The following is a 57,671-nucleotide window of genomic DNA, read 5'->3' on the forward strand; positions in this document are numbered from 1 at the left end:
GTGCAAAAGCCGCTCGCCATCGTCGTCATCGGCGGGCTGATTACCTCGACGATCCTGACCCTCTTCGTGCTGCCCGCGATCAGCCAATTGCTGCTCAAGGGCCAGCACAAGCACCACGAGACAGGCGAATATGATGACGTTGACAAGTTCGGCGGTGAACTACCGGCATAGGAAGGATTGAACGATGGGCGCAGAACACGATCATGGTGGCGGTGGTCACGCCGGGCATAACCACGGCGCGGGGGCCAGCACAAAGCGGCTTGCCATCGCGCTTGGGCTGACCACGACGTTTCTCGTCGCGGAACTGGTCGGCGCGTTCGTGTTCGGCAGCCTCGCGCTGCTGTCCGACGCCGCGCACATGTTCACCGACAGCGCCGTGCTCGCGATTGCGTTGGCAGCAGTCAAAATCGGCCAGCGCCCGCCCGACGACCAGCGCACCTTTGGCTACCGCCGCTTTGAAATCCTTGCCGCTGCGTTCAACGCCATCCTGCTGTTCGTGGTCGCGGGTTATGTGCTGATCGAGGGCATTGGCAGGTTCTTCGAACCGAGGCCGGTTGAGTCGGTGGGGATGCTGATCGTCGCCAGCGTCGGCTTGATCGTGAATCTGATCTCGATGCGCATCCTTGCTGGCGGCAAGGAAGACAGCCTCAACGTCAAAGGGGCCTATCTCGAAGTTTGGGCCGACATGCTCGGCTCGCTGGGCGTGATTGCGGCTGCCATCGCGATCTATTTCACCAAACTCGACTGGATCGACCCGGTGGTCGCCATCGCCATTGGCCTGTGGGTGCTGCCGCGCACATGGAAGCTTTTGAGCGATACCACCCATATTTTGCTCCAAGGCGTGCCGCGCGGCTTCGACTTGAAGGCGATCCGCGGCGCGATGGGCGAAGTGGCGGGCGTAACCGGCGTTCACGACCTCCATCTATGGTCGGTCGCGGGCGACGATGCCAGCCTGACCGCGCATGTCGCGGTGGCCGAAGGTCGCGACGCCGAGGCCGTCCGCAAGGCACTAACCGAAATGCTCGAAGCCCGCTTCGCTATCCACCATGCGACGATCCAGACCGAAAGCGAGCCGTGCGGCGATGCGGAGAGTTTGCACGCCTGATTGATGGCAGTCAGTACGACCGGCTCCGATGCGTCTCGCAAATCAGAACTAGCGCCCCAAAATCCTCACGTTCGCCAAGGTGTGCGGCAATCGTGCGGACGCACTCGATGGGCAAGCCATTCTCATGCGCGACCTGACGCAGATAGTCGTCCCGGCACTCCGCCCAGCAAGCCCGATACATCAAAAGCAAATCGGTCATTGTCCCTTCCTTCCAGCTGAAAGCCGCTTGCCAGCGACATCCGGCTCTGCCTTCCGGCGAGGACGGGAGGGGGAGGGAAAACGGGAATCGACGCCCTGGCGGGGCAGCGGGCGCGCAGCGACCGCCACACGGGGGCGTCTATTCCGGTTTGGGAACGAGAGGGCAAAGCCCTTGGCATTCCCTCAAATCGGGAAAACGGAGGCGGTTAGCCTCCCCCCAGCCGCAACGCGGCGCAGGAACGGCACCCTTGTGGGCGGCGCGACGCCGCCGGATGGTGTGCGCGCGGGCCTGTGCGCCAGCGCCCATCCGGCAAGGAGAGAGGCAAGAGTGCCAGCGGGTCAGCGCAAAAATGCCGCGCCCTCAGGAGCGCCAAAGGCGCGGGACAGAGCGCGTCCTTGAACCTTCCCGCTCACTATCCCTGCTCCCGATCGCAACCCGAGTGGGCCGGGACTACCGGCCCGGTCCGCGCCAGCGGATAGAGCGGGTCGCCCAAAGGGCAGCGCAACAGGTGTCGCTACTTTGATCTGTCACGGAGCTAGAGGTCGCGCGCGAATTACAAGCGAATCGGCATGTGGCGGTCGCATCGCAGAAACCGCCGACTCAGACGTTAAATCCGGCCACACCCGGCGCAAATTTGCGTCGAAAGCATCGGCGGATGCGATCAGCCTTGGGAATCCGCTTCCGACAGTCGAAATTCTTTCCGCCGCGCCTTGCCCAACCTTGTCCCTCCAATGCCCGCCGCTGCCGTCTCTAGCCGTCCGCAAGCCGTCATTGCGCGATGCAACTCTTTGCGCGCCTGCGCTTGCATTCGTCGGAAACGCCCTTGCGCGGTCAATTGCTTCGGCCAATCTTCATCTCATGGGGAGCCAATGACTGTCACCGAATGAAAGAGCGTCCCATGTCAAACTCCGAAAAGATTATCCGCCTCAAGACCGTTCTGGCCCGAACCGGCCTCTCCCGCTCGACGATGTATCGCAAGATCAAGGAAGGCACTTTCCCGTGTCAGGTGCGGATCAGCATCCACGGCGCGGGCTGGCGGGAATCGGCCATCAATTGCTGGATCGACGATCCGGTCGGCTATCGCAACGAAAGTGCAAGGCTGTGAGCGAGCCGATCTGCGTCAGGATCAACGACGCCGCCCGCATGATCGGCGTTGGCCGCACCAAGCTCTATGAGTTGATTGCGGCCAACGAGGTCGAGACAGTGAAGCTCGGAAAATCGACGCGCGTCACCACCGCCAGCTTGCGCGAGCTCATCAAGCGGCAGCGGGTAGCGGAATAGCGGTGTCGTCCAGATACAGCGCCCATAGCGCCATCAACTTGCGCCGTTTCTCGAAAAAGTCCGTCCGTCGGTAGGCTGCTTCAACTTTGTTGGGCAGCTTATGCGCCAGCGCCTTATCGGCGACCTCCTTGGGAAAGTCGGTCATCTCCGCCGCCCAATCGGTGAAGGCGGAGCGGAAGCCGTGGACGGTAACGCCCGCGATGCCGTCGTCGCGCAATAGCTTGGTCATCGTCATATCGCTGATCGGTGTTTCGCCATTGTTGCTGAATACCAATCCGGTGTCGCTCGTGCGCGCATGCCAGCGCCCTCGCAGCAAGGCGACTGCGGGCGCTGACAGCGGCACGATATGGGTCTCGCGCGCCTTCATGCGCTCGCCGGGGATGGTCCAGACGCCTTTATCCAAATCGAACTCCGTCCAGACCGCAAAACGCGTCTCGTTCGAGCGGACGGCGTTGTAGATGGTGAAGCGCAGTGCATCGCGGCCCGTGGTCGGCGCTGCGGCTGCCAGCTTCGCCACGAGCGCCGGAACCTCCGAATAAGGCATGGCGGCAAGATGCCCCGCCTTCTCAAGCTGTCGGGGAAGCCCTTTGCGCACGGAACGCAACGAAACCTCATCCGGCAGCCACCCCTTGATATGTGCGAAGTCCAGCACAGCGCCGATGCGCTGTAGGATGCGCCGCGCAGTGTCAGGAACTTCAAGCCAGATGGGCGTAAGCACCTCAACGACCGCAACGCTGTCCACGGCATTCACGGCGCGCGCCCCAATGATCGGGAAGACATGGTTCTCGAAGCTGGAAATCCAACTGGTCTGCCGCCGGTTCTTCCAACCTGCTTTCAAAGAGTCGTAGCATTCGCGCGCCACCGCCTCGAAGCTCGGGATGACTTTGCGCGCCATCCGCCGTTCGGCAACAGGATCGCAACCCTCACGCACCTGCCGCCGCAAGGCCGCAGCCGCATTGCGCGCATCGGCAAGCGAAACCTCGGTTGCCGAACCCAAGCCATAGTCGCGTCGCTTGCCAGATTGCTGCATCCGCAGCACCCAAGTCCGCGCCCCGCTATCCTTGACCACCAAGCAAAGCCCCCGGCCATCGCAATGGCGACCCGGCTTCGCGTTCTTCACTTTCAATATTGTCAGCGCCATCGGTTCGATTCCTGCCTAATGCGTTCCCACATTCGTTCCCACACTTTGATGGGAATTCAGGCAAATCGGGGCGACCGACCGCGAACACTATACAAGTGAAATCCTTGATTTTACAAGGGACTTAGGGACGCCCTGAAACTGCTTGAGATTTAAGTTATACAACCGTAGGGGTCACCATCCATATGCATGGATGGTGTTGCTGGATTGAAACAATCCACATCCCCATTTCGCTTCAAGGCAAAATTTAATGCTCGGTGTCGGCAGCAATCGCGCCTGCTTGCGCCGCTTTCATGCCGCCCTGTTGAACAATCAATTCGGAACGAGACGTCACACCCAATTTACGGAATATGCTGTTGAGGTGGATTTTTACTGTACCCTCAGCCAGATCGCAGCGCGCGGCAATATCCCGGTTGCGAAGGCCCTGACAGACCAGTTCCACAATCTCTGCCTCGCGCTTGGTCAGCAGATCGTTCGAGCGCAGTGTTCGACTTGGCTTGTTTATCGAGAAGCGCAATGCAGGCTCGGTCACATTGGTATCAAACCATTTCCCTCCGGCCAGTACAGTTTCCATAGCTTCGACTATCGTTTCCGGATCGGCGTCTTTCAAGGCGATACCCGAAATACCCAGACGCATTGCTTCGATCGTTTGTTCGGGGTCAACATGCACGGTCAGGAACATGGACGGGACAGTTGGATGATGGCGGCGAATATGGCGTAGGACTTTAAGCCCGCCCCCGCCATGCATCGTCACGTCGAGCATGGCTAGGTCTGGTTCAGTTTCATCTATTTTTTCAATAGCTTCGTCGACAGACAGCGCCGTAGTGATGGAGAAATTGCCACTGCCCTCCACATATTGGCTGAAGCCATGCAGAAAGAAGGGGTGATCGTCTACAATCAGGACATTATGCATTGTCGATCCTCTGCATTGGGATGGTAACGGCGAGAATTGCGCTTTTGTCCAGACCTTCGGCATAGGCAAAACCGTTTACGAGTCGAAGCCGCTGCAGCAACGAAGCTGATTTTAAAGGCATTGATTCTCCACCCCTTTTAGCCCCGCCCCCTGCCGACTTGTCGGCGCGATCGATAATCGCGATCTGTAATGCATTCTGATGTAACGAAAGCCTTACTGTCAACTGTGTGCTGTTGGCATGACGCACAGCGTTGGCAACTGCCTCCCTGACAAGGTGCTCGATGTTGATGGCTGACTCTTTGTCGATGGGAATAGCGGGCTCTTCCGATTCCAGCCGCGCATCGATTTCCCACTGCATCGAAATTGCACGCAGGGCGACATCAAGTGTAGTGACCAGATTGATGCCATGGTCTTCATTTTCGCTGGTTTCGAGAAGGCCGCGCAGCCGGGCCTGTTCCAAAGTCAGTATGTCCGCAATTTTCTGAACCTCGGTTTGTACCGCGTGATCTTTCAGGTCCGGGCGCCGCGCCGTGGTCAACAGGCGCATACGCACGGCAGCCAGTGTTTGCAGAACGCCGTCATGCAAATCACGACGGGCGACGTCGTGCGCGTCGGCGATGAAATGGCGCTCTACCTCGGACACGCTATCCAAAAGAGGAAACAGCTCATCCAGCGCTTCGCAAATTACGCGGGCTTCGTGGACCTTGATCGAATCTATTGTCGCTACTGCGCAAACCAAGACCCCATGTGCTCTTCCGATTTTCACCCATTTGACGATGCAGCGTCCCAAGCCTTCGCGCGCCAGACTAGTGGCAATGCCCTGAGCCAGCTCCGGCAAGTCCTCAACCTTGTGCGAATTGGCGGAAAGCGCGAAAACCTGCTGCGAAACGTTATCCAGAACGATTTCGGATTGCCCCAGCTCATCTCCCAGGCCGATCAGCTTCCGCATTTCGTGTTCGCTCAATTGGACAGCCGTGCCCTGTTCGAACTTTCGAGGCACGGAATGCTGTGAAAATTCGCCAATCATGCAGAATGCACGGTTAGGTCCGAAAAGCGACGCGAGCGCTTCAACCAGACGCTGCAGATCGAATTCCAGCGAACGTTCGAGCCTCAGCATGCGGATCGACACGGCCTGATCCCGGAACTGCCGAATCTGATCCCCCCGCACCGCAGAAAGCGCAATCGCGGCACCGGCGTTGAGGATGGCTATCGCAAAGAGGAACTGGTTCAGAATCGACAAGGAAGGGCTCTCAGATGCGCCGTGCGAAGCACCCAACAGGCCCGCCGCGACGGGAGCCAGAATAAGTGGGGCCACCAGGGTGGCGAGATAATAGGTCGGAAACCCGGAACGAAACAAAAGCTGGCATGAGGTTGCAAGCAAAGCGAGTGCCTGAACCAAAGTCGAGGGCGCTGACAGGACGGCAAGTGCAGCTGCAGCAACATCGACCGCTATCGAAATGCGCAATGCCCGGGTGCTGGCCACTTGCACAACAAGAACCAGCCCAATCGAAATGGCAGCCCATACAAGAATCAGCAGCGCGGCTGGATGAACCAGCGACCCATCCTTGCCGAATTGCGCAGCCATCACCGCAAGCGCCAGCAGCAACCTTGCCAACGAAGGCGCCCATAGAAGGAACCGGAATAGCTGGTTCATAGATCAACGCCCCGTCGCCGTTTTGCCCTGACCAGCATAGCGGGAACCCGACATCAAACGATATATGCATTTTGGACTATATCGTTCGGCATGCCAAATTTAATAAATGGTAAACAGAATCGATATTTCTTGCCGAGATCTCGTCAAACATGCTTACCCTGTTGTTAACGAATCGAAAAACAGGATTCGCGGGGTCGCCAAACTGAACAGCTGAAACTGCCCGAACCAATTGGGAATCGGTGCTTGTGAGGCTGCAACGGGAGGCAGAGTTAAAGATGCAAGACCAATTGGTCCTTTGTTCATTTGAGGCACCGCGATTCGGTGCATCGATACGACTCTATCCGCTAAATTCGACTCTCATTTCCAATCAACCAACCTGCGCTGCACGGGCATTCGCCGTCCGTGGGGCTATTTTGGCAAACTAGGACAACACCATGGACGCCAACACCAGCAACATCACCCCGATCCTTCCAACCGAAGGCATGGACGGTACCGCTGCAGCATCAGTGGCCGCAGCCGCATCGGCCTACGCGCAATTTGCCTTGCAGGCAGCCGCGTTAGTCCCCGGGCAGGACGGCCAGCTTGTTCTCCCCTCGGGTGTGTCACTGGATAATATCCGCGTTGTCGGTCGTGATCTGGTCATCCGCATGCCGGACGGCAGCGAAGTTGTCGTTCCGGATGGTGCAGTGTTTGTTCCGCAGTTTGTTGTCGATGGCGTCGCTGTTCCGCCGGTCAACCTTGCAGCGTTGCTGATTGGCCAGGAGCCTCAACCCGCAGCTGGTCCGCCGCAAAGCTCTGGCGGTAATTTCTCGCAAACACCCGGCGATATCGGTGATCCGTTCGGACTGGGCGATCTCTTGCCCCCGACCGAGCTGGCTTTCCCTGAACCAGAGCAACGCGAACTGGTTCCCGGCCTCATTGATCGCGATCCGGATGTGAACATTCAGGATGGCGGCCCGGCTGGCAAGGATGTCACCGACAATGTGAGCGAAGTCGGCCTGCCCGGTACGCGCCCGAACGGCAACACCGAGTCGCCAGGTTCGTCGACCGGCAATGGATCGGATTCGACCACGGGCACGATCATTGTCACGTCGCCCGATGGCATCGCATCAATCACCATCAATGGTGTTGTTTACACCGGCGCTGGCCAGCAAATTACAACGTCTACCGGCGTACTGACGCTGGGCGCGCTAGAGGGTGGCCAGATCCCTTACACCTATCGCCTTAGCGACAATACGTCGGGTGATTCCACAACTGACGTTTTCACTGTCGTTTTGACCGATCCTGACGGCGATTCTTCAACTGCGCGCCTCACTATCGTCATCACTGATGACGTACCCACGGCCCGCAATGACACCGATAGCGTAGCCGGGGGCACTTATGGTCCCGAAACGGGCAATGTCGTTTCAGGATCGGGCACCACAAGCGGAGCTGCCGGCGCAGACACCCAAGGTGCCGATGGCGCCGCCGTTTCAGGCTTTCGTGCCGGAACGGAAGGTGCTTTCGCGGCAGTTGGCTCCACGATCAACGGCCAATACGGCACGCTGACAATTGGTGCTAACGGCAGCTACACCTACGTCCGCAATACCAACACTCCGGGCGGCGTGAGCGATGTCTTCAGCTATCGCCTGACCGACAGCGACGGCGACACTTCGACCGCCACCTTGACCATCAATATCGGCGATGCGCCCAACCGGATCGTATTTGTTCCGGAAATCGGAGACGGTACGCAGGTACGAGAGCCGCATCTCCCGTCGCGCGAAGGCGAGCCTTCGGGGTCACAGTTTGATGGCAATAGCGAGACCACCAGCGGAACGATCACTTTCAACTCGCCCGATGGCGTTGGCAGCGTAACCGTAGCGGGCGTAACAATTACGCCGGGTTCACTACCTCAGCAGGTAGTTTCAGACGCAACCGGCACACTGGTCATCACCGCTTACAGCTATGATCCGGCGACCGGCAACGGCAGCATTACCTACACCTACACATTGAACGACAACACGCTGAACACTTCGGGCAGCACAGTAACATTCCCGATCGTCGTCACCGATCTCGATGGAGATACTGCCAGCGACGATTTGAACATCAACATCATTGATGATGCTCCGATTGCGCGCGACGACAGTGCTTCACAAGAAGCTGAAAATGCTTCGGTTACTGTCAATGTTTTTGGAAATGACACGCCCGGCGCTGACAGCGTTAATCTTACCTCTGGCGTCGCTGTGGTAGCGGAATCGCTCAGTGGGGCAGGTTCGCTTGCCTATAATGGAGACGGCACTTTCACCTACACGCCGGCACCCGGCGAAGAAGGCACAGTCACCTTCCAATACACCATCACCGACGGTGATGGCGATCCGTCGACCGCGACTGTTACCATCACGCTGCTGAAAGACTCGGAACCGCGCGTCGATGTCAGCGGTGAAAATTTCGTCGATGAAGCCGGCCTTCCCGCGCGCGACGGCGAACCAGCAGGTTCGAACGAACCTGCCGACAGCGAAACCACCAGCGGCACTATCGCTGTTTCAACCGGCGACGATACGCTGCAATCGCTGGTCATCAACGGTGTCAATGTCACTGCAGGTGGCACCGTCACCGGTGCCCATGGCACATTGACTGTCACCGTCTCGGCAGGTGCGTACAGCTATAGCTACACACTGACCGACAATACCGCAGGCGAAGGCACTACAGACAGCTTCAATGTCGTGGTGACTGACAGCGACGGCGACAGTGCCAATGATAATCTGGTTATCGGCATTCACGATGACGTGCCCACCGCAATCAAGGATGCCGACAGCATCGCAGCGGGCGAATATGGCCCGGCTACAGGTAATGTCATCACCGACGCCGAAGGCGATGGCGGCGCTGACACGCCCGGAGCTGACGGCGTAACCGTCACCGCAATCAGTGGCTTTGGCGGTGCAGGTGCGGTTGATGGCACCACCAATGGCCAATATGGCGTCCTGACACTTAACGCCGACGGCAGCTATAGCTACGCCCGGAATCCGGGTACGCCAGGTGGCGTTTCGGACGTCTTTTCCTACACCATCACCGATGGCGACGGCGATCCCTCGACCGCGACGCTGACCATCGACATTGGCGACAGCCGGACCACGCTTGACCTTCCAACCGAGGGCGAGGCCGGCACGCAAGTGCAAGAGGCAGGCCTGCCTGCCGGTTCTGATGCTGCAGCTGACAGCGAACTGACGGCTGGAACGATCGCTTACACCGCACCTGATGGCCCGGCGACGGTAACCATTGATGGTGTTGCGGTAACGGCTGTTGGCCAGACTTTTACGGGCAGCTTTGGCACCCTGACCATCACCAGCATCGCTGCTGGCACGATCGGTTATGAATATGAACTCACCACCAACACCTCGGGCGACGCGACTTTTGATGATTTCGCAGTGGTGGTCACCGATCAGGATGGCGACAACACCCCCGGAACACTGGTAATCGATATTGTTGACGATGTGCCGACGGCCCGCGCCGACGCTGACAGCGTCAAGGAAGATGGCCCGACCGTCGCCGACGGCAATGTCATCAGCGGTGCGAATGTGGCGGATGCCAATGCAACCGATGGCGTGGCAGATACACGCGGTGCCGATGGAGCCAGCGTCACTGGCGTTGTCTTTGGGACAGTCGCAGGCCCGGTTGCAGGTAATGTTGGCGGCGATGTCGCCGGCACTTATGGAACCTTGGTTATCGAATCCGACGGTACCTACACCTATAAGCTGAACAATGAAGATCCTCGGATACAAGGCCTCGACGGAGACGATAGCCTAACCGAAACATTCACCTACACGATCACAGATGGCGACGGTGATCCGTCGACCACGACAATCGAGATCAGGATTGACGGTTCGGACGATCGCATCACGATCAACGGCTTGAACGTCGAAGGCCCCGACCTGGTTGTCGACGAAGACGATCTGCCCGTGCGTGGCCTCGAGCCTGCCGGATCGGACACCACTCCGGATTCGCTCACGCAGACGGGCAGCTTCACCGTCAATGGCCTTGACGGTATTGCCTCGATCAAGATCGAAGGTACTGAAACTTTTGTCGGCCAGTCCTTTGCGACTGCATATGGCACCTTCACGATCACCTCAATCTCGGCCCCGGTCGATGGCAACGCGACCGCTATTACCATCGGCTACAGCTATGTACTCACCGACAACACCGCCCATGCCAATGCGGGTGGTCAGAATTTCCTGACCGAATTGTTCGACGTGGCAGTAACCGACACTGACGGATCGACTGATACCGACCAGGTCGAAGTGCGCATTGTTGACGACGTGCCGACCGCCAATCCCGATGGTACCTATTCGGTAGCCGAACAGACGGCGCTGACATTTGATGCGCTTGCCAATGATGTGAAGGGTGCCGATGGCGTCAATCTGTCGACCGGAGTAGTTGTTGCAACTGGTCCTGCCAAAGGCAGCGTGGTCTATAATGCTGACGGCACCTTCACCTATACACCGAATGCAGGTGCTGAAGGCGCGGACAGCTTTACCTACACCATCACCGATTCGGATGGCGACACCTCAACTACAACCGTTACGCTTGACCTGCTGAAGGATTCGATTCCGAACATCCTTCGCATCTCTAATCTGACTGTCGATGAAGACGGCCTGCTGAATGCCAATGTCGATGCAGCGCCGCTGCAAGCGAGCCCGAGCGAAACAGATTCGACCGAAAGCGCGACCGCCTCTGGTACGGCCGTGGTCAATTTTGGTGCCGACGTTCCTGCGAACCTTCTTGCATCGATCAAGCTGGTGGATACCGGCGCGCTTGATGGCCAGCTGAAAACGCTCGACGGCGTCGACGTTGTATTCGCGCTTGAAAGTGGTGCGCTTGTCGGACGCAGTGGCGGTGCCGAAGTCATCCGGATTGAAGTTTCCGGCGCTGTGCTTGGCCCCAATCCGGGCGATGTGACATACAGCTATTCGACCACGCTTTCGCAACCCGTCAAGCATGTCGCGAGCGGCAGCGAAGATTCGGTCGCTTTGAACGGCGTTACTTTCGAGGTTACCGACAGCGAAACCGACACCGCCACCGGATCGTTCAACGTAACAGTGGTCGACGATGTCCCCTCGCTGGATGTCACCAAGGGTGAAGATGCTGGCGTATCGCTGGTTACGCAGGATGCGGAAACCGATGGTGTTCCGACGGCGGAAGATGTGGCGACCAGTGCTGCCAATTTTGGCGGTGTGTTTGGCCTGACCTCGACCGCTGGTGCCGATGGTGCGGTTGCACCATCGCTGGCCTACACGCTGAATACGGCGGGTGGTGCATCGGGCCTCACGAGCCATGGCGTGGCGATCAACCTGTTCAAGATTGGCAATGTCATTGTCGGCTCGACCTCTGCGACAGCACCTGCCAGCGCAACAGCTGCATCGGTGGTCTTCTCGGTTGCTGTCAGCGGTACCGGTGTGGTGACGCTGACCCAGTATAGCCAGATCGACCATGCGCTTCCGGGTGAAGCCAATGGTCCTTATGACGACCAGTTTGCAACATTGCTCGACAGCGCGATCACACTGACCGCGTCGTCGACCATCACCGATGGTGATGGCGATACCGCCAGCGACAGCGAGACAGTGAATATCGGTGCGAACATAAGCTTTGCCGATGACGGCCCGGTTCTGACCAACGCCTCGGGCAACAGCTCGGTTACATTGGATGAAACCACAGCCGGTTCGCCGGCAGGCTTTGGCGTTGCAGGCATCAGCCAGACATCGGCTGCAGCCATCGTGACAGCTACCGCCGCCTTTGGAGCAGACGGTGCCGCAGCGGCCAATGCAACCACTTACGCCTTGTCAATCGTTGGTGGCGGCGTCACCACGCTGCAGACCGCAATAGGCAATCATGCGATCAGCCTGTCGCTCTCGCCCGACGGCAAGACCGTTACCGGCAGCTATAATGACGGCGCAGTGAAGACAGCCTTCACCGCGACCATCAATGCCAATGGCACGCTGACAGTAACGCAATTCGTTCCGCTCGAGCATCTGGTCGATGGCGCACCTGGTGCAGCGCATGATGATGCGCTGACGCTTTCAGGTCTGATCAATGCGACGATCACAATCACCGACTTTGACGGTGACACTGACAGTGAAACCTTGGGTATTGGCGATCGCATAACCTTCAAGGACGATGGCCCGTCGCTCAATGTGAACGTCGGCAGCGATGCCAATGTCGTGTTGGTCACGCAGGATGCCGATACGATCGGCGCCAACAGCGATACCAGCTCAAGCTCAGGTAACTTTGGCGGCGTATTCGGTTTGACATCGAATGGCGGTGCCGATGGTGCAGCCGCGCCCAGCCTGGCATTCGCCCTGAACGTCGCCAATGGCGTTTCAGGCCTCACCAGCAATGGTGCGGCGATCAATCTGTACAAGATTGGCAATGTCGTTGTTGGCTCGACCTCGGGCACGGCACCTGCCAGCGCAACCGATGCGTCGGTCGCCTTCGCCGTTTCGGTGGATGGTGCCGGCGTTGTTACGCTGACCCAATATCAGCAGATCGACCATCCGGCGGCTTCGGACCCAAGCGGTACCGCCGCACCGTTTGACGATCATGTTGCGGTTCTGGCGAATGGCAAGATCACGCTTACAGCGTCGTCGACCATCACCGACAATGACGGTGATACCGCATCGGACAGCGAAACCATCGACCTGGGCGGCAATATTGCCTTTGCCGATCACGGTCCTGATATCACCCTGACGTTGGCCGGAACGCAGATCCGCATCGACGAAACGGATGGCGTTGTCGCAGCAGGCGGCGAAGTCGATCCGGCAGGCGGAAATCTGGGCACCGTCACCATGACAGCTGCAAGCCTGTTCACGCTTACCAACACTGTCACCAGTGCGGACGCGCCGACAAGCTATGCCTACAGCCTTGTTCTGCCCAGCGAAGGTGCCAATTCGGGACTTCTGCTCTCCACCACCAACGCCGCGATCCTGCTCTATACCGCCGCACCCGGCGTTATCGAAGGCCGTGTTGGCGGCGTTGGCGGCGCGGTAGCCTTCACCGTCAGCGTCAATCCGACCAGCGGCGCGGTAACCGTTACGCAAAACCTTGCGGTCGAGCATCCCACCGGCGGCGCATCCTATGACGAGGATTCTTCACCTCTGGCCGCAGGTGCACTCAGCCTTCGCGTCACCGCAACCGACTTTGACGGTGATACCGATACAGCCAATGTCGATCTGGGCAGCATCATCCGCTTTGAGGATGATGGCCCGACCATCAATGTCACAAAGGGTGACGATGCAGGCGTTGTACTCGCAACGCAGGATGCCGAAACCATCGGCGGAGCAAGCGACAGCGCGGCCAGCGCGGCCAATTTTGCCGGCGTCTTTGGCCTGACATCCACAAGCGGTGCCGACGGGGCCGCGACCCCGACGCTGAGCTATGCCTTGACCCTTGCCGTTGCCGCCGGAACCAATTCGGGACTGACGATCGGCGGAACTGCGATCAAGCTTTACAATGTAGGCGGTGTGATTGTGGGTTCGACTGCGCTCAGCGCACCTGCGAGCGCGACCGACGCTTCGGTTGTGTTCTCGCTCGGTGTCAATGGCAGTGGCGTCGTAACGCTGACCCAATATCAGCAGATTGACCATCCGATCGGAACCGATCCGACCGCAACGGAAGCGCCCTTTGCCGATCATTCAGTGTTGCTGGCCAATGGCCTTGTCAATCTGACCGCATCGTCGACGATCACCGATAATGACGGGGATACGGCAAGCGACAGCGAAACCATAGACCTCGGCGGCAATGTCCGCTTCGATGACCATGGTCCCACAGTCAGCACAACGGGTGTTGTCCCCACCTTGACCGTCGATGAAACCACGCTGCTGACCGACGCTTCAGCCAGCTTCGTCGCGAATTTCTCGGTGAATTATGGTGCCGATGGAGCTGGCTCGACCGTATATACGCTTGGCGCTGTCAGCGGGGCATCGGGCCTTGTCGACACAGCAACGGGCGAAGCGGTTCACCTGCGGGTCGTTGGCGGTGTCGTCGAAGGCTATTCTGTGACAACCAACCAGTTGGTCTTCACAGTAACCGTGAACGGCTCGGGAAGCGTCACACTCAACCAGCTTCGCGCCGTCGCGCATACACCCAATACGACCGCAGACCAGTCGACCGGTTTGACTGCGGCCAATCTGGTAACACTGACCGCCACGGCCACCGATTTCGACGGCGATACGGCCAAGCAGACGATCAATATCGGCGACAAGCTGATCTTCAAGGATGATGGTCCGGCGATCGACATTGCGGCATCGGGCACAACTTTGATCCTCGATGAATCGCTCGGCACGACAGGTTCGGTCCAGAATGAAGGCGGACGCGTCAACAATGACGAAACGCTGGCCGGGGCCGCGGTTGGAGCCATTGGTTATGCAACCGGCTCTATTGTCAGCCTGGTAACGGCAAATGCTGGTGCCGATGGAGAAGCCTCGCGCGTTTATGCATTGACCGTAAACAACACGACATCTGGCTTGCTCGATGCTGTCACGAATAGTGGTATCGTCCTCGTTTCGGTCAATTCGACCACGGTCGAAGGTCGCGTCGGAAGTGCCGCGGGCGCCGTATCCTTCCGTATCACCATCGATCCGGCCAACGGCACCGCAACTATCAACCAGTTCCGCGCGGTCGAACATAATGACAGCACTAACCATGATGAAAATGGTGGCAGCGAAGCGCTGATGAATTCGGGCGTGTTGTCGCTGGGTGTCACACTCACCGACCGCGACAATGATGCGGCGAACGATACCGTCGACATCTCGCAACTCTTCAAGTTCGAAGATGATGGCCCGGCGGCAACCGGTGAGTCTGGCACGACCAATGAAATCCTTGTCGATTTCAATACCGCATTCGTGATCGACTTCTCAGGATCGATTGATAACACCGAACTGAACACGCAACTGGTTGCAGTCAAGGCTGCGATAACCGAGTTGTTCGGTTCGACAGGCGGCAATGTGTCAGTCAAGTTCGTGCTGTTCGCGACCGGCGCAATGGCGAGTGCGACCTTTACGTCTGCGGCTGCCGCCAATGCCTATCTCGACACGGTCAACCCCGCGACAGGCGGAACGCGGCCTGGAGCGATTGGAACAAGCACCGATTTCAGCGATGCCATCACCACATTGCTGGCCAACTATGCTGCCGATGAGACCGCCAACAATCAGGTATTCTTCCTGAGCGACGGCAATCCCAACCAGAATACTGGCAGCAGTGGTCAGGCGTTGAATGACACCATTCGTCCGCTTTGGAACAGTTTCGTTAACGACAACGACATCAACGTCACAGCGATCGGTGTCGGTGGTGGCATCAACAACAGCAATCTGCAGCAAATCGACGTTGACGGTGCAGGTGCTCCCATATTGGTCGCCAATTTCGACGACTTGATCGATACGCTGACCGCGCTGTTTGCGCCGACGCCGATCACCGGCGATCTGGACATCAACGATGATTATGGCACCGACGGTGGCCGTATCTTGTCGATTGCAATCCCTGCCGCCGGAACCGATCCAGTCTACACCTGGAACGGATTGACCGGAGGGGCATCGCAGATCACCGTTTCGGGTGGAGGTGCTACGATCAACGGCACCACCAGCTTCACCGCAACGACAGAGGCAGGTGGCAAGTTCACCTTTGACTTTGCGACGGGCCAATGGAGCTACACGCCGCCGAAGACGGTTCCTGCCGATACCACCGAGCTGTTCAACTACACCATCGTCGATGGTGACGGCGACACGGCTTCGGCAACACTCAGCATTCTGGTCGAAAATAACGACCTGCCATCAACGGCTCCGGTGACGGCTACAGTGGACGACGATGGTCTGACAGGTGGCAATGCCGGCGGTACAGGCGATCTTGACGCAAATCTCGGCGAAGTCCCCGCCAGTGCAAGCGAAGCCGTTTACAATGGCACGCTGAATATCACTGCAACCGACAATCCGATCGCGGCAATCAGCTTCGCCCAACTTCAGGGAACGACCAATACCATAGGTCAAGAAACGGTATCATATAGCTGGAACGCGGTCACAAACCTGCTGACAGCCACCATCACCGTTTCGCCCGATGCCAACCGCGTTGGAGATACTTTGTTCACGGTCCAGCTCAACAATCCGAGCAACGGATCTTACACGGTAACCCTCGTTGACAATGTACTGCACAGCAATGTGGCCGGCGAAAACGAAGCATCGGTCGCGCTGACCTATCGCGTTGCGGATACCGATGGCTCGACCAATACCGGCGTTCTCAACATCACTTTTGATGATGATACGCCCGCTGCGTATACGACCGCACCGGGCACTGCGACCGGTTCGAATGTCGGCGGAACGACCGATACCGAGGCACTCAATCTTCCCGCTATCGGGGCAGATTCCCCGGGTGCCCTCACCTTTACGGTTTCGGGTGGGCAGCAGGTTCTTGCAACCAACGGTTCGGCACTGACCTATAACGGCCAGAATCTTTATTATAACCTGAAGACGACAGACAGCTCGATCCTCGAAGCACGCACGTCGGCAACAGCAGGGGCAGGGACGCTTGTATTCTCGATCGACTTGAACCCAGCTTCAGGTCCGACCGGGCAATATATATACACACAGGCTCAACAGCTTTCGACAGCTGTACTTGTGCCAGTGACGAACCTTTCGTCGGTCGGCGGCGGTAACGTCCCTGCCAAAGCAATTGACGTTCCAAGTTCGCCTTACGATATTGTTCTGACAACCAAAACAGGCGCAACGGTCAACACCAACTCGTCCGAAATTGGTGTCGGTTCGGGCCAATCGCTTGACGATGGCGACGTCATCCGGATTGATTTCGTTAATGTGACCGTAACGGGCTCTGGCGGCTCTGCGGTTGCAACCTTTAACGAATATTATTCGGCAAATGCGTTCCGTCAGGATGTTACCGGCTTGTCAGGGCCGCAGCGAGCCGACTTCACCGTCAAAGCCATCGCGATCGTCAACAATGCCAATGGCCAAGCGCTACCTGCTGATGGTGATACCGTCTTCTATGGTGACACCAATGACACCACGGTTAGTGGCACAACGCTGAACATCTACAACGCCGCAGGTGTCTTGCAGACAACAGCGCAGCTGACTGCGGCCGGCGTAACGGTAACCAACATGGGTGGCGGGGTATGGCGCGTGCTTAATCTGCCCAACAATTATGACTATGAGATCGTCTCGGCGACCACGCCGTTCCAGGCGGTGCAGGTTGACGCGCTGACGGGCACCGACACCTTCAAACTCGGAATTCTATCCACCAGCGTACTTCAGGTACAGGGCGCTACCTTCAGCGTTCCTATCCAATATACTGACGCTGATGGCGATTTCGTGTCGAGCACGATCACGATCAATCTGACCGCCCCGGCGTCACCGGTTGTTCTGGATCTGGATGGCGATGGGGCAGAATTCCTGTCAGCGAACGCAGGTGTTACATTTGACTATCTGGGCGACGGCAGCGACGGAGCAACCGCTTGGGTCGGCGCGGACGACGGCCTACTCGCCCTTGACCGCAACGGAAATGCGCAGGTCGACAATGGTTCTGAAATCGTATTCGGCGGCAACGGTCTAACCGACTTGGAAGGTCTCGCTGCAAACTACGACAGCAACAAGGATGGCGTACTTGACGCAAACGATGCCAACTTCGCCAAGTTTGGCGTGTGGCAGGATGCAAACAGCAATGGCGTGACCGATGCTGGCGAGTTCCAGAGCCTGACCGATGCCGGGATCGCCAGCATCAAGCTGGTATCGGACGGCAATGCCTACAGCGCTGCTGACGGCGATGTGACCGTGCATGGCACTTCAAGCTACACCACAACCAATGGCGACAACTTCGATGTTGCCGACGCAAGCTTTGCAACCGGCGGCGACGCAAGCAAGGCGGGTGGCGTCGAGAGCAAGGTTGCAGCCAACGAAAACGACCAGCGCAGCCTGGCTTCGGCCAGTGCCGGAATGGCAGGATCGATGGTTGCGGCAGGATTGGTTGCTGCGGTTGCGATTGAACATGATGCGATTGATGCCGTTCTGTCAAAAGTCGGCAGCTTCGATGGCAACATGCGCGCAGATGGCTTCGCTTCGCTGCAATCGGCACCGTTCGAAGCTACGCCGGCGGGTGATTTCTTCACCGGCATGCACAACATGGATGCGCTGACGTCGAACTTTGGCGACAATGCAATCAAGTTCAATAGCTTTGACCGGATGGCTGATATCGACAGCTTCCAGAATGACAGCTTTGGTGCCGACCGCGTTGAAGCGCTCGCCTCAAATCTGCTGGCTCCCACCGAGATCGACCATGGCATGTTCAACATGTCGAACGGCAGCTCGATGGGCATGGCGGTTGATGCGGGATCGCAGGCACTGATCGCACTTCAGGATGCAGGCTTCGCGCAAGGCGCCTTGCAGGATGTCGTCGCGGACGCGCTTGCAGGCGGAGTTGGTCAAGGTGCCAATGTCGATGCCTTGCTCAATGCATTGGCAGGTCCGGCGAACGAAATGTCGCTGCTCGGTGATGGCTTGGCCCAGACCTTTGGCGACAATCCGGTGTTCGAAGCATCGAGCTTCAACAACACTCACGACATGTTCGACCAGATTACCACGACGCAAATGGAATTGTCCGCAGCTACCGGCCACCACGGCTGAGCTGCGGACGCAGATTTTACCGAGACCAGACAGGGAGCAAGACTATGAAAAATAAGCTTCTAGCCGCAGGAGGTATCGCGTTAACCATGTTTTCCGGCGGGACGGCCTATGCCCAGGCCAGCCCGCGTTCGCCGCTTAACGACCTCGGGGTTTCCGAGCTGCGGTCGGAACTCACATCGCGTTACGATGCTGCTGTTACCATGACGCAGGATAGCAATGTCGTCCGATCGACGGACAGCAAGTTCCTGTGGGCATCGGAAACCAAGGTGTGGTGCGGTATCGCCATTGGTTATACCAAATCCTCCACCAAGGACGAAGAAAGCATCAACAAGTGCGATGCATTCTATGCGCGCATGAATGCGGCTCCGCCGCCGGCGCCCGCACCCTATGTTCCACCGCCACCAGCGCCGCAACCGGCTTGCACCGCATCGCGTACGACCGAAGTGTTCTTCGACTGGAATGTTGATGTTCCGGCCGGTGAAGCCGAAACAACCTTGCAGGCGATTGCCCAGAACCGCGCGCAGTGCGGCTGGGGCCCGCTGACCATTACCGGCCATGCCGATAAATCGGGCAGCGATGCCTATAACAACGCGCTGTCGCAACGCCGTGCCAACAACATCGCCGCTGCGCTTGAGCGTCTGGGCGTTCCACGTGGGGACATGACTGTTGTCGCCAAGGGCGAAGGCCAGCCGAAAGTCGATACCGCTGATGGTGTTCGCGAACCGGCAAACCGCCGTGTTGAAGTTCTCGCGCAAGACCGCGGCAATTGATTGGGAGTGTGATCATGAAAAAGAGCATAAAAGCCAAGCTGATGCTTGCGACCCCCGCCGCCTTGCTGTTCACCCTTTCGGGCACGGCATATGCGCAGAGCGTTGACCTGAAAAGCGCGGTCGAGGTGGCTGTTGAAAGCCACCCCGAAATCAACCAGGCCGCGATGAACAAGGAAGCGATCGAATTCGAACGTGAACAGGCGCAGGGACTGTTCCTGCCCCGCATCACGGTTGAGGGTTCGGTTGGTATCCGCCGCCTCGAAAACCCGACCCGCCGGGCGCTTGGGATCGAAAATGACGAACTCTATCCGATGGAGGCCGGTCTGCGTGCCGAGCAGATCATTTTCGACTCTGGCAATCGCGCCAACGAACTGAAGCGGCAGGCGTCGCGCACCGATGGTGCTGCCTATCGCGTAGACGAGCGGTCGCAGTTCATAGCATTGCAGGTGTCGCGCCAATATCTCGACTATCTGCTGCAACAGCGGATTGTCGCCGCATCGCAGGACAATGTTGCCTTCCACAACAAACTGGTTGGTGATCTTCGCGAAGGCGTGACCAAAGGCTCGATCAGCATCGCTGACCAGCAACAGGCCGAAGAACGTCTGCAATCGGCTTTGGCGCGCTTGACCGAAGCCGAGCAGGACATGGTCAATACCGCCATCGCCTTCCGCACGCTGACTGGTCTTGATATCGATAATAGCGCGACCTTGCCGCCTTCGCTGCGCGCAAACCTGCCCGCGTCGCTTCCCGAAGCGATCGAAAAGGTTCGTCTGCAGAGCCCGAAAGTGCGCGAAGCACAGGCCGATCTGGATGCCGCACATGCGGTTATCGGAAAAGCAAAAGCCGATCTGGGACCGACAATCTCGCTGGAGGGCAATGCCCGTATCGGCGATGATATTGACGGTTTCCGTGGAGAAACGAATGACTTGCAAGCCCGGGTGGTCGCACGCTGGCTGATCTTTGACGGCGGCATAAACCGCGCAAAGGTCCAGGAAATGGTTCGCCGGGCAAGCGAAGTTCGCTTCCGCCTGCACCAGTTGACCCGTGAAGCTGAAGAGGATGTCCGCGTATCGTGGAACGCCTGGACCAGCCAGGGCAAACTGGCCGGCGAACTTGACCGGCAGAGCAAGGTTTCGGACGACTTGCTGCTTTCCTATCGGGAACAGTTCAATGTCGGTCGTCGCTCGCTGCTCGACGTGCTCGACGCGCAGAACACCCGCTATAATGTGCAGGTGCGTGCCGAAACTGCGCGCTTCGCCGAGACCTTTGCAGAGTACAAGATCCTGGCTGCCGCCAATGAGCTGATGCAGGCCTTGGGTGTGGGGGCTCGCCCCGATGCCGAAGCCAATGCCCGCGAGCGGTTCAAGGTCGGCCCGACTCCGCCGGCAGAACTAGATCGCAGGCGCTATTCGAACTGACGTCATGACGGATCGCCGAGGAGTTCAACCCGATCGGCGATCCGCAAAACAAGGTAAACAAGCTTCGAGGCGCCACAATATTATTGATATAATTCAATAATTTGTGGCACTAAAATCGACAATGTTGGTTAACCCGTTTTTGACTCTTCGAAAGTGCGTCTAGTGGAAGCTGCCACGACGGGACTTTGGTCCGGACTCGCCGATGCAAAATGTACAGGAGTTGGCATTTGACGCTGGAAGAGTGGCATAATACTCCGCCGCAAGGTGACGAGTTGCTTGCATGCATCAGCGTGCTGGCGGCGCAGAACGAGCGTCCGTCTTCGCCCGCCTCTATCCGTGCCGGCCTCGCGCTGGACGAAGCTGGCCTGCTGCCTTTCCATCAGGCTGAGACCGCACTTGACCAGATTGGGCTGCGCGGCGAAGCCACATCCCGCCGCTTGCGCGGCTGGCAAGAACGTGACCTGCCTGCCATACTCCTTGCGGGCCCGGGACGCGCGCTGATATTGCATGCCATCAATGGGACTGCTTTCGAAATTCAGATGCCCGGAAACCCGGATCGCATCTGGGTCGAGCGTCAGGCACTCGAAGCAGTTTATGCCGGACAGGCTGTCATCGTTGATCCCGACCCAAGCCGCGACCGCGAAGGCGAACGCCCCTGGGAGAAGGTCCGCCGCAACCATTGGTTCTGGCACGAAGTCTGGAAGGTCCGCAAATCCTTCCTTTATGTGATGCTGGCCGCATTGGTGATCAATCTGCTCGCCTTTGCCCTGCCGCTGTTCACGATGAATGTGTATGACCGCATCATTCCCAACAAGTCGGTAACCAGCCTTTGGGTGCTGGCTTTTGGCGTGGGGATTGCAATCTCGGTCGAGTTCGGTTTGCGGCTGGCACGCACCCGTTTGGTTGATGAACTGGGCCGCGCCCTTGATGCCCGTTTATCGCAGCGGCTGTTTGAAAAAGTGCTCAATTTACCGATGTCCGAAAAGAAGGGCAGCACGGGTGCTTTGGCCCGCCGCGTCACCGACTATGAAATGGTCCGCGATTTCTTCGCGTCGACCACGGTTGTCCTGATCGTCGACATCATATTCCTGTTCCTCTTCGTTGCGCTGATCGCCATACTTGCAGGCTGGCTCGCGCTGATCCCTGTCGTCGCCATCATCGTCATGGCAACGGCCGGCTTTCTGCTGCAAAAATCGATGGGCCAGGCTGCGCTCGACGCACAGGCGGATTCCAGCCTGCAGCAATCAGCGCTGATCGAATCAATCAGCGGCATCGAGACGCTGAAAGCCTGCCGCGCCGAAGGCCGGATGCTCGGCCGCTGGCAACGCTATTCAGCCGCGAGCGCGCAAACGCAGGAGAAGTTGCGTAACCTGACTGCAACTGCGGTCAATCTTGCCGCATTCTGCCAGCAGGCAACCAATATCGCGCTGGTCATTGGCGGTTTCTATCTTTTCAGCGCCGGTGCAATCTCGATGGGCGGCATTATCGCCATCGTTATGCTTGCTGGGAAATCCTTGTCGCCCGTCGGCCAGCTCGCTTTCCTGATGACACGAGGACGCCAGGCCTTTGTTACCCTCGCCAGCCTGCAAACGCTGATGGAGCAAAACGACGAACGCGAAAAGGGTAGCCGCTCAGTTGTGCCGGTAATCTCGCAGGGGCAAGTCGAACTCGACCATGTCGGCTTCAGCTATCCGGAAGCGGGCAAGGAATCGCTCTCTGATATCAACCTGAAAATCAAGCCCGGCGAGCGCATAGGCCTGATCGGTCGTGTGGCATCGGGTAAATCGACACTCGGACGCCTGATCTGCGGGCTCTATGAACCGACCGAAGGCAGCTATCGCATCGACGGCCTCGATAGCCGCCAGCATCACCCGCACGAAGTCCGCGCCGCTCTGCGCTTTGTCGGGCAGGATGCCGAACTGTTCAGCGGCACTGTGCGCGAAAACCTGTTGCTCGGAGCGCGAAATCTGGATGAAGAAAGGCTCCTCGAAGCTGTTGCCGCCTCCGGTGCCGACGGCTTTATCGGCCGCGATGCCGCCGGTTTTGACCTGCATATTGGCGAGCGTGGATCGCGCCTTTCCGGCGGGCAACGCAGCTTCATGGTTCTGGCCCGTGCTTTGGTCGAACCCTGCAAGTTGCTGTTCCTCGACGAACCTACCGGCGCGATGGACACGCAAACCGAACGCCTTTTCATTGATCGTCTCAACAAGGCCATGAAGCCAGAGCAGACGCTCATCGTTTCCACCCACCGCAACGCCATGCTCGCGATTGTCGATCGTCTTATCGTGATCGACAAGGGTCGCATCATCGCAGACGGGCCGCGGGATCAGATACTTGCCAAGGCTGGCTTGGCGGGAGAATGACCATGCACGCATCCCTGTTAGACGCGACCAAAGACCATGCAGCGCCTGAAAGCGCCAAAAGGTCCAACCGACCTGTCCTGATATTCTTCGGAATATTGACCGCCCTCGCCCTGCTTGCGGTGACGCTTCGCGATACTGACCTTTCACGGCTGCCTGCGATATTGGGGCTGGGCGAACCTGCACAAGCAGCATCTGTGCCGCAGATGAGCGAAAAGGAACGGAAAGCACTGCTTTCGATCACCGAAGAAGCGTTGGAAAAGCCGGAACTGATTGGCGAGGATGCGCTGGCGAAGAATGAAGCCTTACCCTTCTCCGACGCCCCGATTCTCGCGGCCAAGCCGTTTGCGATCCGCAACTATTTTTCGGGCGCTGGGCTAACGGCTCTGCAATGCATGACGCAGGCAGTTTACTACGAAGCCGCTTATGAACCGCTTCAGGGCCGCCGCGCGGTCGCACAGGTCGTGCTCAACCGCGTGCGCCACCCGGCCTTCCCCAACTCTGTGTGCGGCGTCGTTTATCAGGGATCGAACCAGCGCATTTGCCAGTTCAGCTTCACCTGTGACGGCTCGCTCAACCGCAAGCCTTCGGCTGCAGCCTGGGCCGCTGCCGAAGCGGTCGCGCGTGAAGCGCTGACCGGCTATGTCGAGCGCTCGGTCGGGCAGGCAACGCATTATCACGCCAACTATGTCTCGCCTTACTGGGCCCCCAAGCTGACCAAGATTTCGCAGCTGGGCGCGCACATCTTCTATCGCTGGCCCGGCAAATGGGGCATGCCCGGTGCCTTTACGGCAAGCTATTCGGGTGTTGAGGGAATCCCTGCGCTGAACAATCTTGCGGCCCTTGGTGAAGAAGGCCTCATGACCGAACAGCTGACCGTTGACCAGCAAACCGAAGCCCTCGCGCGCTCGAAGCTTGCGCCCGAACTGGTGCCAATGCGCGCCGCCGAAAATGATGTCGGTGGCCGCCTTGATATCAGCAAGGGCTGGACATTGAGCATTCCTGATCCGCGCGAAACCCGCGGTGCATCCGCTGCCATCGCGCAGCGCCAGTCAAGCGGTGGTGCGGAAACCCCGAAACCTGCTATGGGTGGTCAATGAGAGCTTTACTCGATTGGTACAGGGGCCAGAGCGGCTCACGCCAGATCATCGTTGCCGCGACCGCAGGTTTCCTGCTTTTTCTGATCTGGGCGAGTTTTGCGCAGATTGACGAAGTGACCCGTGGTCAAGGGCGGGTGATCCCGTCGAGCAAGATGCAATTGGTGCAGGCAGCCGAGCCAGCCACGATCAAGGATATTCTGGTCCGTTCGGGCCAACGCGTACGCAAGGGCCAGTTGCTCGTTCGCCTCGACGACACCGAATCGTCGTCACAATTGGGGCAGATTGCCGCCGAGAACCGTTCGCTTGCTGCCCGTGCAGCGCGTCTGTCGCGTGAAGGCGGTGCAGGCGGGGACTGCCCGCCGAATCCGGATGGCAGCATTCCGGAAGAATGCCGTCAAGAAGCAGCATTGGCATCGGTGCGCGCATCCGCCTTGCGCAGCCGTATCTCCGCCATGAGCGCCGCCGTCGAGCAGCGCCGCCGCGACTATGGCGAAGCGCAAGCGACCGTCGCCAGCCTGCGGCAGAGCCTGCAACTCGCCCAAAATCAAGTTAACATGCTGGCTCCGCTCGCTGCCAAATCGATTGTTCCGCAGACTGAGTTGCTGTCCGCACAGCGTGAAGTGACCGATATTCAGGGTCGCCTTGCTGCTGCCCAGCAAGCCGCGTCGCGCGCGCAGGCGGCTATCGCCGAAGCGCAGGCGCAGGCTTCCGAAGCCGGTTTCCAGTTCAAACAGGAAGCGCTCGACGAGCGTAGCCAGATCGCCACCAAGATGGCGGTGAACGAACAGTCGCTGAAAGGCGCTGCGGGCCGCGTCAACCGGGCTGAAATCCGTTCTCCCGTCGATGGCGTGGTCAACGATGTACAGGTAACCACCATTGGCGGCTTCGTGCAGGCCGGTGAGAAGATCATGCAGGTCGTGCCGGTGGGCGACAAGCTGCTGGTCGAAGCCCGTGTTACCCCGAGTGACATCGCCTTCATCAAGGTAGGGGACCGGGCAAATGTCAAAGTGACTGCTTATGATTTCTCGATCTATGGGGGCCTGTCGGGTCGCGTGGTCCAGGTCTCCGCCGACAGCATTTATGACGAGGTGACGAAAGAAGCCTATTTCACGGTGGTCGTCGAAACCGACAAATCCTATTTGCTGTCGGCAGGCAAGCGCCTACCCATCAGCCCCGGCATGATTTGCGATGTCGAAATCATCACCGGTCGCAAGAGCATCCTCAGCTACCTGCTGAAGCCTCTGATCAAAGCACGCTCGGAAGCGCTACGCGAACGGTGAGTCCGACTCAGCTGCTGAGCGCTGCGATACGGATCGGGGCTGGCTGAACGACTTCTGGTTGAGCCGCATAGCCATGCAGCCATGCCTTGCCCGCCGAATAGCTCATCACCGGACGGTAGTCGCGGATAGTGGCCGCATCGACAATGCGGTCGGTGTTGTTGTCGAGCACCATCAGGCGATCACCGTTCCGCACCACAAGCAACGCATGGTCAGCGCGGCGGACCAGATCCTTGGCGATGACGAGGAACATGTCGCCCCGGGCAACGCCGGCTGCTTCAAGCAGTTTCATCTTGGCGATGGCATAATCCTCGCAATCGCCCTGCCCTGCGCGTAGCGTTTCGGTCGCTGTCGCCCAGCGATCGGCGACCTTGAAGCGAACTGCGTCGTCGATAAAGTTGACACGGCGGTTGACCCAGCTGTTGACCAGCTCGATCTTTGCGCCCTGATCAAGGCCTCGGGCCTCGCCAACTACGCCTCGCCATGGTCCGGCACGCCCCGACAACCCCGACGCCTGTGCGCGCTGCCATTTGCTGTCGAGCGGGGTGCGCCCGACCGAGAGAGCGACACTGCCAAAGACATTCGGCTTGCTGACATCGATCTTGGGCAGCATCAATCCGGGCTGCATCTGCGGGCGCCGCATGATCGAAACTGCGGCCAGACGCGACACCCACTGCGTGGCACGTGCACGCGGATCCAGATCGGGTTCGGGCGCAAATGTCGGCAAGCGGGTGAACGCCATCGCTGTACAAGCAGTTGCGGGAACCGTTGTCGGCCCTGCGGCGGGTGCCAGCATCGCAACCTGTTGAACGGGCGCGGGCGCTGCAGCCGCAGCTTGCTGCGCACGAAGCTCATCAAGCTTGCTACGCGCACCGCCCAATATCGCCTCTGACTTTGTCGGCGCTAAAGCCGGAGCCGCCATGGCCATATCATAGCCGACCGGACAGCTTTGCTCGGTTGCGGGAAGGGGCACGATCAGTGCCCAGGCCGAAGCCGGGCAAAGACTGGCTGTCAGCACAGCCGTGGCAATGGCAAGGTGCGCGCTGCGCTTCGTTCCGCTGGGAGCATGGGTTTTCATGCTGCCCTAAATTGCAGGGAAAGGAGAATTTAGCGTTGAACGCTATGGTTGATAAACATGGTCGACAAACTGCGACGAAAGAGGGTTAACGGCTGTTAGCGAAGATTGTTTAGCGGCGGAAATCAGCCACGCTGCCAATCGAACCAACGCTGTGCCAATCGTTGCAGGCGCTCTGGTTTCCTTGCCAGGCGATATTGTCCGGCAGCAAATTTGTTCGCCTCACTCCATGTCGGGTAACTATGAATCGCCGCCATCAGCTTGCCGAGCGTCAAATTGTGCCGCATCGCAAAGACCAGTTCTGCAATCATCTCGCCGGCATGGCTGGCAACAATGGTCGCCCCCAAAATCCGGTCCTTGCCGGCAACAGTCAGGATTTTGACGAAACCTTGCGCCTCGCCATCGGCAATGGCGCGATCGAGATCGTCGATATCATAGCGGGTGACATCATAGCTGATGCCCTTTGCCGCCGCCTCCGCTTCGGTCAGACCAACGCTCGCCACTTCAGGATCGGTGTAGGTGACGCGCGGCAGCACGCGGTAATCCGCCTTGTAGCTTTTGAACGGGCGGGCCAGCGCGTTGACAGTCGCGTACCAGGCCTCGTGACTTGCGCCATGGGTGAGTTGCTGGTTCCCCGCAACGTCGCCGGCGACAAAAATGTGCGGCATCGCGGTTGCCAGTTTTGCATCGATAGCCATTCGCCCGTCGACCACCAAGCCCAGTTCCTCCAGCCCAAAACCGCTCACACGCGCCTTGCGCCCGACCGCAATGATGACTTCGTCATAGGCAATCGCCGATTGCTTGCCCTCGGCTTCGACCACCAACTGTTTCCCGCTATCAAAGCGCACCGCCTTGTGCCGGATACGAACATCAACGCCCTCTTGCTTCAGCGTCTCCGTCACAAGGGCAGCAGCATCGGCATCTTCTTTCAGCATCAGCCGGTCGGCCATTTCGACCAACGTCACCTGACTGCAGAGCCGCTGGAACGCCTGCGCCAATTCACAACCAATAGGGCCACCGCCCAAAATAGCCAGACGCTTTGGCGCCGTTTTGCGCGTGGCCATTTCTTCCCACAGCTTTTCGCTGGTGAGATAGCCGCTTTCCTCAACACCGGGGATGGGCGGCACAACCGGCGCAGCCCCCGTAGCGATGACGAAGGCCTTTGCGGTTAACCGCTGGCTGCTGCCATCGGCTTTGGCAATATCGACCGTCCATGGATCGACAAAACGCGCATAGCCCGTAACGCATTCGACACCGAGGCCGGTATAGCGTTCAATGCTGTCATGCGGCTCGATTGCGGTGATAACGTCGCGAATGCGTTGCATCACGCGCGGAAAGTCGACTGTTACCTCGCCAGTTTCAATCCCATAACGCGCTGCATCGCGTGCGCTATGTGCCACGCGCGCGCTTTTGAGCAGCGCCTTTGAAGGTACGCAACCGGTATTCAGACAGTCGCCGCCCATATCGTGCGCCTCGACCAAGGTCACCTTGGCCTTGGCCATTGCCGCGATGTAGGAAGATACCAACCCCGCAGCCCCCGCCCCGATAACGATCAGGTTACGGTCGAACTTGCGCGGTTTGGGCCAGCTAACGGGCATTGACCTTCTTCACCGCCGCGACCAATCCGCGCGCAATCCACGGGAAGATACCAAGCAGCACGAACGAGCCGATGAGCGTGGGTGAGAGAAGCCCCGCGGTCGAATCGACTTTGCTGATCTGCGTGCCCGCATTCACAAAAACGGCCGTTGCGGGCAGCATGCCGATCTGGCTCACCCAGTAAAAAGTGCGGGTTTTGATCCGTGTCAGCCCCATCAGCAGGTTGACCACAAAGAAGGGAAAGAGCGGGATCAGCCGGATTGTGAAGAGATACATTGCCCCGTCGCGGGCAATGCCATCATCGATTGCCTTGAGGCGCTCGCCAAATTTCGATTGCACCCAATCACGCAACAGGAAACGCGCCGACAGGAAGGCAAGTGTCGCGCCTATCGAAGAGGCAAAGGAGACGACGATCGTGCCAGTGACCACACCGAACAACGCCCCCGCTACCAGCGACATGATCGCCGCCCCCGGCAAAGATAGGGCTGTGACGATGACATAGATCAGGAAAAAGCCGCCAATATAGAGCAGCGGGCTGGCGTCCTTGGCCGCGATGATCTGCGCCTGCTGCGCCTTGAAGGCATCGAGGCTGAGATACTGGCCAAGGTCGAACCAGAAATAGGCCGCAATCGCCACCGCAAGCAGAGCCAGCAGGGCGATGCGCTTGTTCATGCTGTCAGAACCCTAGTGGGCATGCCGATCAAAACGGTACATCATCGTCAAGGTCGTCGGAGAAGTCCCCGCCGCCAAAGCCTGCAGATCCACCTTGCCAGCCGCCGCCAGACTGGCCGCCACCACCGCTGGAAGGCGCACCGCCACCGCTGCCCCAGCCTTCGTTGCCGCCGCCCGAGCCGCCTTTAGCGCCATCGAGCATCACCAGCTTGCCATCAAATCCGCCTACGCTGATTTCGGTCGTATAGCGATCATTGCCCGACTGATCCTGCCATTTGCGGGTACGCAACTGGCCTTCGATATAGACTTTGGAGCCCTTGCGCAGAAAGCGTTCGGCAACGCCGACCAGCCCGTCGGACTGCAACACGACGCTATGCCATTCGGTGCGTTCTTTCTTTTCGCCGGTCTGGCGGTCTTTCCAGTCTTCCGACGTCGCAATCCGCAAATTGCAGATACGGCCGCCATTCTGGAATGATTTCACCTCGGGATCCGCGCCCAGATTGCCGACCAAAATAACCTTGTTGACGCTGCCCGCCATATTGTTCCTCGCCTGTCTAAATTGGGATTCTGTCGACTGCTATAAGCCGAAGGCACGGGCTGTCCAATAAGTAATCCCGGCGGCAACATAGGCAAGCGCAAAGAGATAGGTGACCATGAAGATGGGCCATTTCCAGCCATTGGTCTCGCGTCGCGTCACAGCGATGGTCGAAATGCATTGCGGCGCAAAGACGAACCAGGCGAGGAATGCGAGAGCAGTCGCCAACGACCAATTGCCCGCCAGCTTCATACCCAGACTAGACGCCTGCTCCTCTTCATCATCGGCATCTATGGCATAAGCGGTAGCAAGCGCCGACACAGCGACTTCGCGAGCAGCCATGGCCGGGATGATGGCAAGTGCAATGTCGTGGTTGAAACCGATGGGCTCCACCGCCGGTTCGATGACCGAAGCGATACGGCCAGCCGCCGAATATTCGACCTGGCTCTCGCTGCTGCCAACCGGAACCTTGGGGAAGCTGAGCAATGCCCAGAGGACGATGGTGGCAACGAAAATGATCGTGCCCGCCCGGCGCAGAAAAACCAGCGCGCGCTGCCACAGCCCCAGCGCGATATCGCGGATCCGCGGCAGTTGATAGCGCGGCATTTCGATGAGGAAGCTGCCCCCGCGGCTTTGCGTCACAAAGCGCTGGATGACCGCGGCGGCCAGCATCGCGCCGACAATGCCCGATATGTAGAGCGCAAACAGCACAAGCCCTTGCAGGCCGATGCCGGGGCCGACAGCGGCCGAAGGAATGAAGGCGCCGATGATCACCGTGTACACGGGCAAGCGCGCCGAGCAGGTCATCAGCGGCGCAATTAGAATTGTCGCCAGCCGCTCCTTCTGATCCATGATCGACCGGGTCGCCATGATGCCGGGAATGGCGCAAGCAAAGGAGGACAGCAGCGGAATGAAGCTGTGCCCGGACAGGCCTACCGCCGCCATCATCCGATCCATCACAAAGGCGGCGCGGGTCATATAGCCTGATGCTTCGAGCAGCAGGATGAAGAGGAAGAGGATCAATATCTGCGGCAGGAAAACGACCACCGCCCCGACACCGGCGATCACGCCATCGGTGAGGAACGAGCGGAAGATGCTATCCGGCACCGCGCCGTTGATCGCATCAGTCAGCATCGCAAAACCGGTTTCGATCCAGCCGATCGGCGCCTCTGACCAGGCATAGACCGCCTGGAACATCACAAACAGCAAAGCGAGCAAGACGACTATGCCGCCAACAGGATGCAACAGGACATTATCGAGCCGCCGCGTCCATTGTCGGCCTTGTGTTTCGCTGACAATTGCGGCGCGTGAAATTTCATGCGCACGCTTGGTGATTTCCGCGCGTCCTTGCGGCACCTCCGGCGCATCAATATGCGTGCTCAATTCCTGCGCAAGCTCGTCGAGCAGTGCATCGAGCCCGCGTTTGCGCACCGCAACGGTCGGCACCACTGGCACGCCCAAGGCAAGTGCGAGTTTCTGTGCATCAAGCTCCAGCCCATCGCGTGAAGCAAGGTCGACCATGTTGAGCGCAACGACGGTCGGCAGGCCCTGCCCGATCAGTTCAAGCGCGAAGCGAAGATGGTTGTCGAGATTTCCGGCATCGACGACGACGATCAGCGCGTCCGGCCGGCGCTGCCCCTCAAATCGCCCCAGCACAACATCACGGGTCACCGCTTCATCGAGGCTGTCCGGCTCAAGACTATAGGCCCCGGGAAGGTCGATCAGTTCCACCGGGCGTCCGTCGGCAAAGGATGCGCGCCCCGATTTCCGCTCAACGGTAACGCCGGGATAGTTGGCAATTTTCTGGCGGGCACCGGTGAGCGCATTGAACAGTGCGCTCTTCCCGGCATTGGGATTGCCGACCAAGGCGACCAGAGGCACCGCTTCGGTCATGCTACAGGCTCACAGGCAATGGCGATGGCTACCTTGCGGCGTAGCGCGACAGTCATGCGGCCAACCCGAACTGCAATCGGATCGCGCCAGAACAATATGCCCTTGTGCAGCGCCTCCACCGTCACCCCGGCGTCAAAGCCCAGCGAACGCAAGCGATGGCCTTCGGTTTCCGGAATCGCTGTCCAGTCGATCGAAGTGATGCGGGCCGAAGCCCGAATGGGGAGGGTGTCGAGATTCACGTGGGCTTTTTGATAATGTTTCGCAATAAAGGCAAGTGCATTATCTAACGCGGCGGATAACGCAAACGTCCGATGAAGCGCGACAGGCTCGGCATATATTCGCGCCGTTTCTTGGCCTGCGCCTTGGCCTTTTCGAACCGCATCACATTTTCGATACGCCGGTCGAGGAAAGCGCGTGTCTCGGCAAAACCGTCACTATCGTCGTTGACGAACACCGCCAGCGTCGAGGCATAGACCGCCGAGAGCGTCATCCTTTTGGTATAATGGTTGAAATCGGTCGCGGTATCGCCGACCAACCGCCACATCCGGTCTGCGCTGCGCCAGCCGATGCGTGCGGCAGCCGCGACATTTTGCGGCATGGCCATGATCGCCAGTGCCCGGCGTTGGCCTTCACGATCCGGGGCTGCAATTTCGAGTCGGGTGGCGACCAGTGCAGTTATCCGTTCACGAATTTTCATCGCAGCAAGTTTTTCGGGTGGCAGGCGGTGCGCCATTTCGGCATCGACCGAACCAATCCAAGCCTCGATCAGCGCCATCGGGCCGCCCTTAAGCGCCAGCTTCGCCAGACCTGCATCGACACCGATTTCGAAAGCGGCGGCCTCAACCGCTATATCATTCCAGCCATCAAAGGCTGCATGCGCTGCTAAACGCGGAGCGACAGCCTCGCGGATTTCATCGAGCGTCGGATCGGCGGGAAGCGGTGAAGAAGCCATGGATCCCATCTAGGCCTTTGCCCGACCTTCGGCAAGGCGAACGAGCACCAAAGCCGCCATAACCATCGCCCCGCCGATATAATCGAGTGGCGTGAGGGCTTCGTCAAACGCTGCCCATCCTGCAAATGCCGAAAGCGCGGGCTGCAGTAGCAGCGCCAGTCCTATGATCAGCGGACTGAAATGCGGCAACGCATAGGTCAGGAACCCCTGCCCGAGTACCTGGCTCGACATTGCGAGGATAATCAATGGTGTCCAATTGCCGGGGACGATTTGTTCGCCCGCAAACCAGGCTACCGGCAACAGGAACAACGCCGCCGAGCCCGATGCCAGCGCCAAGGACGACCAGCTTTCGGTGCTTTCTCGTACCCGGATCATCGCGAGCAGATAGAAGGTATAGAACAGCCCCGCGAGCAGGCTCAGCCAATCGCCTTCGAAATGCTCGGGCGAGATTTCAAAACTCTGCCCCATCAACAATGCCGCGCCAGCAAAGGCGAGCAATATGGCGGCGCCCTGCAGCGGCGGGGGAAATTTGCGTGCCAGGAAAATGCCATAAATTGCCAAAAGCAGGCTGGCGCAATTGGCGAGCAGCGTCGCGTTGCCGAGCTTGGTCTTGAAGATGCCGATATGCCAGGCGACGATATCCACCGCAAAGAAGAAGCCCGCGAGCAGCACCAGTCCTAATAACCCCTTGGGCATCGACTGAATGCGAAAGCCTGCCCGATACCCGATAAAGGCCAGAAATGGCGTCGCTAGCGCCAACCGCCAAAATCCGGTCGCAATTGGTCCGGTATCTGACAGACGCACCAGCAACGGCCCGAACGCAATGCAGACATTGCCTGCAATCAATGCCGTAAAAGCAAGCGCAGGGGCCTTTTGAAAGATTTGCTTTTCCGCCATAAACCCCCGTTGCAATTTGCAACCCGTATCCGCATGTTAAAAGGCAAGCAACGCCAATAGGGAAAGCAAGCGACCATGACCACCAGCCTTTTTGATCCAATTCAGCTCGGCGCGATCCACGCCCCCAACCGCATACTGATGGCCCCGCTCACGCGCGGGCGCAGCGAAGGCGTGCACGTACCGATCAGCGCGCTGAAGGCCGATTATTATGCCCAGCGCGCAAGTGCAGGCCTGATTATCGCCGAAGCAACCGGCATCACTCAGGAAGGCTCGGGCTGGCCCGCAGCCCCCGGCATCTGGTCCGCCGAGCAGGTCGAAGCCTGGAAACCGGTGACCGAGGCCGTGCACAAGGCCGATGGCCGCATCATCCTGCAGCTCTGGCATATGGGCCGACTGGTACACCCCGATTTCCTCGGCGGCGCGCAGCCGGTTTCGGCTTCGGCGACGACAGCACCCGGTTATGCCCATACCCCGACAGGCAAGAAGGACTATGTCGAGGCACGCCCGCTACGTCTTGATGAAATCCCGCGTGTCATCGGCGATTATGTCCATGCGGCAAAGAATGCGATGGCGGCGGGATTTGACGGCGTGCAGATCCACAGCGCCAATGGCTATTTGCTCGACCAGTTCCTGCGCGGTAATTCCAATCTGCGTGACGATGACTATGGCGGCTCGATTGAAAACCGTATCCGCCTGACCACCGAAGTCGCACAAGCGGTATCAGACGCTGTCGGCGCCGACCGCACCTCGGTCCGCCTCTCGCCTAATGGCGAAACGCAGGGCTGCGACGATAATGACCCGGTTGGCCTGTTCACTGCCGCTGCCGCCGCTTTGCAAAAGATCGGCATCGCCTTTCTTGAATTGCGTGAGCAAAAAACCTTCGGCAATTTCGGTACCAGCGACGTACCGCCGGTATCGCCGCACATCCGCAAGGTCTTTACTAATCCGCTGGTGCTCAACCAGGAATATACGCTCGAAACCGCCCAAGCCGATATTGCGAGTGGCTTGGCCGACGCCATCAGCTTTGGTCGCCCCTATATCTCCAACCCGGACCTCGTCGAGCGCTTGCGCGCGGGGGCCGAAGTGGCACCCGACAATTTCAAGACCTGGTATTCGCCGGGCGCAGAGGGCTATACCGACTATCCGACGCTGAAGGCCGAAGCGGCCTGAGCCATGGGCGATATGGGTGCAACGCTGATAGCCATACTCCCGGCTCTCGTCTTTGCGCTTATCGCCATTCTCGAATTCATCCGGCCGAGGCGCACGCTGCGCTTCGGCCGTTTTCGTCGCTGGACGACGGGACTGATCCTGTTTGCCAGCAATCGCGTAACGGTCTGGCTCATTGCCTGGATAATAGCAGTTCCTGCAATTGCACTTTGGGCCGAGGCAGAGGGCATCGGACTTTTCAATCAATTGGCAGCACCGTTGTGGGCTGAAATATTGGGTGCCTTCCTGTTGCTTGATTTCGCCATGTGGTTGCAGCATCTGCTGACCCACAAGATGCCGCTGCTCTGGCGTCTCCACAAAGTGCACCATGCCGATCCTGACATCGACGTCTCTACGGCCATCCGATTCCACCCGGGTGAGATAGCATTTTCCATATTGTGGAAGGCAGGCTGGGTGTTGTTGCTAGGTGTATCCGCGCCCGTCATTATCGCTTTCGAAGCGTGGCTCGCGGCCAATGCTGCCTTCAACCACGGTAACGTTGCACTGCCGCGCCGGCTCGACCGGCTTGTCCGGCTGTTCCTTGTCACGCCGGATATGCACCTCGTCCATCACAGCACTGCACTCAAAGAGCAGCAGAGCAATTACGGCTTTGCCCTGACCATCTGGGACCAGCTGTTCGGAACCTATCGTGCGGAGTCCGAAAAAGGCCGCAACAACCAGCCTATTGGCCTTTCCGAAATGCAGGACGAACGGCCTACCTATGCCGGGTTCAGCCTGAAATTGCCGTTGACGTAACGTCAGCTACTGACATCGCGGAAGGTATTGACGAGACGCGCTCAAAAGCGCAGTTTTCCGTTTGAGGGAGAGGGAAACATGGCATCATTTCGCAAGATTGCGTTGGGCACCGTCGCAGCCGCAGCGGTCGGCGCGGGACTGTATTTCGGCTGGGGCGCTTTCAAGGAAAGCCGAGAGGCAAGCCGCGCTGCGGACATACAGGAAGCCAACGACAAGGAAGTGACCAGCGGAATCGCGACCAAATTGCTCTGGGGCGATACGCACCTGCACACTTCGAACTCAATTGACGCTTTCGGCTTTGGCGTGAAGATTGGCCCGGAAGAAGCATTGCGATTTGCGCGCGGCGAAGAAGTGAAATCGACGATGGGGCTGCAGGCGAAGCTCGATCGCCCGCTCGACTTTCTGGTGATTGCCGATCACTCCGGAGGCTTGGGCGCCACTCGCGCGCTTTACGATGCGCCGCGCTTCATGATCAAGGACAAGACGCTGCTGCGCTGGCACGACCAGATGCACGAAGGCGAAGACGGCATGCAAAAGACGACCGCCGAGCTCATCAATATGGCGGGTGAAGGCAAGCTGGCTGACCTCTTCCCGCCCGAACAGTCGCGCAAGAACACGATGAAGATCTGGCAAAGCCATACCGCGATTGTTGAACGTTACAACCAGCCCGGCAAGTTCACCGCCTTCATGGGCTTTGAATACACGTTGATGCCCAATGGCGACAATTTGCACCGCGTCGTGATGTTCCGTGACGGCAAGCTGCGCGCTGATCAGGTGCGCCCATTTGACCCGACTTCTGATAACAGCGACAAGCCCGACCAGCTCTGGGACTATATGGACGCCTATGAGAAGAAGACGGGTGGCAAGATGCTGGCGATCCCGCACAACAGCAATGTCTCCAATGGCTTGATGTTTGAAATGGTTCAACCGGGTGGCGGTGCAATGACCGCCGACTATGCGCGTCGCCGCGCCGCCCGCGAGCCGCTGGTCGAAATTACCCAGATCAAGGGCGACAGCGAGAGCCATCCCTTCCTTTCACCGAATGACGAGTTTGCCAATTTCGGTGATGCCGGATGGGAACTCGGCAATCTAACGATGCAGGGTAAGAAGACGCCGGACATGCTAGGCGGTGACTATGTCAGAGAAGCGTTGAAGCGTGGTCTGGCTATCGAAGCCAAGACCGGGGTCAATCCGTATAAATTCGGACTGATCGGATCGACTGACAGTCATACGGCGCTTGCGACGGCAGATGAAGACAATTTCTTCGGCAAACACAGCGGCAACGAACCCAACGCCACACGCGCAGCTTCCGCGCAGAATCTGGGCACGCGCGAAGGCCGGTTCGGCTGGCATTATCTGGCTGGTGGCTATGCCGCCGTCTGGGCAACTGCCAACACCCGCGCAGCCATTTTCGACGCGATGATGCGGCGTGAAGTCTACGCCACCACCGGCCCGCGCATGCAGGTGCGCGTTTTTGGCGGCTGGGATTTCAGCGACAAGGATTGGGCTGGTGACTGGGTGAAAACGGGCTATGCGCGCGGTGTGCCGATGGGGGCTGACTTAAAGGCTGGCACAGGCAAACCGAGTTTCCTGATTTCCGCGCTCAAGGATCCTGAAGGCGCCAATCTGGACCGCGTCCAAGTGGTCAAGGGTTGGGTCGATGCGTCTGGCAAAATGCAGGAGAAGGTGTTCGACGTAAGCTGGTCCTCACCGGACAAGCGCAAGCTGGTTGGCGGCACACTGACCCCGGTGGGGGACACGGTCGATATCAAAAAGGCGACCTATACCAACACCATCGGCGCGCCCGAACTGCGCACGGTTTGGAGCGATCCCGAATTCAACCCCGGCCAACGCGCGTTCTATTATGTCCGCGTCCTCGAAATCCCGACGCCGCGCTGGGTGTTGTTCGACATGATCCGCTATGGTGCCAAATTGTTGCCGGAAATGGAGCTCAAGTCGCAGGAGCGGGCTTATACGTCGCCCATCTGGTATAACCCGACGGTATAGAGAGAAGCTGACCATCTGGTTCGTCATCCCGAACTTGTTTCGGGATAACGCACAACCGCTGCCTGCTATCCTGAAACAATTTCAGGATAACGATGGCTTGCTGAGACTACTCTGCAATGATCCCGGCCAGCGATGGGTCGGGATCGGCTATCCCCATCAGCCGCCGCATGGCGAGCCTTGCAAGCCGCTGCATCTCTACCTTCCGCCGCGCCGCTGCCAGCGGCACCAGTGCGGCGGAACGCACAATTTCCGCGTCATAGGCATCAGCGACGATCAGGCCGGTGCGTTCGGGCAGGAACGCCTCCCCCTCAATTGGGGAATAATCGAAGCCTGCGGGGACCGCCCAGAAAAAACGGTCGCAATAATCGAGATATTCGGGCCATTTCTGGTCACCCAGCAAGTCGGCGCGCGACACCTTGATCTCGACGACGATCACCTCACCCTTGGCATTGATGCCCATCAGGTCGGCACGGCGATTGTTACGCAGGCTAACCTCGGGCTGGACCATGATCTGGTTGCGCAGGAATAACCGGCTGACGCCGCGTGCCACCGCGGCCGAATCAATTTGCAGACCCATAGAATTACTCGCCATGCCAAATGGCTAGAACGAAGCGCGAACAAGATAAAGCCCTTTCTGCCTTGGCAGCGCATCGCCCAGCCGATAGGGTCAAGCCATGAAGGAAAAAACGGTTGCCGAAATAGCCGCTGTCCATGGCGGTTTCGACCCGAGGCTGGCGATCAGCTTCATGGGCAAGGCTGGCCATGGCGGGTTCCTGGGCATGGACTATGTCGGCCATGGCGAGGACTGGGTCGAGCTTGCTATCGACTGGCGCGAGGATCTGGTTGGCGACCCCAATACCGGCGTGCTCGCTTCTGCCGTGGTCATCAGCCTGATGGACAATGCCACCAGCATGTCGATCTGGACCAAGCTGCAGGAATTCCGGCCGCAGGTTACGATGGACTTGCGCGTGGACTATCTCCGTCCCTCACCCAAAGGCGCGCGTGTTTTTGGACGCGGCTATTGCTATCACCTGTCGCACAGCATCGGCTTTGTCCGCGGTGTGGCGCATAATGGCAATCTTGATGAGCCGCTGGCGCATGTCAGCGGTACATTTATCCGAGTGGGGGATCGCCTCGGATGACCACGCCCGACCCCCGCACCGAATTGCTGCCGCCTTATGCCCGTGCGCTCGACATAGTCATAACCGGCCTGCACAATGGCGCGCCACTGATCGAAATGCCCTTTGCCAACAAGGTGCAGGGCCGCCCCGGCTTTCTGCATGGCGGTGCGATTTCGGGCCTGCTCGAAATGGCTGCGGTCGCAGCGATCCAGCATGCGCTGCACGAACGGGGCGATGAAGCCACGTTCAAGCAGGTCAATGTAACCATCGATTTCATGCGCGGTGGAACGCCGCAAACGACTTACGCCGTAGGCGAAGTAACCCGCTTGGGACGCACCATGGCCAATGTCGAGGCGCGGGCATGGCAGGATGATCCGGCCAAGCCGATCACCATCGCCTATTTGCATTATTTGCTGAAGCGGAGCTGAGGCTCAGGCCTCTCCGTGTGTTTCCACCAAAGCGGCGGTGATCGCGTCTTCAGGCGATTTGCCACCCCAGATGATGAACTGGAACACGGGGTAGAAACGTTCGCATTCGTCGAGCGCGACATCGATAATCGTCTGCGCTTGGTCGACCCCCAACAGGCCGTTGGGTGGCAAAAGGCTGCCATGGCGGAAAAGCAGCATGCCGTTTGACGACCAGAGGTCAAAATGGCCAATCCAGAGCTGTTCGTTGATCAGACCCAGTGCCTTGTAGACGTCATCGCGTTTGTCGCTCGGCACGGTGACGTCTGGCATGACCAAAAGTTGCAGTGCGTTGTCTTCTTCGCGCCAGATGGCCCTTATCTGGTAGCTGGTCCAGCTGCCCTTGAATTCCGCGCTGACTTCTTCGTCGCTGACAGGTTCAAAATCCCAGCCGCGCGCTTCAAAAAGCGCGGCGAGCATGTCCAATGGCGCAGTCTCTTCGCGCTCGAACTCGGTAAAATCTTCGTCCTGGTTGCGCATTGCGGCCCTGTCGCTTGTTATGCATGGTAAATGCCTGTCGGCGGACTCGCGTGCAACAGCCTATGCACGCGAAGGTGCATTAGTCTGTGGGCCATATGTGGATAAGGGCGCTAAGCCCCTTATTTCTTGGGCGCAGCCTTTGGCTTTGGCGCAGGCTTTACCGCCGCTTTCGGCGCTGCCTTGGCTTTACCCGATGCGGCTTCAAGCGCAGCCACACGCGCCTTCAGTTCCTCGGCCTCGGCACGCGCCGTCGCCGCCATTTGCTTAACGGCGTCAAATTCTTCGCGGCTGACAAGGTCCATGCCCGCGACCCATTCGCGGGTGCGCTCCCGAAATCCCGCTTCGGCTTCACGCCCCATGCCAGCGACCGTTCCGGCAACGCCGTTCAGGAATTTGGAAAGATCGTCGAAAATGCGCTTGTCACTCTGCATGGCTCAGGCTCCGATTTCGGAAGTTGCTGCAGGAACATATAGGCGCTCTGCATCGGGGTTCAATCGGTCGATCTGGTAATTGAGGATCGCGGCAAAGCTCAGCCAGGCGAGATAGGGCACCAGCAGCCATGCGGCAACAGGGCGGATGCGGCCGAAGACAAGCGTGGTGGCGAAAGCGGTCGCCCAGATTGCGAGCAGCAAATAGAAAGCGGCCGTCACCTGATGCTGGCCAAAAAACAGCGGCGACCAATAGAGGTTCAAGGCCAACTGGACGAGGAATAACGCTATGGCGATGCCACGCAGCCGCGCGCCGCGTGCGTTCAAGATCATCGAAAAAGCGATGCCCATCAGCAAATAGAGGATAGGCCAAACGACACCAAAGGCCCAGCCCGGCGGCTGCGCCTCTGGCTTCACCAGTTCGGCAAACCAGCTATTTTGCTCGCCCGATCCGGAAACTGTGCCTGAAAGAAATCCAAGCAGCATGATCGTCGGGACGACGAACAAGGCCCATCGCAACAGCGACATCCGCAATTGGGAGGGAGAAGCAAGCTGGCTCATTCTGTTCCCTTCGGCCTGTGAGAATCGGCTAACCAAAGTCTTACGCACCGCATTCGGAAACGACAAGGCCGCTCACCCAAAAGGGGAAGCGGCCTGCCAAATATTCAATATTTTGGAGCGGATTACGCCTTGCGCGTACCCGAAACCGGCATCGAACCGAAGGCACCTGCCTTGACTTCGCCGGTGATGCTGTCGCCATCTACGGTGGCAGTGCAATCGAGCGTCATCGGCATCGGCACAGTCATGTCCATTTTCCAGCTGAGCGTGTTGCCGCTGACGCTGCCATTGGCAATGTCCATCGAACCCAGGCTGCCCTGCATTTTGCCGGTGAAGCTGTCACCATCGCTGTTGATGGTGAGAACCGACTTCTGGTCACCCATCGGGCTTTTGACGGTTACTTCCCAATCGCCATCTACTGCTGCCATTAATCGTCTCCTCTTGATTCAGGTGTTAATTTGCATTGGTGTCAGTAGGCTTAGCAGCTTCGGATTGCATTTCAACCGGCAATCCAAGCGCCTCCAATTGCGGCTTTACCTTGGCCGCATCGCCTACCACGACCCAGCTCATCTTGTCAGGGTTGATCTTGGATTTGAACTCGGCTGTCATGCTTTCCGGGGTCAAAGTGGCATATTTTCCAGCCAGCTTTTCGGCATAGTCGAACGGACGTTTGAACAGCGCATCGGCGCGCATCTGACCAAGAACGGCCGCCGATTGCTCATAGCTGCCCGGAAGTTCGAGAACATTGCTGACCACAGTCGTGTCACGCTCTTCCTTGGTTATCGGCTTGCTCGTCACAAAGTCTCGCGCCTGGCTCAACAGCACGCCCAGCGACGGCCCCGTCTGGTTGGTCTGCACCGGCGCAAAAATTAGGAACGGCACGCGGTCTTCATTGCCACCGACTTGCGAACGCACCCCGTAAGACCAACCCTTGGTTTCACGCAGATCCATGTTGATGCGAGAGGTGAAATCACCGCCGAAAATCTCGTTGGCGCTGCGCAACGGCAACAGATCATCGCTGCCCTTGGCGTCCAGCACCTTGCCACCAAGGATGAACGACTGTGGCGAATTGGGCCGGTCGATCAGGACAATGCGCGCTTTCGCTTCTGGAAGGGCAACAGCGAAATTCTTGGCCGGAGCCGCGCTCGCTTTCGGTTTCCAGTTGCCGAACTGCTTGTTGAGCAATTTGGTGATTTCCTTGAGCGAGGTATCACCGACGACAAAGATTTCTGCCTTCGCCGGATGGATCCAGCTTTGGTGGAAGGACACCACATCAGCACGCGTCAACGTACGCACCGCTGCTTCATCACCCGTCCCCGTTTGCGAACCGCCATAGGGGTGCGCCTTGCCGTAAATGATTTCCGGCAACGCACGCAGCGCCAAACCTTGTGGCTGGTTCTTCTCGCCCGCGATGCGTGTAAGCTGTTGGACGCGGACGCGTTCCAGATCCTTTTCGGCGAAGGCTGGATTCTTGACCACATCGGCCAGCAAATCGATGGATGCGGCCAGATTCGGTTTCACCGCACGCAGCGACGCGACGGTCCGGTCCTGCGCCGAGGCCACATTGATATCGGCCCCCAGACGTTCTTCGGTTTCCGCAAGCTGCGTTGCGTTCAATGTCAGAGTGCCTTCCGACAGCAAATTGCCCATGATGTTCGAAACGCCGCGCTTGTCGGCCGGATCGGCGGCATAGCCCGCGTCAAAGCTGACAGCGATGCGTACAGCGGGGACGGCATTACGGCGCGCGAAATGCACTTTGATGCCGTTTTTAAGCTTGCCGGTTTCGACCGTCGGAAAATCGAGCGCCGGGGTTGCGCCGGGTGCCGGCATTTTGCTGCGGTCTGCTTTGACTGCCGTAGTGGCGTGGCCATCGCTGCCCGGCGCCATGTAGAAGGCCGGTGCGGTCAGACCACCGGTGCGCGCGCCGGAACCCGATGCGACTTCCTTATAGGCTTCGCGCTCACCGGGTTCGACGCGGATTTCCAGCACCGGACGCGTGAGCCATTTCTGCATGGCGGCGGAAATGGTTTCGGGCTTCAAAGCCGCGAGCCGCTCCAGCTCCTTTTTGTAATAATCGGCATCGCCAGTGTAGAGCTGTCCTTCGGCGAGCGCGACGGCCTTGCCGCCAAAGCCGCCAACCTGTTCGAGTCCGTCAATCCGGCCTGCTGCCTCACTTGCGGCAACGCGCTGCACTTCGTCGGCGGTCGGCCCCTTGGCGATGAAATCCGCCATGATGTCGTCAAGCCGTTTGGCAACAGCGTCCGCATCACCGCCGGGCTTCACATCGGCCTGTACCCAGAACAGGCTGCCATGAACGAAAGGCAGAACGAAGGAGGAGACCGAAACCGCGCTTTGCTCTTCGCGAACCAGAATATTGTCGAGGCGCGAGCTTGCGAGGCCACCCAATACTGAGGCACCAGCGCGCAACGCGGTATAATCCGGGTCAGCCAGGCCTGGGACAATCCAGTTACGATAGATACGCGTGGCCGGAACCTTGTCCTTCAGCACAATCTTTTTGGGTGCGTCCAGCGTCGGGATCGGTGCATTGACTGGTGGAACGTCACGGCCACGCGCCACATCGCCGAACCATTTCTGCACCAGCGGTTTCGCCTGCGCCGCATTCACATCACCGGCGAGCACCAGTACTGAATTGTTCGGACCATAATAATCTTTGAACCACTGCTTGAAGTCATCAAGCTTGGCAGCCGCCAGATCTTCAAGACTGCCGATCGTATTGTGATGATAGGGGTGGCCAACGGGGAACAGATTTTCCGACTGGGCATATTCAACCAAGCCATAAGGCTGGTTATCGCCCTGACGCTTTTCATTGGAAACAACGCCGATCTGCGTCTTCACCGACTCTTCGGTCAGGCCGCCAAGCAGGTGGCCCATGCGGTCGCTTTCAAGGAAAAGCGCGGATTCGAGCGCGCTGGTCGGGACGGTCTGGAAATAGTTGGTGCGATCGAGCCAGGTCGTGCCGTTGAGGTCGGTGGCACCAATCTGCTTGGTGTACTGGAAATAATCGCCGGGCGCATTCTCGCTGCCATTGAACATGATATGTTCAAACAAATGGGCAAAGCCCGTCTGGCCCTTGGGCTCATGCTTGGAACCAACGCCATACCAGATCGAAACCGCTACCACCGGTGCCTTGCGGTCTTCGTGGACAATCACCGTCAAACCATTGTCGAGGGTGAATTTCTCATAGGGGATATTGACCGTTTTCACGAGGTCGGCGACGGGCGCAGGAGCGGATTTGGCGATGGCGGCGCTCGACAGAGCAACAGTCGAAACGGCAAGCGCCAGCGTGAGTTTGCGGATCATGTAAAAGCTCTCCTCAGGGAAACTTATGCGCCCTTTCAGGCGGATAGTACGGATATACTGCGGCAAGCGGCGAATACAATGCGGGTAAACACCTTTTCGACAAACAGCCGAATGCAGGCGACATCATTCTTTTTCGGCGGCCTTGCGAACGCGCAATTTGTCGATTTTGCGACCATCCATGTCGACCACTTCAAAGTGCCAGCCATTGTCGACAAAGCTCTCGCCCTCTTCGGGCAAATGGCGGAGTATCTGAAGCACATGCCCCGCAGCGGTCGCATAGTCCCGATCTTCCGGCAGTTGGATATCCAATGCCTGAGCCATAGCGTCAGCAGCCATGCCGCCGTCAATCAACAGAGAGCCATCATCGAGTGTGACTATATTCGCTGCGCTGCCTTGCTCTTGATCGGATGCAAATTCGCCAGCAATCGCGGCGAGCAGGTCATTCGGCGTGACGATACCTTCGAAATGACCATATTCGTCGTGCACCAGCAACATCGGAACTTCCGATTTGCGCAGGATTTCGAGTGCATCCATCGCGTCTAGCTGGTCTGGAACAATTTCCGCCTTGCGCATCATGGCACGCAAATCGAGCGGGCGCCCCTCGATCTGGGCGGCAACAATGTCGCGCGCCTGCACCACGCCGATAATGTCGTCGACGCTCTCACCCATGACGGGGAGGCGGGTATGCGGTGAATTCAAGAGCCGGTCACGGATCGTTTCGGCGCTGGCATCCGCTGCAATTGTGTCAACTTCCGTCCGCGGCGTCATCACTTCGCGCACGGGTCTATCCGCAAGCCGGACCACGCCCGAAATCACCTTATGCTCATGCTCTTCAATGATGCCGGCGTGCGTTGCCTCGGTGAAAACGACTTTCAGCTCTTCGGTGGTCAGCGCGTCGCGATTGTCGCGGTTGAGCCCGAGCAGTTTGAAAATCAGGCTACTCGATTTGTCGAGCAACCAGACAAAAGGCGCGGCTATCCGGGCCAGCCATTCCATCGGACGTGCGACTATCGCCGCTATCCGTTCGGGCGCCACCAGCGCGAATTGTTTGGGCACCAGTTCGCCGATGACCAAAGACGCAAAAGTCGTAGCACCGATGACAAGCCCAAAACCGATATTCATCGCCCATTTGTCGCTGACCAGGCCAAGCTGGGCAATGCGTTCGCCGGTGGGTGCGCCAAGGCTCGCGCCCGAATAAGCACCGGCTATGATGCCAATCAGGGTGATACCGATTTGCACCGTCGACAGGAACCTGCCCGGATCTTTTGACAAATGAAGTGCAGCCGCAGCGCCGCTGCTCCCTCCTTCGGCCATCGCCTGCAACCGGGCCGGGCGTGAGGATACAATGGCCAGCTCGGACATCGCGAATACGCCGTTGAGGGCGATCAGCGCGAGGATTATCAGCGCATCAAGCCAAGGGAATGGGTCGAGGTCCATGGTAATGCCCTGCACATAGTGTGCGCCTGCCACCCTTGGCAAGACCCATGGCAATGCCTATGCGGTTGCCCATGTCGACTTTGCGCCCCACCAGCCCTGCAATCGCCTTCGCTGTTGCCGCAGCAGGGGTGGGAACCTTTTCGCTGATGGATGCCGCGATGAAGGATCTGTCGCTGAGCGTTGGTGCTTTTAATGCCGTACTGTGGCGCAATCTAGCTGGAACCTTGATAGCAGGCATGTTGTTCGTTGCGACCGGTCAGGGCTGGCCTGCGCGCGACAATTTGCGGCTGCATCTGTGGCGCAGCATCATCGTAGCAGGGATGGCTGTAAGCTTTTTCTGGGCGATAGCACGTTTGCCGCTGGCTGAAGCCATCGGCTTGTCGTTCATCGCGCCGGTAATTGCTTTGTATCTGGCGGCTATCATGCTGGGCGAGAAAATTGGGCGAGAGGCTATATTGGCGTCGGTCGCCGGGCTCGCAGGGGTTGGCGTGATCCTTTATGGGAAATTCAGCGGGCATTATTCGAGCGATGCCCTGTGGGGGGCGCTTGCCGTGCTCTTTTCCGCCGTGCTGTTCGCCTATAATTTGATTCTGGCAAGACAGCAGGCACAGGCAGCGGGACCGATCGAGATAGCCTTTTTCCAGAATTTGTTGACCGCGTCCGTATTGGCACTCGCCGCTCCCTGGTTTCTGGCACCATTGGTGGTGGCCAAAGTTCCGATGCTGCTGACCGCCGCATCGCTCGCCATATTTTCGCTGCTGCTGATGAGCTGGGCCTATGCGCGGGCAGAGGCGCAGATTTTGATCCCTGTCGAATATACCGCCTTTGTCTGGGCTGTGCTGTTCGGCTGGGTATTTTTCAATGAACCGGTCACGTTGACGACCTTGATTGGCACCGCACTGATTATCGGCGGCAGCCTGATTGCCGCGCGTGTAAAACCTGCGATTGTTAATCATGTCGAAATGGCTTCTGCCTAAGGAACCGGCTAGGTGCGGCAGGTTGCGCACAAGGAATAGCGGTTGACCCTGATGGAAATACTCACGGCGATAGGCCGAAAAGCCGGAAGCTGGGCGCATGAGCGCGCGGTGCAGGGCATATTGGATACGCCGCCGATTGTGGCGCAAGACGATGGCCTCATCCTGTTTTCGATGATCGGTACCGCCGTGCTTCTGCCCTATCTGGTCGCGGTGAAATCGCTGCATCACCACTTACCCCGCGGAAAAATCGTGCTGCTCGACGACGGAACTTTAACTGCGGAAGACAAGGCTGTTCTGGCCAAGCACTGCGATAATCCGGAAATCATCGTGAAGGCTGATGTTGAGACTGCACCCTGCCCACGCGACAATTGCTGGGAACGATTGCTGTCCATTTTGGACCGGCGAAACGACGATTTCGTGATCCAGCTTGATTCGGATACGGTAACCACCGGCCCGGTTCCCGAAATTGCTGCAGCGATAGATGCCAACCGCAGTTTCACGCTGGCCGGTGGCTTGGACGAGGCGCAGCACGGATTCAAAAGTGCACGGGAGATCTCGCAGATTTTCCATGCCGATGGGCCTACGACCGATCATGTACAGGCGCATGCCGAAGCAGCAATGAAGACGCTGCCCGATGCCGACAGCCGCCGCTATATCCGGGGGTGTGCCGGTTTTGCGGGTTTCGCCAAAAGCAGCGACGGTCGCGCCACCGTATCCCGCTTTTCGCGCCAAATGGACGAGCGGCTCGGCAACACCTGGCGTCAATGGGGTAGCGAACAGGTCGCGTCGAACTGGGTGGTCGCGAATGATCCCGATCCGGTGCAACTTCCCTATGATCGCTATATCAACCATTGGGACGAACCCATGCCCGAAAGCCCCGCTTTTGTGCACTATATCGGCACCTATCGCTATCGCTGGGGCAATTATTCCCGGACCACAAAGGAAGCCATTGCGGCTTTGAAAGCCTGATCATCCAGAAGAACATGACCTATGTTCGCTATAGGCATTGACCCCTGAACAGACTCGGTTTAATCGCACGATTAAATCACACAAAGGAGTCCTGTCATGGCCACAGCTTATATTGTCGATGCCGTTCGTACCGCCGGTGGGCGGCGCGGTGGAAAGCTTGCCGGAGTGCACCCGGTCGATCTCGGCGCAGCCGTGTTCGATGCGATTGCCGATCGTAACCAGTTCGACACCAAAGCGATCGACGACGTCATCACCGGCTGCGTCTCGCAGGGTGGTCAGCAGACAATGGACCTTGGCCGCAACGCGGTTCTGGCGTCGAAACTGCCCGACAGCATTCCCGCTGTCACCATCGATCGCCAGTGCGGTTCTTCGCAGCAGGCAATGATGTTTGCGGCCCAGGCCGTGATGTCGGGCACGCAGGATATCGTGCTTGCCAGCGGCATCGAAAGCATGACCCGCGTGCCGATGGGGTCGGTCGCGACCTTGTTCATGAAGGAAGGCCTCGGCAACTATAAGTCGCCGCGCCTCGAAGAGAAATTCCCCGGCATCATGTTCAGCCAGTTCGCGGGCGCTGAAATGATCGTCAAGAAGCACGGCTTTACCAAGGACGATCTCGACGCTTTTGCGCTCGCCAGCCATCAGCGTGCCAAGGCGGCGACCGAAGCAGGCCATTTCAAGAATGAAATCGTCGGCATCGAAATCGAAACCCCCGAAGGCAAGGAAGTGCATCTGGTCGACGAAGGCATCCGTTTCGACGCCACGATGGAGAGCATCTCCAGCGTCAAATTGCTGCAGGAAGGTGGCTCGATCACGGCTGCCACCAGCTCGCAGATTTGCGACGGCGCATCGGCCGCTTTGATCGTTTCGGAACAGGCCCTCAAGGATCATGGCCTGACGCCGCGCGCGCGCATCCACCACATCTCGGTGACGGCAGGTGACCCGATCATCATGCTCGAAGAGCCGCTGTTCGCCACCGAAAAGGCGTTGAAGAAAGCCGGCATCAAAATCGAAGATATCGACGCCTATGAAGTCAACGAAGCCTTTGCCCCGGTTCCGCTTGCATGGCTGAAATATCTCGGCGCATCGCATGATCGCCTCAACGTCCATGGCGGCGCGATCGCACTCGGCCACCCGCTCGGCGCTTCGGGCACAAAGCTGATGGCAACGCTGCTCGGCGTTCTGGATGCCAAGGGTGGCAAATATGGCCTGCAGACAATGTGCGAAGGCGGTGGCCAGGCCAACGTCACAATCATCGAACGGCTTTAACCGTCGTCGCCCCGGCGAAGGCCGGGGCCGCTATCGGTTTACCCAAAACCCATTGAATTAACCTCCAACGGCCCCGGCCTTCGCCGGGGCGACGATCTAGAAGGAAATTAGAATGATACTCGACTCATCCGTCGCAGCAGTCGTAACCGGCGGCGCATCGGGCCTCGGCGCTGCAACCGCACGTTCGCTCGCTGCAAAGGGCGTCAAAGTTGCGATTTTCGACCTTAACGAAGAAAAGGGCAACGCCATGGCCGCCGAACTGGGCGGCGTATTCTGCAAGGTCAATGTGACCAGCGAAGAAGAAGTCGATGCCGCGTTCGCCAAGGCACGTGCAGCGCACGGCCAGGAACGCATCCTCGTCAACTGCGCCGGTACCGGCAACGCGATCAAAACCGCCAGCCGTTCAAAGGAAGATGGCTCGATCAAGCACTTCCCGGTTTCGGCTTTTGAATGGATCATCCAGATCAACCTGATCGGCACATTCCGTTGCATCGCCAAGTCGGCTGCCGGTATGCTGACACTCGAGCCGCAGGCTGATGGCGATCGTGGTGCCATCGTCAACACCGCTTCGGTTGCGGCTGAAGACGGCCAGATCGGTCAGGCTGCCTATTCGGCGTCGAAGGCCGGCGTTGTCGGCATGACCCTGCCGATCGCGCGCGACCTTTCGAACGAAGCCATTCGCGTCAACACCATCCTGCCGGGTATCTTCAACACCCCGCTGCTCGCCGCTGCGCCGCAGCCGGTGAAGGATGCTCTGGGTGCATCGGTTCCCTATCCGAAGCGTCTCGGCAACCCGGAAGAATATGCTGCTCTCGCCATGCTGATGATCGAGAATGGCTATTTCAACGGCGAAGACGTCCGCCTCGACGGCGCCATCCGCATGGCTCCGCGTTGATTTACCTTTTGCTCCCGCATGCGGGAGATTCGAAAGCAGCCGACAGGCCTGCTTTCCATGACACCCCTCTCGCGCTGCGAGGGGGGTTTCTTTTTTCCAAGAGGATGCCCGAATGAGCAATTACACCCAGATATTATACGAAGTGGACAATGGCGTTGCGACGATCACGCTGCACCGGCCTGACAAGATGAATGCCTTCACCGGCACGATGATGAACGAGATGATTTCGGCCTTTGACGAGATCGACGCTGACGACAATGTCCGCGCCGTCATCGTCACCGGCCATGGCGACCGCGCCTTCTGCGCCGGGGCGGACCTGACGCCTGATGATGGCAAGCATGTCTTTGCCAGTGGCGAAGCCGTTAGCGACCTCTCTGATGCCCGCGTGCGCGATGGCGGCGGTTTGCTGACCCTGCGCATTTACCAGTGCAAGAAACCGGTGATCGCCGCCGTGAATGGCGCAGCCGTAGGCATCGGCGTTACCATGCAGCTTGCCATGGACATCCGCCTTGCCAGCGAAACCGCTCGTTTCGGTTTTGTCTTTGCCCGTCGCGGCATCGTGCCCGAAGCTGCCTCAAGCTGGTTCCTGCCGCGCCTAGTCGGCCCGCAACAGGCACTGGAATGGTGCTACACCGGCCGCATCTTTGATGCGCAGGAAGCGCTACGGGGCGGTCTCGTCCGCTCGGTGCATCCGGCAGATGAACTGCTCGCCGAGGCCCGCAAGCTGGCCCGTGAAATCGCGGACAACACCGCACCCGTTTCGGTCGCGCTGACCCGTCATATGTTGTGGCGCAATGCCGCCCAGCCGCACCCGATGGAAGCGCACAAGATTGACAGCCGCGCCATCTATCGCCGGTCGCGTTCGGGTGATGCCAAAGAGGGCATTGCCAGCTTCCTTGAAAAGCGCCCGCCCAATTATCCGGACAAAGTATCCACAGACATGCCAGACTTCTTCCCTTGGTGGGAAGAACCGGTATATAAATGATTGATTAAGGGGTCGGGATATCAAGCCCGACCCTCTACCCCGGGGGAGTAAAGCCGTGGCGACAAACGGTCAGAAACTAGCCAGCGCCAATGAAGCGCAAAGCGGCGCGCGTGAGCAACTGCTCGAAGCGGCAAGCCAGATCATGCGCGAAGGCGATACCATCGATCTTTCGCTGTCCGAATTGTCCTTACGTGCCGGGCTGAACAGCGCGCTGGTCAAATATTATTTCGGCAACAAGAACGGGCTGATGCTGGCCCTGCTCGATCGCGACATGGGCAAGATTGTGGTCGAACTCAATGCGCTCGTGGCAAAGGACATGCCGCCGGAGGAAAAGCTTCGCCGCCATATCAGCGGGGTGATCGACACTTATTATACCTTCCCCTATCTCAACCGCCTGATGATGCGCATGGTGCGCGATGCCGCACCGATTGAGGCCGCAAGGATCGCCGAGCGCTATCTGAAGCCGCTCTCCGATGCTTATGACGTGCTGATCGAGGAAGGCGTGAAGGCCGGCAAGTTCCGCCCTGTCGATCCACAGCTATTCTATTTCTCGGTGACGGGGGCCGCCGACCGCTTTTTCTCGGCACGGTTGGTTTTACGCCATTGCTATGACCAACACGACATTTCTCCCGAGATGCGCGACGCCTATCGCGAGCATACGATCGCGCTGATCATGCGGGGCTTGCTGGCGGACTAGGGCCGCAGCGCTTATTTCGGCTGCGGCAGCGCGCTGTCCTGCAATTCTTTTTCAGCAGCGGCGTCAGCTTCTGCCTGCATACGTGCCTCGCGTTCCGCGCGTTCCTTTTCGAACTGCTGTACACGCTGCTCAACCAACTCTGCCTCGGCATCGATAGCAGACAGGCGCTTTTTGCGCTCGGCGGCAATCATGCGGCCAAAGGCCAAACCGGGATCTTGCTCTTTTTCAGCATAAGCCCGGTCGATTTCCTTGAGCCCGCAGCCGGTGAACCCACCGCCGCCAGTGGGCGAGCAGCTCATCGTGCCTTCGCGTCCAACATATTCATAGGCGATCACACGGTTGGTCCAGGCTTCTTTGCGGGGATCGTTGATATCGTCACGCAGCGGGGTCGGAATACGATAACGATCGCCTTCGGAAAGTCGTGCGCAGACATTGATCGTATCCGCGCTGCTTTCCTCGCATTTATCCTCGCCATAGACGATGACCATGTTGATCTTTTCGGCATCGGGTGATGCAGTAGGGGCCTCGGCCTCCTGCGCGAAAGCGGGGGCAGCCATCAGCGCCAAGGCAGCGCTAAGGATCAGGGACGAGCGAAAAGTCATCAATTTACTCCAATATCTGCCTTGGGCTTAGGCCCTGTAGTCTGAATGGCAAATGAAATCGGGCCATGCATTGACCAGGGTCAAATCCGTTTTGAAAGGGCTATTGCCGCGCGACAGCCTAAGCGGATTGCAGCGCTCATCAATGGATAGACAGGGGCCCGTTCGGCCCCGGCCGCGAGTGCTGCTTCTTTATGCTCGACTTCTTCCTGCCGGAATTCCTCAATCATGCTGGACAACGCCGGATCACTATCCCCCAGTTCGGCAAGCTGCTCTCGATAATGGGCGTCGATTTCGGTCTCAACCGCCACGGTGCAGGCCATCGCGGCTTCAGGCCCGATAGCAGCGGTCACCGCCCCCAGCGCAAAACCCGCGACATTCCAAAAGGGTTGCAATGCTGTCGGGCGCACGCCGCGTTCGGCCATGATGCGGTCGAAGGCGTCGAGATGCCGCCGCTCCTGCTCGGCCATATGCGCGATTTCGCGGCCCATCGGGTGGCGATCACCCAACATCGCCAGCTGGCCGGCGTAAATGCGGGTGGCACCATATTCGCCCGCCTGATCGACACGGATCATGCTGGCCTTTGCCGAAGCCTGATTGGCAATCATGCCTGCGCTCCCTTACGTAAAAGCCCGAAAATGGCGAAGGCGCCAAATGTCGAAATCAGGAAATTATATCCTGCGAGCGATATGCCGAACAGCGTCCACGGTGCAATGTCACAGCGGATCAGCGGGGCGTTGAGGATGGCGTCCAGCACTTCCTTGCCACTGCCCGGTGCCACTGTGGAGGAGCAGGTGGTGATTCCTTCCCACCAGCCATATTCGACCCCGGCATGATAGCCGCCAATCAGACCGCTGGTCAGGATGGCGAGTGCTGCGAGCAGGACCAATGTTTTGCGGAGCCCTTGGCCACTCGCAACAAACGCCGCCAGCGCCAGCGGCAAGGCGGCAAAATGTGGCCAGCGTTGCCACCAGCACATCTCACACGGATAGAGCCCGCCAATATATTGCGATGCATAGGCCCCGCCGAGGAGCCCCAATGGAAGCAGAAGCGCCAGCCAGCGCGCACGATCGAAACCGGTCATGGGTTGGTGATTAGACCAAGATTTTATGAAATGAAATCGTCATTCCCGCGAAGGCGGGAAACGAAGTGATCGGAGAACAATCCATCACCTGCTGTCCAAATTTCAACGGACGGTGATGGACCCCCGCCTTCGCGGGGGTGACGACATTCGAATGGCAAGGAATGCGGATATCCTAATTGCGCTTGCCAGTCTTGGCTTGGGTGTTTGCAAGGCGCGTACTGGTGCCCAGACGCGCGATGGTTTGCATCGCATAGTGAAGCTGGAAATCCTCGATGCCCTGCTTTTTCAGCTCTTCCGCCGATTGGGAAAAGCGCGGATCGTCCTTGCCATCACTTTCCAGACTTTTGTCATCGGCCAAATTCTCGTTGACCAAGTGGCGACGCAGGTCGGATTCGCGCACGGCGACGCGCTTGCGGTAATCGGGATCGGAAATCTGCGGCACTGCCACATCGGGCTTCACCCCGCCTTCCTGCACCGAGCGGCCCGACGGCAAGTGATAACGGGCAACCGTCAAGCGCAGACCGGTTTCGCGCGAGAGCGGCAGCACGTTTTGCACGGAGCCCTTGCCAAAACTGCGCTCACCCATGACCAGCGCACGGCGATGATCCTGCAATGCACCCGCAACGATTTCGGAGGCCGAGGCCGATCCGGCATCGACCAGCACAATCACCGGTTTGCCGCCCGTCACATCGCCCTTGACCGCCTGTTCGGCGAACCAGCGGTTGACGACCACCTTGTCGCGGCCACGTTCGGAGACGATTTCACCCTTGTCGAGGAAAGCGTCGGACACCTTGACGGCCTCTTCCAAGATGCCGCCGGGGTTGGAACGCAGATCGACCACATAGCCTTGCGGCTTGCCGCCCAGCTGACGCTCAATGCCCTTGATCGCGGCGACCACATCCTCACCGGTTTCTTCCGAGAAGCCGGTTATGGTGATTACGCCGATCTTGTCCTTCACCTCCCACTTCACCGGCTTCAGGTCGATGATCGCACGGGTGATGGTAAGGTCGAACGGCTCGTCGCGACCGGGGCGAAAGATGGTGAGCTTGATTGACGTGCCGGGCGTGCCGCGCATCCGGTTGACCGCATCGTCGACCGTTCCGCCGACAATCAGTTCGCCGTCAAGATGGGTGATATAGTCGCCAGCCTTGATACCGGCCTTGTCAGCCGGAGTGTCTGCGGTGGGGGCGATAACCTTGATCGCGCCGTCCTCCTGCGTCACCGACAGACCGAGGCCGCCATATTCGCCTTCGATCTGGGTCTGCAGGTCGCGAAAATTGCTTTCATCCAGAAATGCGCTGTGCGGATCGAGGGTGTTGAGCATCCCCTGTATCGCGCCCTTCATCAGCTGCTCGTCATCGACCTTGTCGACATAATTGGCGCGCACCTTTTTATAGACCGCGATGAACTCGTCCATATCGCGCAGCGGATCGTCCTTGCGCTGCTGTGCACCGATTGAGGTTGACGCGAGCGCGCCCACAACAAAAGCGGTAATTCCGGTGGTGAGAAGCTTGCTCTTCATCGCGTTCTTTCCTGCCAAACCGAGTCCATTTCGGTAGCGTCGGCTATATCGTGCCCCCGCTATATGGTGAAAGCCTATTTACCACGAAAGAGGGTTAACTGCCGACAAGCGACAATTTGCTGACGATAGCATGAACCTTTGCTGACAGCCGCCTGCGGGTCAGCCGAGCAGCGCTGCAATATCGATAAGCCGTCCGTTGCGGCGCAATTCCACCATGATTTCAGGTTCTTCGTCGCCCGCTTTACCGATTATACTGCCCTGGCGCACTTGCGATCCCGCTTCAACGCCCAGCCGCTCAATCCCGGTAACAAGGGTTGCCCAGCCATTACCATGTTCGACGATCACGATGTTGCCGAAACTGCGATAGCGGCCCGCAAATGTCACTTTTCCTGCAGCAGGAGCGACGACCCGCGCGCCCGGTTCGACTGCCAGACGGATGCCACGCTCACGATAGCCAGTCGGGTTGAGTTCACCGAAGCCCGAAACGACGCGCCCGCGAGCGGGCAGGATGAAGGCTCCGGCAGATTCGGATCGGGCTTTGCCACCGCCCAGCCTCGGCTGCGGACCGGAATATTCAGCGAGCTCTGCCGCAATTTGGCCGCTCTCCCGATCAGCGTCGATGCGCTCGACAAGATCGCGGGCACGTTCGCCTTGCCCAATGGCGCGCTCGAACTCGATGGCAGCGTCTGCATTGAGGCTGAGCGCCTTGCCGCGACTATCGCTTTCGAGTGCAGCCAGCGCCTTACTGCGGCTGGCAAGGTCCAGACGCGCCTTGCCGAGTGCGGTTATCGCGACACGCTCCTGCTTCTGCAATTCGCGCTGGATCTCCATCTGATCGCGCAAGGCCGAAGTTCGGCTGGCTATGACAGGCTCGATCGACGCCATGGCCGCACGCAGGCGGACATAATCGCGGCGGTCGCCGGGCCGTGCGAGCAACAGCGACACCGGCTGACGGGTCATGTTCTGCAACAATGCGTTGAGGCGCAACATTGGCGCATTGGCTTCGCCGAGCAGGGCAGCCTGCGCACGCTGGCGTCTGGAAATGACGGCGATTCTGGCGCGTGCGGTAGCGATCTGTGCACTGGCCGCATCGATTTCAGCCCCGAGCGCGGCACGGCGGGCGACCAACCGGTCGGCGGTTGCTTCGGCATTGGCAGCTTCCTGACGCAGCGTTTCGCTGCGCGCTTCGGCCGCGGCCGCGCGCTTCTTGGCTTCGCGCAGGGCATCGACATCGCTCTGCCCGGCAGCGGCTGCGGTCAGCAACCCGCTCAAACCCAAAGTCGCCAAGAAAAGCCTTTGCCACCCCATGAAGCTATCCTTCGCGATGATAGGGGTGGTTGGCAAGTATCGATGTTGCCCGATAGAGCTGTTCAGCGAGCATCGCGCGCGCCATCAGGTGCGGCCATGTTGCCCGGCCAAAAGCAATCAGCTTATCGGCAACAGCACGGTCTGCATCGTCAAAACCGTCCGCAGCCCCAAGGCAAAAGCGTACTTCGGCGACGCCTTCGTCGCGCCAGCGTTCGAGCAATTTGGCGAGATCCATTGAAGAGAGATGGTCGCCCTTTTCATCGAGCAGCACTGTCCGGCTGCCCCGTTCTGCAGGTGGCACATTTCCACCGCGATCCGGCAATTCTGTGAGTTTGTACGGCCATGTAAGGCGCTTTAGATAGCGGTCAACAAGCTCGCTTTCGGGGGAGCGCCCGATCTTGCCGCGCGCGATAATGTGCAGCCGCATGGCGGTCCCCTCTCGATAAATAGGGACAGTCCCTATTTAATCAGGCGTTCAGTGCCTCGGGCGCGTCGCCGAAGCCCCACATCCGTTCAAGATTGTAGAAGCTGCGCACTTCGGGCCGGAACAGGTGCACGACAACATCTTCGGCATCGATCAGCACCCAATCGGCGCTCGGCAAGCCCTCGATATGCGCGTTGCGCCCTGCCTTTTTGATTCTTTCGGCAAGCTTCTGCGCCATCGAAGCCACTTGTCGACTCGAACGGCCACTCGCCACGACCATATAGTCGGCGATGCTGCTCTTGCCTTGAAGCGGGATGGAAACGACCTCTTGCGCCTGATCGTCGTCGAGCGACTGGAGGATGAGTTTGTGCAGTTCGTCAGGCTGCAGGACAGGTCCCTTTTTTGCGGCCTTGCCGCCGGGGACTGTAGCGAGTTCTATCAAAATTGCTCCTTAATACAAAACATTGTGGGTAACGCCGTCGATGACGCGCTTGCCGTCATAGTCGCGATGCCAAAGAGGGTTGGCCTGGCGAACCGCCGTGGCCGAGCGTGGATCGGGGCGAAAGCGCAGGAATACAAGCGCCGGTGTGCTCCACATCGTCCAATTAAGCCGCTGGTCCGGACGCCGGACATACCGCCTGAGCCAGGCCATTGCGGGGCCCGCAACAGCATGCATCTCATAGCCCGGACGGGCGATAACCGCAATCGGCATTAAACGGGCGATGTCGCGCCAGCGGCGCCAGCGTGTGAAATTTGCCACATTGTCCGCTCCCATGATCCAGATGAAGCGACGCTTGGGATAGCGGCGAACCAGCTTGCGCAGCGTATCGATGGTGTAACGCGTTCCCATTTGCGCTTCGACCGCGGTGGCGCGGATCGGCGCGCGGCGGGCCATTTTTTTGGCCGAAGCAAGCCGTGCCTTGTGCGAGGCCATGTCTTTCGCATGGGCCTTTAGCGGGTTTCCGGGAGAAACCAGCCACCAGATTTCATCCAGATCAAGCGCGTCGAGCGCGAACAGGCTGATCGAACGATGCCCGCCATGCGCCGGGTTGAACGATCCGCCGAGAAGGCCGGTCAGCATTTAGGGCCGCGTCTGTCCCGAGCCGTGTACCAGCCACTTATAGGTGGTCAGCCCTTCGAGTGCGACCGGGCCACGTGCGTGCAGCCTACCGGTGGCAATGCCGATTTCAGCGCCCAGGCCGAATTCACCGCCATCGGCATATTGCGTCGAGGCATTGTGCATCACAATCGCGCTGTCCACGCCCGAAAGGAAGTCTGCCGCCGCCGCTGAGTCATTGGTGATGATGCTTTCAGTGTGCTGCGAGCCATAGCGGGCAATATGTTCGATCGCCTCATCGACGCCCGACACCATCTTTGCCGATACAATGGCGTCGAGATATTCAGTACCCCAATCCTCTTCACTCACCGGCACTGTGCGGGCATCAAGTTCCATCAGCATGTCGTCGGCGCGCACTTCACAGCCCGCGTCAAGCAAAGCGCCGATCAGCCGCGCGGGTTCGGGATAATCCTGATCGATCAGCACCGTTTCGGTCGCTCCACAAATACCGGTGCGACGCATCTTGGCGTTGACCGCTATCGCCTCCGCCATCGCCGGATCGGCCTTGGCGTGAATATAAGTATGGCAGATGCCATCGAGATGCGCGAGCACGGGAACGCGGGCCTCATCC

At 58.8% G+C, this 57,671-nt stretch carries 49 protein-coding genes (1 of these 49 running past the window's edge); 21 read left to right on the forward strand and 28 right to left on the reverse strand.

Annotated features, from left to right (window positions below; all coding sequences use genetic code 11):
* Positions 1-171, forward strand: coding sequence for an efflux RND transporter permease subunit (locus PKC81_RS01115; RefSeq protein ID WP_324332862.1), 171 nt, complete (start codon positions 1-3; stop codon positions 169-171).
* 13 nt (positions 172-184) lie between these two features.
* Positions 185-1,105: a cation diffusion facilitator family transporter gene (locus PKC81_RS01120; RefSeq protein WP_324332780.1), complete on the forward strand. Its 921-nt coding sequence runs from the start codon at positions 185-187 to the stop codon at positions 1,103-1,105.
* A gap of 10 nt (positions 1,106-1,115) precedes the next feature.
* Here the strand turns inward: PKC81_RS01120 and PKC81_RS01125 are convergent, their stop codons facing one another.
* A complete protein-coding gene (locus tag PKC81_RS01125) occupies positions 1,116-1,304 on the reverse strand; it encodes a hypothetical protein (RefSeq protein WP_298604816.1) in 189 nt (62 codons plus the stop codon).
* A gap of 898 nt (positions 1,305-2,202) precedes the next feature.
* Here PKC81_RS01125 and PKC81_RS01130 point away from each other — a divergent pair.
* Together PKC81_RS01130 and PKC81_RS01135 are read left to right on the forward strand one after the other, a co-directional pair.
* Entirely contained in the window at positions 2,203-2,409 is a 207-nt protein-coding gene (locus PKC81_RS01130) for an AlpA family phage regulatory protein (protein WP_298604818.1), read from the forward strand.
* Between the two features lie 38 nt (positions 2,410-2,447).
* A complete protein-coding gene (locus PKC81_RS01135) occupies positions 2,448-2,585 on the forward strand; it encodes a hypothetical protein (RefSeq protein WP_298604834.1) in 138 nt (45 codons plus the stop codon).
* Here the strand turns inward: PKC81_RS01135 and PKC81_RS01140 are convergent.
* The 3 genes from PKC81_RS01140 to PKC81_RS01150 all read right to left on the reverse strand — a co-directional run bounded on the left by PKC81_RS01140 (position 2,560) and on the right by PKC81_RS01150 (position 6,035).
* Positions 2,560-3,726 (reverse strand): site-specific integrase, encoded by a 1,167-nt coding sequence (locus PKC81_RS01140; RefSeq protein WP_298604819.1) that lies wholly within the window; start codon positions 3,724-3,726, stop codon positions 2,560-2,562. The two genes, PKC81_RS01135 and PKC81_RS01140, sit on opposite strands and share 26 nt — an antisense overlap.
* A 244-nt stretch (positions 3,727-3,970) precedes the next feature.
* Positions 3,971-4,636, reverse strand: coding sequence for a response regulator transcription factor (locus PKC81_RS01145; RefSeq protein WP_324332783.1), 666 nt, complete (start codon positions 4,634-4,636; stop codon positions 3,971-3,973).
* Positions 4,629-6,035 (reverse strand): histidine kinase, encoded by a 1,407-nt coding sequence (locus PKC81_RS01150; RefSeq protein WP_324332784.1) that lies wholly within the window; start codon positions 6,033-6,035, stop codon positions 4,629-4,631. Before PKC81_RS01150 ends, PKC81_RS01145 begins: the two co-directional genes overlap by 8 nt.
* Before the next feature lie 689 nt (positions 6,036-6,724).
* Here PKC81_RS01150 and PKC81_RS01155 point away from each other — a divergent pair.
* From PKC81_RS01155 to PKC81_RS01180, 6 genes are all read left to right on the forward strand, one after another.
* Positions 6,725-18,934: a DUF5801 repeats-in-toxin domain-containing protein gene (locus tag PKC81_RS01155; protein WP_324332785.1), complete on the forward strand. Its 12,210-nt coding sequence runs from the start codon at positions 6,725-6,727 to the stop codon at positions 18,932-18,934.
* Positions 18,935-18,978: 44 nt separating this feature from the next.
* Positions 18,979-19,704: an OmpA family protein gene (locus PKC81_RS01160; RefSeq protein ID WP_324332786.1), complete on the forward strand. Its 726-nt coding sequence runs from the start codon at positions 18,979-18,981 to the stop codon at positions 19,702-19,704.
* A gap of 14 nt (positions 19,705-19,718) precedes the next feature.
* On the forward strand, positions 19,719-21,122 hold the full coding sequence (locus tag PKC81_RS01165) for a TolC family protein (protein ID WP_324332788.1): 1,404 nt from the start codon (positions 19,719-19,721) through the stop codon (positions 21,120-21,122).
* Positions 21,123-21,349: 227 nt separating this feature from the next.
* Positions 21,350-23,485, forward strand: a complete 2,136-nt coding sequence (locus tag PKC81_RS01170; protein WP_324332789.1) for a type I secretion system permease/ATPase — start codon at positions 21,350-21,352, stop codon at positions 23,483-23,485.
* 2 nt (positions 23,486-23,487) lie between these two features.
* Positions 23,488-24,582: a cell wall hydrolase gene (locus PKC81_RS01175; RefSeq protein WP_324332790.1), complete on the forward strand. Its 1,095-nt coding sequence runs from the start codon at positions 23,488-23,490 to the stop codon at positions 24,580-24,582.
* A complete protein-coding gene (locus PKC81_RS01180) occupies positions 24,579-25,862 on the forward strand; it encodes an HlyD family type I secretion periplasmic adaptor subunit (RefSeq protein WP_324332792.1) in 1,284 nt (427 codons plus the stop codon). The genes PKC81_RS01175 and PKC81_RS01180 overlap by 4 nt, the downstream gene beginning before the upstream one ends.
* Positions 25,863-25,869: 7 nt before the next feature.
* Here PKC81_RS01180 and PKC81_RS01185 read toward each other — a convergent pair whose 3' ends face one another.
* From PKC81_RS01185 to PKC81_RS01220, 8 genes are all read right to left on the reverse strand, one after another.
* Positions 25,870-26,937, reverse strand: a complete 1,068-nt coding sequence (locus PKC81_RS01185; RefSeq protein ID WP_324332794.1) for a transglutaminase-like cysteine peptidase — start codon at positions 26,935-26,937, stop codon at positions 25,870-25,872.
* 122 nt (positions 26,938-27,059) lie between these two features.
* Positions 27,060-28,532 (reverse strand): FAD-dependent oxidoreductase, encoded by a 1,473-nt coding sequence (locus tag PKC81_RS01190; protein ID WP_324332796.1) that lies wholly within the window; start codon positions 28,530-28,532, stop codon positions 27,060-27,062.
* Complete coding sequence (locus PKC81_RS01195) at positions 28,522-29,202, reverse strand: TVP38/TMEM64 family protein (protein ID WP_324332797.1); 681 nt, start codon at positions 29,200-29,202, stop codon at positions 28,522-28,524. The genes PKC81_RS01190 and PKC81_RS01195 overlap by 11 nt, the downstream gene beginning before the upstream one ends.
* Before the next feature lie 28 nt (positions 29,203-29,230).
* A complete protein-coding gene (ssb, locus tag PKC81_RS01200; protein ID WP_115550451.1) occupies positions 29,231-29,740 on the reverse strand; it encodes a single-stranded DNA-binding protein in 510 nt (169 codons plus the stop codon).
* Positions 29,741-29,779: 39 nt separating this feature from the next.
* Complete coding sequence (locus PKC81_RS01205) at positions 29,780-31,630, reverse strand: ferrous iron transporter B (protein ID WP_324332799.1); 1,851 nt, start codon at positions 31,628-31,630, stop codon at positions 29,780-29,782.
* Positions 31,627-31,869 carry a FeoA family protein gene (locus PKC81_RS01210; RefSeq protein ID WP_324332800.1) on the reverse strand — a complete coding sequence of 81 codons (243 nt, stop codon included), beginning with the start codon at positions 31,867-31,869 and terminating at the stop codon, positions 31,627-31,629. The genes PKC81_RS01205 and PKC81_RS01210 overlap by 4 nt, the downstream gene beginning before the upstream one ends.
* Before the next feature lie 44 nt (positions 31,870-31,913).
* On the reverse strand, positions 31,914-32,591 hold the full coding sequence (locus tag PKC81_RS01215) for a COQ9 family protein (protein WP_324332801.1): 678 nt from the start codon (positions 32,589-32,591) through the stop codon (positions 31,914-31,916).
* On the reverse strand, positions 32,592-33,479 hold the full coding sequence (locus PKC81_RS01220; RefSeq protein WP_324332802.1) for a DMT family transporter: 888 nt from the start codon (positions 33,477-33,479) through the stop codon (positions 32,592-32,594).
* Positions 33,480-33,554: 75 nt separating this feature from the next.
* On the opposite strand from PKC81_RS01220, the gene PKC81_RS01225 reads away from it, so the two are divergent.
* The 3 genes from PKC81_RS01225 to PKC81_RS01235 all read left to right on the forward strand — a co-directional run bounded on the left by PKC81_RS01225 (position 33,555) and on the right by PKC81_RS01235 (position 37,448).
* Complete coding sequence (locus PKC81_RS01225; RefSeq protein WP_324332803.1) at positions 33,555-34,649, forward strand: alkene reductase; 1,095 nt, start codon at positions 33,555-33,557, stop codon at positions 34,647-34,649.
* A 3-nt stretch (positions 34,650-34,652) separates the two neighbouring features.
* A complete protein-coding gene (locus PKC81_RS01230; protein ID WP_324332804.1) occupies positions 34,653-35,441 on the forward strand; it encodes a sterol desaturase family protein in 789 nt (262 codons plus the stop codon).
* 78 nt (positions 35,442-35,519) lie between these two features.
* Positions 35,520-37,448, forward strand: a complete 1,929-nt coding sequence (locus PKC81_RS01235; protein WP_324332805.1) for a DUF3604 domain-containing protein — start codon at positions 35,520-35,522, stop codon at positions 37,446-37,448.
* A 106-nt stretch (positions 37,449-37,554) separates the two neighbouring features.
* Here the strand turns inward: PKC81_RS01235 and PKC81_RS01240 are convergent, their stop codons facing one another.
* On the reverse strand, positions 37,555-38,040 hold the full coding sequence (locus PKC81_RS01240) for an MmcB family DNA repair protein (RefSeq protein ID WP_324332807.1): 486 nt from the start codon (positions 38,038-38,040) through the stop codon (positions 37,555-37,557).
* Between the two features lie 82 nt (positions 38,041-38,122).
* Between PKC81_RS01240 and PKC81_RS01245 the strand changes: the two genes are divergently transcribed.
* Both PKC81_RS01245 and PKC81_RS01250 read left to right on the forward strand, forming a co-directional pair.
* Positions 38,123-38,590, forward strand: coding sequence for a PaaI family thioesterase (locus PKC81_RS01245; protein ID WP_324332809.1), 468 nt, complete (start codon positions 38,123-38,125; stop codon positions 38,588-38,590).
* Positions 38,587-38,997, forward strand: a complete 411-nt coding sequence (locus PKC81_RS01250) for a PaaI family thioesterase (protein WP_324332810.1) — start codon at positions 38,587-38,589, stop codon at positions 38,995-38,997. The genes PKC81_RS01245 and PKC81_RS01250 overlap by 4 nt, the downstream gene beginning before the upstream one ends.
* Positions 38,998-39,000: 3 nt before the next feature.
* Here the strand turns inward: PKC81_RS01250 and PKC81_RS01255 are convergent, their stop codons facing one another.
* From PKC81_RS01255 to PKC81_RS01280, 6 genes are all read right to left on the reverse strand, one after another.
* Positions 39,001-39,513, reverse strand: a complete 513-nt coding sequence (locus PKC81_RS01255; RefSeq protein WP_115550441.1) for a YbjN domain-containing protein — start codon at positions 39,511-39,513, stop codon at positions 39,001-39,003.
* A gap of 119 nt (positions 39,514-39,632) precedes the next feature.
* Positions 39,633-39,944 (reverse strand): accessory factor UbiK family protein, encoded by a 312-nt coding sequence (locus tag PKC81_RS01260; RefSeq protein ID WP_324332812.1) that lies wholly within the window; start codon positions 39,942-39,944, stop codon positions 39,633-39,635.
* A gap of 3 nt (positions 39,945-39,947) precedes the next feature.
* Positions 39,948-40,502, reverse strand: a complete 555-nt coding sequence (locus PKC81_RS01265) for a TspO/MBR family protein (protein WP_324332813.1) — start codon at positions 40,500-40,502, stop codon at positions 39,948-39,950.
* 122 nt (positions 40,503-40,624) lie between these two features.
* Positions 40,625-40,927: a hypothetical protein gene (locus PKC81_RS01270; RefSeq protein ID WP_115550438.1), complete on the reverse strand. Its 303-nt coding sequence runs from the start codon at positions 40,925-40,927 to the stop codon at positions 40,625-40,627.
* Positions 40,928-40,952: 25 nt separating this feature from the next.
* Complete coding sequence (locus PKC81_RS01275; RefSeq protein WP_324332814.1) at positions 40,953-43,820, reverse strand: pitrilysin family protein; 2,868 nt, start codon at positions 43,818-43,820, stop codon at positions 40,953-40,955.
* 123 nt (positions 43,821-43,943) lie between these two features.
* The gene (locus PKC81_RS01280) at positions 43,944-45,257 is read right to left on the reverse strand and encodes a hemolysin family protein (RefSeq protein ID WP_324332815.1); all 1,314 of its coding nucleotides are present in this window, start codon (positions 45,255-45,257) and stop codon (positions 43,944-43,946) included.
* A 71-nt stretch (positions 45,258-45,328) separates the two neighbouring features.
* On the opposite strand from PKC81_RS01280, the gene PKC81_RS01285 reads away from it, so the two are divergent.
* The 6 genes from PKC81_RS01285 (at position 45,329) to PKC81_RS01310 (ending at position 51,046) form a co-directional block, all read left to right on the forward strand.
* Positions 45,329-46,234 (forward strand): DMT family transporter, encoded by a 906-nt coding sequence (locus PKC81_RS01285; RefSeq protein WP_324332816.1) that lies wholly within the window; start codon positions 45,329-45,331, stop codon positions 46,232-46,234.
* A gap of 51 nt (positions 46,235-46,285) precedes the next feature.
* Positions 46,286-47,203: a hypothetical protein gene (locus PKC81_RS01290; RefSeq protein WP_324332817.1), complete on the forward strand. Its 918-nt coding sequence runs from the start codon at positions 46,286-46,288 to the stop codon at positions 47,201-47,203.
* A 96-nt stretch (positions 47,204-47,299) separates the two neighbouring features.
* Positions 47,300-48,469: an acetyl-CoA C-acetyltransferase gene (locus tag PKC81_RS01295; RefSeq protein ID WP_324332818.1), complete on the forward strand. Its 1,170-nt coding sequence runs from the start codon at positions 47,300-47,302 to the stop codon at positions 48,467-48,469.
* 112 nt (positions 48,470-48,581) lie between these two features.
* Positions 48,582-49,364: an SDR family NAD(P)-dependent oxidoreductase gene (locus tag PKC81_RS01300; protein WP_324332819.1), complete on the forward strand. Its 783-nt coding sequence runs from the start codon at positions 48,582-48,584 to the stop codon at positions 49,362-49,364.
* Between the two features lie 112 nt (positions 49,365-49,476).
* A complete protein-coding gene (locus PKC81_RS01305) occupies positions 49,477-50,349 on the forward strand; it encodes a crotonase/enoyl-CoA hydratase family protein (protein ID WP_324332820.1) in 873 nt (290 codons plus the stop codon).
* Between the two features lie 55 nt (positions 50,350-50,404).
* Positions 50,405-51,046, forward strand: a complete 642-nt coding sequence (locus PKC81_RS01310; RefSeq protein ID WP_324332821.1) for a TetR family transcriptional regulator — start codon at positions 50,405-50,407, stop codon at positions 51,044-51,046.
* An 11-nt stretch (positions 51,047-51,057) separates the two neighbouring features.
* Here the strand turns inward: PKC81_RS01310 and PKC81_RS01315 are convergent, their stop codons facing one another.
* The 9 genes from PKC81_RS01315 to PKC81_RS01355 all read right to left on the reverse strand — a co-directional run.
* Positions 51,058-51,648 carry a hypothetical protein gene (locus tag PKC81_RS01315; protein ID WP_324332822.1) on the reverse strand — a complete coding sequence of 197 codons (591 nt, stop codon included), beginning with the start codon at positions 51,646-51,648 and terminating at the stop codon, positions 51,058-51,060.
* A gap of 80 nt (positions 51,649-51,728) precedes the next feature.
* Positions 51,729-52,253: a demethoxyubiquinone hydroxylase family protein gene (locus PKC81_RS01320; protein ID WP_324332823.1), complete on the reverse strand. Its 525-nt coding sequence runs from the start codon at positions 52,251-52,253 to the stop codon at positions 51,729-51,731.
* On the reverse strand, positions 52,250-52,729 hold the full coding sequence (locus PKC81_RS01325; protein WP_324332824.1) for a disulfide bond formation protein B: 480 nt from the start codon (positions 52,727-52,729) through the stop codon (positions 52,250-52,252). Before PKC81_RS01325 ends, PKC81_RS01320 begins: the two co-directional genes overlap by 4 nt.
* Positions 52,730-52,901: 172 nt before the next feature.
* Complete coding sequence (locus tag PKC81_RS01330; RefSeq protein ID WP_324332825.1) at positions 52,902-54,251, reverse strand: S41 family peptidase; 1,350 nt, start codon at positions 54,249-54,251, stop codon at positions 52,902-52,904.
* 159 nt (positions 54,252-54,410) lie between these two features.
* Complete coding sequence (locus tag PKC81_RS01335) at positions 54,411-55,559, reverse strand: peptidoglycan DD-metalloendopeptidase family protein (RefSeq protein WP_324332826.1); 1,149 nt, start codon at positions 55,557-55,559, stop codon at positions 54,411-54,413.
* Between the two features lie 4 nt (positions 55,560-55,563).
* Complete coding sequence (locus tag PKC81_RS01340; protein WP_324332827.1) at positions 55,564-55,986, reverse strand: 23S rRNA (pseudouridine(1915)-N(3))-methyltransferase RlmH; 423 nt, start codon at positions 55,984-55,986, stop codon at positions 55,564-55,566.
* A gap of 40 nt (positions 55,987-56,026) precedes the next feature.
* On the reverse strand, positions 56,027-56,371 hold the full coding sequence (gene rsfS, locus PKC81_RS01345) for a ribosome silencing factor (protein WP_298604314.1): 345 nt from the start codon (positions 56,369-56,371) through the stop codon (positions 56,027-56,029).
* 63 nt (positions 56,372-56,434) lie between these two features.
* The gene (locus PKC81_RS01350) at positions 56,435-57,064 is read right to left on the reverse strand and encodes a nicotinate-nucleotide adenylyltransferase (RefSeq protein ID WP_324332829.1); all 630 of its coding nucleotides are present in this window, start codon (positions 57,062-57,064) and stop codon (positions 56,435-56,437) included.
* Positions 57,065-57,671 carry the final stretch of a glutamate-5-semialdehyde dehydrogenase gene (locus PKC81_RS01355; RefSeq protein WP_324332830.1) on the reverse strand. Its footprint extends 650 nt past the window's final position, so the window shows 607 of its 1,257 coding nt (coding positions 651-1,257); its start codon lies beyond the right edge, outside the window; its stop codon occupies positions 57,065-57,067.

The organism is Sphingorhabdus sp., assembly GCF_035329025.1.
GTDB lineage: Bacteria > Pseudomonadota > Alphaproteobacteria > Sphingomonadales > Sphingomonadaceae > Sphingorhabdus_B.

Coding starts and splice junctions, on each gene's coding strand:
- PKC81_RS01140 (WP_298604819.1), bottom strand. CDS start 3,726: ATGGCGCTGACAATATTGAAAGTGAAGAACGCGAAGCCGGGTCGCCAT.
- PKC81_RS01135 (WP_298604834.1), top strand. CDS start 2,448: ATGATCGGCGTTGGCCGCACCAAGCTCTATGAGTTGATTGCGGCCAAC.
- PKC81_RS01315 (WP_324332822.1), bottom strand. CDS start 51,648: ATGACTTTTCGCTCGTCCCTGATCCTTAGCGCTGCCTTGGCGCTGATG.
- PKC81_RS01240 (WP_324332807.1), bottom strand. CDS start 38,040: ATGGCGAGTAATTCTATGGGTCTGCAAATTGATTCGGCCGCGGTGGCA.
- PKC81_RS01235 (WP_324332805.1), top strand. CDS start 35,520: ATGGCATCATTTCGCAAGATTGCGTTGGGCACCGTCGCAGCCGCAGCG.
- PKC81_RS01125 (WP_298604816.1), bottom strand. CDS start 1,304: ATGACCGATTTGCTTTTGATGTATCGGGCTTGCTGGGCGGAGTGCCGG.
- PKC81_RS01280 (WP_324332815.1), bottom strand. CDS start 45,257: ATGGACCTCGACCCATTCCCTTGGCTTGATGCGCTGATAATCCTCGCG.
- PKC81_RS01230 (WP_324332804.1), top strand. CDS start 34,653: ATGGGCGATATGGGTGCAACGCTGATAGCCATACTCCCGGCTCTCGTC.
- PKC81_RS01330 (WP_324332825.1), bottom strand. CDS start 54,251: ATGAAGAGCAAGCTTCTCACCACCGGAATTACCGCTTTTGTTGTGGGC.
- PKC81_RS01255 (WP_115550441.1), bottom strand. CDS start 39,513: ATGCGCAACCAGGACGAAGATTTTACCGAGTTCGAGCGCGAAGAGACT.
- PKC81_RS01180 (WP_324332792.1), top strand. CDS start 24,579: ATGAGAGCTTTACTCGATTGGTACAGGGGCCAGAGCGGCTCACGCCAG.
- PKC81_RS01190 (WP_324332796.1), bottom strand. CDS start 28,532: ATGCCCGTTAGCTGGCCCAAACCGCGCAAGTTCGACCGTAACCTGATC.
- PKC81_RS01265 (WP_324332813.1), bottom strand. CDS start 40,502: ATGAGCCAGCTTGCTTCTCCCTCCCAATTGCGGATGTCGCTGTTGCGA.
- PKC81_RS01195 (WP_324332797.1), bottom strand. CDS start 29,202: ATGAACAAGCGCATCGCCCTGCTGGCTCTGCTTGCGGTGGCGATTGCG.
- PKC81_RS01220 (WP_324332802.1), bottom strand. CDS start 33,479: ATGGCGGAAAAGCAAATCTTTCAAAAGGCCCCTGCGCTTGCTTTTACG.
- PKC81_RS01215 (WP_324332801.1), bottom strand. CDS start 32,591: ATGGGATCCATGGCTTCTTCACCGCTTCCCGCCGATCCGACGCTCGAT.
- PKC81_RS01335 (WP_324332826.1), bottom strand. CDS start 55,559: ATGGGGTGGCAAAGGCTTTTCTTGGCGACTTTGGGTTTGAGCGGGTTG.
- PKC81_RS01290 (WP_324332817.1), top strand. CDS start 46,286: ATGGAAATACTCACGGCGATAGGCCGAAAAGCCGGAAGCTGGGCGCAT.
- PKC81_RS01250 (WP_324332810.1), top strand. CDS start 38,587: ATGACCACGCCCGACCCCCGCACCGAATTGCTGCCGCCTTATGCCCGT.
- PKC81_RS01325 (WP_324332824.1), bottom strand. CDS start 52,729: ATGACCGGTTTCGATCGTGCGCGCTGGCTGGCGCTTCTGCTTCCATTG.
- PKC81_RS01350 (WP_324332829.1), bottom strand. CDS start 57,064: ATGCTGACCGGCCTTCTCGGCGGATCGTTCAACCCGGCGCATGGCGGG.
- PKC81_RS01260 (WP_324332812.1), bottom strand. CDS start 39,944: ATGCAGAGTGACAAGCGCATTTTCGACGATCTTTCCAAATTCCTGAAC.
- PKC81_RS01295 (WP_324332818.1), top strand. CDS start 47,300: ATGGCCACAGCTTATATTGTCGATGCCGTTCGTACCGCCGGTGGGCGG.
- PKC81_RS01305 (WP_324332820.1), top strand. CDS start 49,477: ATGAGCAATTACACCCAGATATTATACGAAGTGGACAATGGCGTTGCG.
- PKC81_RS01120 (WP_324332780.1), top strand. CDS start 185: ATGGGCGCAGAACACGATCATGGTGGCGGTGGTCACGCCGGGCATAAC.
- PKC81_RS01300 (WP_324332819.1), top strand. CDS start 48,582: ATGATACTCGACTCATCCGTCGCAGCAGTCGTAACCGGCGGCGCATCG.
- PKC81_RS01175 (WP_324332790.1), top strand. CDS start 23,488: ATGCACGCATCCCTGTTAGACGCGACCAAAGACCATGCAGCGCCTGAA.
- PKC81_RS01270 (WP_115550438.1), bottom strand. CDS start 40,927: ATGGCAGCAGTAGATGGCGATTGGGAAGTAACCGTCAAAAGCCCGATG.
- PKC81_RS01185 (WP_324332794.1), bottom strand. CDS start 26,937: ATGAAAACCCATGCTCCCAGCGGAACGAAGCGCAGCGCGCACCTTGCC.
- PKC81_RS01130 (WP_298604818.1), top strand. CDS start 2,203: ATGTCAAACTCCGAAAAGATTATCCGCCTCAAGACCGTTCTGGCCCGA.
- PKC81_RS01155 (WP_324332785.1), top strand. CDS start 6,725: ATGGACGCCAACACCAGCAACATCACCCCGATCCTTCCAACCGAAGGC.
- ssb (WP_115550451.1), bottom strand. CDS start 29,740: ATGGCGGGCAGCGTCAACAAGGTTATTTTGGTCGGCAATCTGGGCGCG.
- PKC81_RS01205 (WP_324332799.1), bottom strand. CDS start 31,630: ATGACCGAAGCGGTGCCTCTGGTCGCCTTGGTCGGCAATCCCAATGCC.
- PKC81_RS01320 (WP_324332823.1), bottom strand. CDS start 52,253: ATGATTGCCAATCAGGCTTCGGCAAAGGCCAGCATGATCCGTGTCGAT.
- PKC81_RS01245 (WP_324332809.1), top strand. CDS start 38,123: ATGAAGGAAAAAACGGTTGCCGAAATAGCCGCTGTCCATGGCGGTTTC.
- PKC81_RS01275 (WP_324332814.1), bottom strand. CDS start 43,820: ATGATCCGCAAACTCACGCTGGCGCTTGCCGTTTCGACTGTTGCTCTG.
- PKC81_RS01340 (WP_324332827.1), bottom strand. CDS start 55,986: ATGCGGCTGCACATTATCGCGCGCGGCAAGATCGGGCGCTCCCCCGAA.
- PKC81_RS01225 (WP_324332803.1), top strand. CDS start 33,555: ATGACCACCAGCCTTTTTGATCCAATTCAGCTCGGCGCGATCCACGCC.
- PKC81_RS01285 (WP_324332816.1), top strand. CDS start 45,329: ATGTCGACTTTGCGCCCCACCAGCCCTGCAATCGCCTTCGCTGTTGCC.
- PKC81_RS01165 (WP_324332788.1), top strand. CDS start 19,719: ATGAAAAAGAGCATAAAAGCCAAGCTGATGCTTGCGACCCCCGCCGCC.
- PKC81_RS01145 (WP_324332783.1), bottom strand. CDS start 4,636: ATGCATAATGTCCTGATTGTAGACGATCACCCCTTCTTTCTGCATGGC.
- PKC81_RS01160 (WP_324332786.1), top strand. CDS start 18,979: ATGAAAAATAAGCTTCTAGCCGCAGGAGGTATCGCGTTAACCATGTTT.